At 65.3% G+C, this 57090-nt stretch carries 51 protein-coding genes (1 of these 51 only partly in view); 30 read left to right on the top strand and 21 right to left on the bottom strand.

Annotation, left to right across the window (positions count from 1 at the left end; genetic code table 11):
• The 4 genes from LNV28_RS09600 to LNV28_RS09585 all read left to right on the top strand — a co-directional run.
• Window positions 1-1288 carry the 3' portion of a helicase HerA-like domain-containing protein gene (locus tag LNV28_RS09600; protein WP_263520580.1) on the top strand. Its footprint begins 257 nt before the window's first position, so 1288 of the gene's 1545 nt are visible here — the last part of the coding sequence; its start codon lies off the left edge, out of view; its stop codon occupies window positions 1286-1288.
• 153 nt (window positions 1289-1441) lie between these two features.
• Window positions 1442-2581 carry a sensor histidine kinase gene (locus LNV28_RS09595; protein WP_263520579.1) on the top strand — a complete coding sequence of 380 codons (1140 nt, stop codon included), beginning with the start codon at window positions 1442-1444 and terminating at the stop codon, window positions 2579-2581.
• On the top strand, window positions 2578-3402 hold the full coding sequence (locus LNV28_RS09590; RefSeq protein ID WP_263520578.1) for a LytR/AlgR family response regulator transcription factor: 825 nt from the start codon (window positions 2578-2580) through the stop codon (window positions 3400-3402). The genes LNV28_RS09595 and LNV28_RS09590 overlap by 4 nt, the downstream gene beginning before the upstream one ends.
• Before the next feature lie 96 nt (window positions 3403-3498).
• Window positions 3499-5313 carry a glutamine--tRNA ligase/YqeY domain fusion protein gene (locus tag LNV28_RS09585; protein WP_263520577.1) on the top strand — a complete coding sequence of 605 codons (1815 nt, stop codon included), beginning with the start codon at window positions 3499-3501 and terminating at the stop codon, window positions 5311-5313.
• A 280-nt stretch (window positions 5314-5593) separates the two neighbouring features.
• On the opposite strand, the gene minE is transcribed toward LNV28_RS09585, so the two are convergent.
• The 3 genes from minE to minC form a co-directional block, all read right to left on the bottom strand.
• Window positions 5594-5851 (bottom strand): cell division topological specificity factor MinE, encoded by a 258-nt coding sequence (gene minE / locus LNV28_RS09580; protein WP_102769837.1) that lies wholly within the window; start codon window positions 5849-5851, stop codon window positions 5594-5596.
• Window positions 5852-5864: 13 nt separating this feature from the next.
• Window positions 5865-6680 (bottom strand): septum site-determining protein MinD, encoded by an 816-nt coding sequence (minD, locus tag LNV28_RS09575; RefSeq protein ID WP_263520576.1) that lies wholly within the window; start codon window positions 6678-6680, stop codon window positions 5865-5867.
• A 104-nt stretch (window positions 6681-6784) separates the two neighbouring features.
• Window positions 6785-7642 (bottom strand): septum site-determining protein MinC, encoded by an 858-nt coding sequence (gene minC, locus LNV28_RS09570; RefSeq protein ID WP_263520575.1) that lies wholly within the window; start codon window positions 7640-7642, stop codon window positions 6785-6787.
• A gap of 643 nt (window positions 7643-8285) precedes the next feature.
• Between minC and LNV28_RS09565 the strand changes: the two genes are divergently transcribed.
• From LNV28_RS09565 to LNV28_RS09540, 6 genes are all read left to right on the top strand, one after another.
• Complete coding sequence (locus tag LNV28_RS09565) at window positions 8286-8489, top strand: hypothetical protein (protein WP_263520574.1); 204 nt, start codon at window positions 8286-8288, stop codon at window positions 8487-8489.
• A gap of 95 nt (window positions 8490-8584) precedes the next feature.
• Window positions 8585-10639 (top strand): methionine--tRNA ligase, encoded by a 2055-nt coding sequence (metG, locus tag LNV28_RS09560; RefSeq protein ID WP_263520573.1) that lies wholly within the window; start codon window positions 8585-8587, stop codon window positions 10637-10639.
• A gap of 13 nt (window positions 10640-10652) precedes the next feature.
• On the top strand, window positions 10653-11486 hold the full coding sequence (locus LNV28_RS09555) for a substrate-binding periplasmic protein (RefSeq protein ID WP_263520572.1): 834 nt from the start codon (window positions 10653-10655) through the stop codon (window positions 11484-11486).
• Between the two features lie 46 nt (window positions 11487-11532).
• On the top strand, window positions 11533-13203 hold the full coding sequence (locus LNV28_RS09550) for a SulP family inorganic anion transporter (protein ID WP_263520571.1): 1671 nt from the start codon (window positions 11533-11535) through the stop codon (window positions 13201-13203).
• Window positions 13204-13248: 45 nt separating this feature from the next.
• Complete coding sequence (locus LNV28_RS09545; protein ID WP_263520570.1) at window positions 13249-13452, top strand: DUF3460 family protein; 204 nt, start codon at window positions 13249-13251, stop codon at window positions 13450-13452.
• A gap of 33 nt (window positions 13453-13485) precedes the next feature.
• Entirely contained in the window at window positions 13486-14346 is an 861-nt protein-coding gene (locus tag LNV28_RS09540; RefSeq protein ID WP_263520569.1) for a segregation and condensation protein A, read from the top strand.
• A gap of 28 nt (window positions 14347-14374) precedes the next feature.
• Here the strand turns inward: LNV28_RS09540 and LNV28_RS09535 are convergent, their stop codons facing one another.
• Both LNV28_RS09535 and LNV28_RS09530 read right to left on the bottom strand, forming a co-directional pair.
• Complete coding sequence (locus tag LNV28_RS09535) at window positions 14375-15130, bottom strand: response regulator (protein WP_263520568.1); 756 nt, start codon at window positions 15128-15130, stop codon at window positions 14375-14377.
• Between the two features lie 138 nt (window positions 15131-15268).
• Window positions 15269-15910, bottom strand: a complete 642-nt coding sequence (locus LNV28_RS09530; RefSeq protein ID WP_263520567.1) for an AAA family ATPase — start codon at window positions 15908-15910, stop codon at window positions 15269-15271.
• Window positions 15911-16003: 93 nt separating this feature from the next.
• Here LNV28_RS09530 and kefF point away from each other — a divergent pair, with 93 nt between their 5' ends.
• From kefF to LNV28_RS09515, 3 genes are read left to right on the top strand one after another with little or no spacing between them, the layout of a single operon-like run.
• Window positions 16004-16654, top strand: a complete 651-nt coding sequence (kefF, locus tag LNV28_RS09525) for a glutathione-regulated potassium-efflux system oxidoreductase KefF (protein WP_263520566.1) — start codon at window positions 16004-16006, stop codon at window positions 16652-16654.
• Window positions 16651-18537, top strand: a complete 1887-nt coding sequence (kefC, locus tag LNV28_RS09520; RefSeq protein WP_263520565.1) for a glutathione-regulated potassium-efflux system protein KefC — start codon at window positions 16651-16653, stop codon at window positions 18535-18537. Before kefF ends, kefC begins: the two co-directional genes overlap by 4 nt.
• Window positions 18538-18562: 25 nt before the next feature.
• Window positions 18563-18994 carry a DUF1841 family protein gene (locus LNV28_RS09515; protein WP_263520564.1) on the top strand — a complete coding sequence of 144 codons (432 nt, stop codon included), beginning with the start codon at window positions 18563-18565 and terminating at the stop codon, window positions 18992-18994.
• Between the two features lie 57 nt (window positions 18995-19051).
• On the opposite strand, the gene LNV28_RS09510 is transcribed toward LNV28_RS09515, so the two are convergent.
• From LNV28_RS09510 to flgA, 3 genes are all read right to left on the bottom strand, one after another.
• The gene (locus tag LNV28_RS09510) at window positions 19052-19456 is read right to left on the bottom strand and encodes a hypothetical protein (protein WP_263520563.1); all 405 of its coding nucleotides are present in this window, start codon (window positions 19454-19456) and stop codon (window positions 19052-19054) included.
• A gap of 99 nt (window positions 19457-19555) precedes the next feature.
• The gene (flgM, locus tag LNV28_RS09505) at window positions 19556-19885 is read right to left on the bottom strand and encodes a flagellar biosynthesis anti-sigma factor FlgM (protein WP_263520562.1); all 330 of its coding nucleotides are present in this window, start codon (window positions 19883-19885) and stop codon (window positions 19556-19558) included.
• 169 nt (window positions 19886-20054) lie between these two features.
• On the bottom strand, window positions 20055-20810 hold the full coding sequence (flgA, locus tag LNV28_RS09500) for a flagellar basal body P-ring formation chaperone FlgA (protein WP_263520561.1): 756 nt from the start codon (window positions 20808-20810) through the stop codon (window positions 20055-20057).
• Window positions 20811-21009: 199 nt separating this feature from the next.
• Between flgA and flgB the strand changes: the two genes are divergently transcribed.
• The 14 genes from flgB to LNV28_RS09430 all read left to right on the top strand — a co-directional run bounded on the left by flgB (window position 21010) and on the right by LNV28_RS09430 (window position 37031).
• On the top strand, window positions 21010-21426 hold the full coding sequence (flgB, locus tag LNV28_RS09495; RefSeq protein ID WP_263520560.1) for a flagellar basal body rod protein FlgB: 417 nt from the start codon (window positions 21010-21012) through the stop codon (window positions 21424-21426).
• Between the two features lie 41 nt (window positions 21427-21467).
• Entirely contained in the window at window positions 21468-21884 is a 417-nt protein-coding gene (gene flgC, locus LNV28_RS09490) for a flagellar basal body rod protein FlgC (protein ID WP_263520559.1), read from the top strand.
• 23 nt (window positions 21885-21907) lie between these two features.
• Entirely contained in the window at window positions 21908-22558 is a 651-nt protein-coding gene (locus LNV28_RS09485; RefSeq protein ID WP_263520557.1) for a flagellar hook assembly protein FlgD, read from the top strand.
• Window positions 22559-22620: 62 nt separating this feature from the next.
• On the top strand, window positions 22621-23931 hold the full coding sequence (gene flgE, locus LNV28_RS09480) for a flagellar hook protein FlgE (protein ID WP_263520556.1): 1311 nt from the start codon (window positions 22621-22623) through the stop codon (window positions 23929-23931).
• 50 nt (window positions 23932-23981) lie between these two features.
• Window positions 23982-24707: a flagellar basal-body rod protein FlgF gene (flgF, locus tag LNV28_RS09475; protein ID WP_263520555.1), complete on the top strand. Its 726-nt coding sequence runs from the start codon at window positions 23982-23984 to the stop codon at window positions 24705-24707.
• A gap of 29 nt (window positions 24708-24736) precedes the next feature.
• Window positions 24737-25519, top strand: a complete 783-nt coding sequence (gene flgG / locus LNV28_RS09470; protein WP_263520554.1) for a flagellar basal-body rod protein FlgG — start codon at window positions 24737-24739, stop codon at window positions 25517-25519.
• A gap of 11 nt (window positions 25520-25530) precedes the next feature.
• Window positions 25531-26217, top strand: a complete 687-nt coding sequence (locus LNV28_RS09465) for a flagellar basal body L-ring protein FlgH (RefSeq protein WP_263520553.1) — start codon at window positions 25531-25533, stop codon at window positions 26215-26217.
• 45 nt (window positions 26218-26262) lie between these two features.
• Window positions 26263-27396 (top strand): flagellar basal body P-ring protein FlgI, encoded by a 1134-nt coding sequence (locus LNV28_RS09460; protein WP_263520552.1) that lies wholly within the window; start codon window positions 26263-26265, stop codon window positions 27394-27396.
• 1 nt (window position 27397) lies between these two features.
• Window positions 27398-28273: a flagellar assembly peptidoglycan hydrolase FlgJ gene (gene flgJ, locus LNV28_RS09455; protein ID WP_263520551.1), complete on the top strand. Its 876-nt coding sequence runs from the start codon at window positions 27398-27400 to the stop codon at window positions 28271-28273.
• 25 nt (window positions 28274-28298) lie between these two features.
• Window positions 28299-30296: a flagellar hook-associated protein FlgK gene (flgK, locus tag LNV28_RS09450; protein ID WP_263520550.1), complete on the top strand. Its 1998-nt coding sequence runs from the start codon at window positions 28299-28301 to the stop codon at window positions 30294-30296.
• Between the two features lie 55 nt (window positions 30297-30351).
• A complete protein-coding gene (gene flgL / locus LNV28_RS09445) occupies window positions 30352-31572 on the top strand; it encodes a flagellar hook-associated protein FlgL (protein ID WP_263520549.1) in 1221 nt (406 codons plus the stop codon).
• A 16-nt stretch (window positions 31573-31588) separates the two neighbouring features.
• Window positions 31589-32773, top strand: a complete 1185-nt coding sequence (locus tag LNV28_RS09440; protein WP_263520548.1) for an EAL and HDOD domain-containing protein — start codon at window positions 31589-31591, stop codon at window positions 32771-32773.
• Window positions 32774-32811: 38 nt separating this feature from the next.
• Window positions 32812-36321, top strand: coding sequence for a PAS domain S-box protein (locus LNV28_RS09435; RefSeq protein ID WP_263520547.1), 3510 nt, complete (start codon window positions 32812-32814; stop codon window positions 36319-36321).
• 101 nt (window positions 36322-36422) lie between these two features.
• Window positions 36423-37031: a response regulator gene (locus tag LNV28_RS09430; protein ID WP_263568796.1), complete on the top strand. Its 609-nt coding sequence runs from the start codon at window positions 36423-36425 to the stop codon at window positions 37029-37031.
• Here LNV28_RS09430 and LNV28_RS09425 read toward each other — a convergent pair.
• Window positions 37010-38602: a sensor histidine kinase gene (locus tag LNV28_RS09425; protein ID WP_263520545.1), complete on the bottom strand. Its 1593-nt coding sequence runs from the start codon at window positions 38600-38602 to the stop codon at window positions 37010-37012. The genes LNV28_RS09430 and LNV28_RS09425 overlap by 22 nt on opposite strands.
• Before the next feature lie 303 nt (window positions 38603-38905).
• Here LNV28_RS09425 and LNV28_RS09420 point away from each other — a divergent pair, with 303 nt between their 5' ends.
• The 3 genes from LNV28_RS09420 to LNV28_RS09410 are packed head-to-tail and all read left to right on the top strand — an operon-like array spanning window position 38906 to window position 43562.
• Window positions 38906-39394 carry an Hpt domain-containing protein gene (locus LNV28_RS09420; RefSeq protein ID WP_263520544.1) on the top strand — a complete coding sequence of 163 codons (489 nt, stop codon included), beginning with the start codon at window positions 38906-38908 and terminating at the stop codon, window positions 39392-39394.
• Entirely contained in the window at window positions 39391-41664 is a 2274-nt protein-coding gene (locus LNV28_RS09415; RefSeq protein ID WP_263520543.1) for a putative bifunctional diguanylate cyclase/phosphodiesterase, read from the top strand. The genes LNV28_RS09420 and LNV28_RS09415 overlap by 4 nt, the downstream gene beginning before the upstream one ends.
• Window positions 41661-43562, top strand: coding sequence for a sensor domain-containing diguanylate cyclase (locus LNV28_RS09410; protein WP_263520542.1), 1902 nt, complete (start codon window positions 41661-41663; stop codon window positions 43560-43562). Before LNV28_RS09415 ends, LNV28_RS09410 begins: the two co-directional genes overlap by 4 nt.
• A gap of 136 nt (window positions 43563-43698) precedes the next feature.
• Here the strand turns inward: LNV28_RS09410 and LNV28_RS09405 are convergent, their stop codons facing one another.
• The 12 genes from LNV28_RS09405 to flhC form a co-directional block, all read right to left on the bottom strand.
• The gene (locus LNV28_RS09405) at window positions 43699-45057 is read right to left on the bottom strand and encodes a methyl-accepting chemotaxis protein (protein ID WP_263568795.1); all 1359 of its coding nucleotides are present in this window, start codon (window positions 45055-45057) and stop codon (window positions 43699-43701) included.
• Between the two features lie 94 nt (window positions 45058-45151).
• Window positions 45152-45865, bottom strand: a complete 714-nt coding sequence (locus LNV28_RS09400; protein WP_263520633.1) for an RNA polymerase sigma factor FliA — start codon at window positions 45863-45865, stop codon at window positions 45152-45154.
• An 18-nt stretch (window positions 45866-45883) separates the two neighbouring features.
• A complete protein-coding gene (locus LNV28_RS09395; protein WP_263520540.1) occupies window positions 45884-46708 on the bottom strand; it encodes a MinD/ParA family ATP-binding protein in 825 nt (274 codons plus the stop codon).
• A gap of 35 nt (window positions 46709-46743) precedes the next feature.
• Entirely contained in the window at window positions 46744-48441 is a 1698-nt protein-coding gene (gene flhF, locus LNV28_RS09390) for a flagellar biosynthesis GTPase FlhF (protein ID WP_263520539.1), read from the bottom strand.
• A gap of 103 nt (window positions 48442-48544) precedes the next feature.
• Window positions 48545-50644 carry a flagellar biosynthesis protein FlhA gene (gene flhA / locus LNV28_RS09385; RefSeq protein ID WP_411969940.1) on the bottom strand — a complete coding sequence of 700 codons (2100 nt, stop codon included), beginning with the start codon at window positions 50642-50644 and terminating at the stop codon, window positions 48545-48547.
• Window positions 50641-51825, bottom strand: coding sequence for a flagellar biosynthesis protein FlhB (gene flhB, locus LNV28_RS09380; RefSeq protein WP_263520538.1), 1185 nt, complete (start codon window positions 51823-51825; stop codon window positions 50641-50643). Before flhB ends, flhA begins: the two co-directional genes overlap by 4 nt.
• Before the next feature lie 416 nt (window positions 51826-52241).
• The gene (locus tag LNV28_RS09375; RefSeq protein WP_263520537.1) at window positions 52242-52877 is read right to left on the bottom strand and encodes a protein phosphatase CheZ; all 636 of its coding nucleotides are present in this window, start codon (window positions 52875-52877) and stop codon (window positions 52242-52244) included.
• Between the two features lie 16 nt (window positions 52878-52893).
• Window positions 52894-53286: a chemotaxis response regulator CheY gene (cheY, locus tag LNV28_RS09370; protein WP_102769803.1), complete on the bottom strand. Its 393-nt coding sequence runs from the start codon at window positions 53284-53286 to the stop codon at window positions 52894-52896.
• A 27-nt stretch (window positions 53287-53313) separates the two neighbouring features.
• Window positions 53314-54273, bottom strand: coding sequence for a flagellar motor protein MotB (motB, locus tag LNV28_RS09365; RefSeq protein ID WP_263520536.1), 960 nt, complete (start codon window positions 54271-54273; stop codon window positions 53314-53316).
• Window positions 54274-54555: 282 nt separating this feature from the next.
• Complete coding sequence (gene motA, locus LNV28_RS09360; protein WP_263520535.1) at window positions 54556-55413, bottom strand: flagellar motor stator protein MotA; 858 nt, start codon at window positions 55411-55413, stop codon at window positions 54556-54558.
• A gap of 122 nt (window positions 55414-55535) precedes the next feature.
• A complete protein-coding gene (locus LNV28_RS09355; protein ID WP_263520534.1) occupies window positions 55536-56273 on the bottom strand; it encodes a class I SAM-dependent methyltransferase in 738 nt (245 codons plus the stop codon).
• 47 nt (window positions 56274-56320) lie between these two features.
• Entirely contained in the window at window positions 56321-56857 is a 537-nt protein-coding gene (flhC, locus tag LNV28_RS09350) for a flagellar transcriptional regulator FlhC (RefSeq protein ID WP_263520531.1), read from the bottom strand.
• Window positions 56858-57090 lie beyond the last annotated feature (233 nt).

Below are 57090 nucleotides of genomic sequence, written 5' to 3'. Positions count from 1 at the left end.
GGCGCCGGCATCGCTGGCTTGCCCGACCACGCTATGGGATGTATTCGGCAAGCAAGGCCACCCAGTGCGTGCCACCGTGTCAGACATGGGCCCGCTCTTGCTCTCGCGCATGCTGGACCTGAACGAGACCCAGCAAGGCGTGCTGCAGATGGTGTTCAAGATCGCCGACGACGCCGGCCTGCTGCTGCTGGACCTCAAGGACTTGCGCGCCATGCTGCAGCATGTGGGCGAGAACGCGGCGCAGTTCACCACCGAGTACGGCAATGTCTCGGCCGCCAGCGTCGGCGCCATCCAGCGCGGCCTGCTGCAGATCGAGGCCCAGGGCGGCGACCAGTTCTTCGGCGAGCCCATGCTCAATATTGCAGACCTGATCCAGCAGGACCGCGGCCTGGGCGTCATCAACATCCTGGCCGCCGACCAGCTGATGACCGCACCGCGGCTCTACGCCAGCTTTCTGCTCTGGATGCTGTCCGAGCTGTTCGAAAGCCTGCCCGAGGTGGGCGACCTGGACAAACCCAAGCTGGTGTTCTTCTTCGACGAGGCCCACCTGCTGTTCAAGGACGCGCCGGCCGCCCTGGTCGAGCGCATCGAGCTGGTGGTGCGCCTGGTGCGTTCCAAGGGCGTGGGCGTCTATTTTGTGACCCAGAACCCGCTGGACATCCCCGATGCGGTGCTGGGCCAGCTCGGCAACCGGGTGCAGCACGCCCTGCGCGCCTTCACGCCGCGCGACCAGAAGGCCGTCAAGGCCGCGGCCGAGACCATGCGGGCCAATGCAGGCCTCGATGTCGCCGCGGCCATCACCGAGCTTGGCGTGGGCGAGGCTCTGGTCAGCCTGCTGGACGAGAAGGGCCGGCCCAGCGTGACCGAGCGCGTCTTCATCCTGCCCCCGGGCAGCCAGATCGGCCCGATCACGCCCGAGCAGCGCCAGGCTTTGCTGAAGAGCTCGCTGGTGGCCGGCGTCTACGAGCAGGCGGTGGACCGCGAATCGGCCTACGAGAAGCTGCGCGGCCGAGCGCCGGCGGCGGCCGGACCAAGCGCTGCAGCCCCGGCCCCGGCCGGCAGCGGCGCCGCAGAAAGCGAGGATGGCGGCGGCCTGCTCGGCGGTCTCAAGGATGTGCTCTTCGGCAGCACCGGCCCACGCGGCGGCCGACGCGAAGGCCTGGCCGAGACGGCGGCCAAGTCGGCTCTGCGCAGCATTGGCTCTTCGGTCGGCCGCGAGATCGTGCGCGGCGTGCTGGGCAGCCTGCTGGGCGGCAGCGCGGGCAAGAGCAGCAGCCGGCGCCGCTGAGCCCGCAACACGGCGCTTCGGCGCTTCGTTGCCCAGCCACTCCGCGCTCTCCTGTTTCATTTCGCGCCGCCACCGGGCCGGCGGTCGCAGCGCGCTGGCCGGAGGGCGCGCCAGCCCTGACACTCCAGCCGTCCCCTGCACACTTTGCCGCCCATGACCACTTCCGCCCCGACGATCTGGACTCGCCCGCTGTTGCGCCAGGCACTGATCATTGCCGGCATCACGGGATTCATGAGCCTTTTGCTGACCCTGCAGACGCCCGACGCCTTCGGGCGCAACTGGCAGCGCACCCAGAACCAGTGGCTGTACTGCCTGTGCGTCACCCTGGGCTGCTCGGCCATGATCCAGCTGCTGGCGCAGGCCTGCACCGTATTGATCAATCTGCGGCGCACCCGCCAAGGCCTGGAAACTCAGGGCTGGCCGGGCTGGCCGCTGATGCTGCTCTGCCTGCTCTTGGGCACCTTGCTCGGCTACTCCCTGGGCATCGAGCTCGGCAATGTGCTGACCGGACGCAATGAGCCGGGTCTGTTTCATGTCAATTTGCGCTCGGCGGCCGGCATGCTGGGGGTCTCGCTCTTGCCGGGTCTGGCCCTGACGATTTACTTCGTCGGCAAGGGTCAGGTCGAGGCGGCCCGCACCCAGGCCCAGACGGCCCAGCGCCTGGCCGCCGAGAACCAGCTGCGCTTGCTGGAATCGCAGCTGGAGCCGCACATGTTGTTCAACACCCTGGCCAATCTCCGTGTGCTGATCGGCATGGATGCGGCCCGGGCGCAAAGCATGCTGGACCACCTGATCGCCTTTCTGCGCGCCACCTTGAACGCTTCGCGCAGCGGCAGCCACCCGCTGCGCGAGGAGTTCGCTCGCCTGCGCGACTACCTGGCCCTGATGCAGGTGCGCATGGGCAGCCGCCTGCAACCCCAGCTGGATCTTCCGGCCGAGCTGGCCGAGCTGCCGGTGCCGCCGCTTCTGCTGCAGCCCCTGGTTGAGAACGCGATCAAGCATGGGTTGGAGCCGGCCATCGCCGGCGGCCGGCTGCAGGTCATCGCCCGGCGCGAGGGCGATCAATTGATTCTGGAAGTGCTGGACCATGGCGTCGGCTTGTCTGCGGCCAAGCCCAGCTCTGAGGCCGAGGGCACACATTTCGGCCTGCATCAGGTGCGCGCTCGCCTGGCCACGCAGTTCGGCGCCGGCGCGGGCCTGAGCCTACGGGCGCTTGAAGCCCCGGAGCTTGGCACCCGGGCCCGCATCCACATGCCTCTGAGTCTCCTGACACAAACTCACCCTGCCCCATGAACTTGCCCGCCTGCACCGCCCTGATTGCCGAAGACGAAATCCTGCTGGCCGAGAGCCTGCGGCAAGAGCTGAGTCGGCTTTGGCCGGCGCTCGAGGTCGTGGCCATGGCCGGCCACGGGCAAGAGGCCGTCGACCAGGCCTTGCGCCAGCAGCCCGACATCTGCTTCCTGGACATCCGCATGCCGGGCCTCAGCGGCTTGGAAGCTGCAGCGGCCCTGGCCGAGGACTGGCCCAGCGAAGGCACGCCCTTCCCTCTGCTCGTCTTCGTCACCGCCTACGACCAGTACGCCTTGCAGGCTTTTGAGCACGCCGCCGTGGACTATGTGCTCAAGCCGGTCCAACCCGAACGCCTGGCGCAGACCTGCGAACGCCTGCGCAAGGCCTTGCTGGCCCGGCAGGCCGAGCAGCCGGCGCCGGCCTTGTTGCAAAACACCGTAGATCAGTTGCGTCAACTCTTGAGCGCCGGTGTTCTGGCAAGCAGCCTCAACCGCCCCGAGCCACTGCGCCTGCTGCAAGTCAGCATCGGTCAGACCATACAGATGGTGCCGGTGGACGAGGTGCTGTACTTCGAGGCGGCCGACAAATACGTGCGGGTGCTGACGCGGAACAAGGAGCATCTGGTGCGCATTTCCCTGCGCGAGCTGCTGCCCCAGCTGGACAGCCAACGCTTCTGGCAGGTGCACCGCAGCGTGGTCGTGCGGGCCGATGCCATCGACCGCGCGGTGCGCGACGAGAGCGGCCGCCTCACCCTGCATCTGCACGGCAGCCCCGACACACTCAACGTCAGCCGCCTGTACGCACCACTTTTCAAGGGCATGTGAGCCCGGGCCGATAAAATCGCGGCCAAGTCCATTTTGAACAAGGCATTTCGCCTTCACCGCATTCCAATCCCGCCCTGCACGGCCGGCTGAAACCCCATGTCCCACACCCACGACGCTGCCAAAGACGAGGCCAAAAACGAGGCCGCCAAGCCCGGCAACAATTTCCTGCGCACCATCATCGAGCGCGACCTGGCCCAGCAAGAAGGCCAGCCCCAGCGTCACTTTGCCGGCAGCCCGGGCGACGCCGCCCACCATGCAGCAGGCCCCCTGGACCCGGCCAAGATCCGCACCCGCTTTCCGCCCGAGCCCAATGGCTATCTGCACATCGGCCACGCCAAGGCCATCTGCTTGAATTTCGGCCTGGCGCGCGATTACGGCGGCATCTGCCATCTGCGCTTTGACGACACCAACCCGGAGAAGGAAGAGCAAGAATACGTGGACGCCATCAAGGAGATGGTGTCCTGGCTGGGTTGGGACTGGAACCAGGGCGGCACCTCGCATCTGTTCTACGCCAGCAACTACTTCGACTTCATGTACCGCGCGGCCGAGCACCTGATCGGCGCCGGTTTCGCCTATGTGGACGAACAAACGCCGGATGACATGCGCGCCAACCGTGGTGACTTCAGCACCCCGGGCGTCAACAGCCCCTTCCGCGGTCTGGGCGTGGAGCACCACCTGAACCGTTTCCGCGAAATGCGCGAGGGCAAGCACCCGGATGGTGCCATGGTGCTGCGAGCCAAGATCGACATGGCCAGCCCCAATATCAATCTGCGTGACCCGGCGCTCTACCGCATCCGCCGCGCCACCCACCACAACACGGGCGACCAATGGTGCATCTACCCGATGTACACCTTCGCCCACCCGATCGAAGACGCACTCGAGCGCATCAGCCACTCGATCTGCACCCTGGAATTCGAAGACCAGCGCCCCTTCTACGACTGGCTGCTCGGCCATTTGGCCGACGGCGGCCTGCTCGAGCGCCCGCTGCCGCATCAGTACGAGTTCGGTCGCCTGAACCTCAGCTATGTGGTCACCTCCAAGCGCAAGCTGCGCCAGTTGGTCGACGAAGGCCATGTGGCCGGCTGGGACGACCCGCGCATGCCCACCCTGGTCGGCATGCGCCGCCGCGGCTACACGCCGGAGAGCGTGCGCGCCATGGTGGAAGCCACCGGCGTGACCAAGAGCAATGCTTGGCTGGACTACAGCGTGCTGGACGGCTGCCTGCGCAGCGATCTGGAAGGCAAGACCGCCCGCGCCATGGCCGTGCTCGACCCGGTGCAGCTCAAACTGACCAATTACGCGGACATCTTCGGCAGCCTGGAACACCGCGAACCCTGCAGCGCCCCCGCCCACCCGCATCTGCCCGAGCTGGGCCAGCGCAGCTTCAGCCTCGGCCCGGCCCTGTGGATCGAGCGCGAAGACTTCATGGAAGTTCCGAGCAAGGGCTACCACCGCTTGTACCCTGGCAACAAGGCACGCCTCAAGGCCGGCTACATCATCGAATGCACCGGTTGCGAGAAGAACGAAGTCGGTGAGATCACCGCGGTGCTGGCCACCCTGGTGCCCGACACCAAGAGCGGCACGCCCGGCGCTGACGCCGTCAAGGTCAAGGGCGTGATCACCTGGGTGGGTGCGCACGAAGCCATCAGCGCCGAGCTGCGCCTCTACGACCGCCTGTTCACCGAAGCCCAACCCGATGCCGGCGGCCGCGATTTCCTCGAAGCCATCAACCCGAGCAGCCTCAAAGTCGTGACCGGCTATTTGGAGCCATCCCTCGCGGGCGCTGCCGCCGATGTGAAGGTCCAGTTCGAACGCCACGGCTACTTCGTCGCCGACCGCGTCGACCACCGCAGCGACAAACCCGTCTTCAACAAGATCACGGGCTTGCGGGACAACTGGGGCGCGAAGTAAGAAGAGCTTGAAAAGGCTGCTTGCGGCACAGAACCGTCGTTCCCTGAGATTTGAATACGAACGCAGAGTGCGCGGAGGTTCGCAGAGGTCGCAGAGGTCGCAGAGAGAGAAGAAGAGCGAGGTTTGTGTTCTCAGCGTCCTCTGCGGTCCTCTGCGAACTCTGCGTGCTGAAACTTCTCCGCGAACGACGGCTCAGTGCCGATAGGCGCCATGCAAGGCCCTGCGATGCGCCCACAAAAAAAGGCCGCTTCAGCGGCCTTTTGATTCGTAACTCGCAATCTCAGCGCCCTTCCGGCAGCTCGATCTTCAGCTCCAGCACGTCCATATCACCATGATGCTGAACATCGACGTTGATGTCCTTCATGTCGATGTCGATGTACTTAGAAATCACCGCCAGCAGCTCGTTCTTGAGCTGAGGCAGGTAATCGGCGCTGGGCTTGCGGCCGTTGCGCTCGTGGGCCAGGATCAGCTGCAGGCGCTCCTTGGCGACGCTGGCGGTGCTTTTCTTTTCACCCAGAAAGTATTTGAGGAAACTCATCCGGTCCTCCTGCTTACTTGCCGCCGAACAGGCGTTTGAACAGACTGGGCTTGACGGCTTCGATGAAGCGCATCGGCTTGTCTTCGCCCAGGAAGCGGCTGATCACATCCTTGTAAGCCTCCGAAACATCGGTGCCTTGCATATGGATGGCAGGCGAGCCTTGGTTGGAGGCTTGCAGCACCACTTCCGATTCCGGGATCACGCCGATCAGCGGCGTGCGCAGAATTTCGTGGATGTCTTCCAGCGACAGCATATGGCCACCCTCGACCCGGTTGGGGTTGTAGCGGGTGATCAGCAGGTGCTCCTTGATGGGATCCTTGCCTTCGATGGCGCGCTTGGTCTTGCTGTTGAGCATGCCCAGGATACGGTCCGAGTCGCGCACCGAGGAGACCTCGGGGTTGGTCACCACCAGCGCCTCGTCGGCGAAGTGCATGGCCATCAGTGCACCGGTTTCGATGCCGGCCGGCGAGTCGCAGACGATGTACTCGAAATCCATGGACTTGAGCTCTTCGAGCACGCGCTCCACGCCTTCATAGGTCAGCGCATCTTTGTCGCGGGTCTGCGAAGCGGCCAGGATGAAGAGCTTGTCCAGCTGCTTGTCCTTGATGAGCGCTTGGCTGAGCTTGATCTCGTCATTGATGACGTTGATCAGGTCATAGACCACACGGCGCTCGCAGCCCATGATCAGGTCGAGATTGCGCAGACCGACGTCGAAGTCGATCACGCAGGTCTTGTGTCCACGCAAGGCCAGGCCGGTTGCGAAACTGGCGCTGGTGGTGGTCTTGCCCACGCCACCCTTGCCCGAGGTCACCACGACGATCTTGGTCATCGAATCAGATCCTTTCAAAACTACAACTGAGGCGGCCGGCGCCAGCGCCGACCTGCTTTTTTCGTTCCGACCGGTGATCCCGGCCCTTCTTTCAAATCAGACGCTCAGAGCTTCAGCGCTTCCATCACGAGCTTCTCGCCCTCTAACCGGATCTGGGCCGGCTTGCCCTGCACCGTATCGGGCAAGGGGTTCTCGGTGGTGCGGTAAATGCCGGCGATCGAAATCAGCTCGGCTTCCATGCTCGCCGCAAATATTCGCGCCTCGGTGTTGCCGCGCGCACCGGCAATGGCCTTGCCGCGCAGCGGCGCATAGACATGAATATGGCCGTCAGCGATCACCTCGGCACCGTGATTGACCAGGGCCAGCACGACCAAATCGCCGCCCTTGGCATAGATGCGCTGGCCCGAGCGCAGCGGCTTGTCCACCACCAGGGTGCGGACCGCTTCGCCCGGCACAGCGACTTCACGAATGACCTCGTGCACCACTTCCCGAATCACTTCCTGCACCACCGGCGCCGGCTCCACCGAGCGTGCGCGCGGCGCGGCCGGAACGTCGGGTTCGGGCGCCTCGGCCAAGCCCAAGGACAGGGCCTGCGCCAACTCAGCAGGCTGGGCGCCGTACACCGCTACCGGCGCCATGCGGTGGCGCCGCAGCAAAGCGAGCAAAGCTGCCACATCCACGTCGGCCCGCCCCGGCAGCACGGGCTCCAGGCTGAGCTGGGTCGGCTGCTCTTGGGCATCGCTCGCCTCGGCCGCCTCCAGCGGCAGCTGGCTCAGATCGATCAGCAAGGGTTCGTGACCAAACACATCGGGCGTGTCGCCCAAGCGAAGCTCCAGCTGGCGCCCGAGTTCGGCCAGGTCTGCGGTCTTGAGCTGCAGCGACAGCAGACTCAGCGTCGTGCTCTTCAACTCAAAACCCTCGGCGGCTTTGGCCGCCGTCCTTCCCTGTTGTGCCTGAGTCATCTGTTGCCCTGATGCCGCTACCGTGCAAAGTGCGCGATTTTAGCCATGCAGCGCACGCAAAGACCTAGGCATCGCCCCCGATACCGGCGCACGCCTGCACAAAAACCAGGCAGACCAGCAAAGCGCCAGCCCTATCAAGCACTTAGCCACGCTATCGAGATTCAGCCCACAAAGTTGTCCACAGCAGCTGTGCAAAAACGAGGCATGTCTGTCACCGCAATGTCACTGAATTTCGCGACGAAGCGTGTTCAGGGCTTGACTTATCCCCACTTCTTGATCCACAGGAATTGGACCAAGCAACTCTGGGGCCGCGCCGGGCAGCTCGCGCAGACGATCGCTAAGTCATTGATTCATATAGAGACAGCGCCAGTGCCGCGAAAAGAGGCAGATTAAGCCAGATGGCCTCGCCACAAGGGTTTGGCGCGCTCCAGAGGGCCTTGTCCACAAAGTTATCCACAGCGAAAGTGGATAGTCTTTTTAGACCATAAGAATCAGGCACTTAGGGCCGATGCTTCATGTTCAACCGAGCTTTTCACGCTAACTGGAGGCGCGCCAGAACCACGCCAGCGCGCCGGCCACAGCGTCCAGCGGTTACAGTGACACCCCTATCTGCGCCCCGCAGATGCCTTGCAGGAGCATGTCCTTGGCCACACCGAACTACTCATACGAAAAACGCCAACGCGAATTGGCCAAGAAGAAGAAAACCGAAGAGAAACGCCAGCGCAAGCTGCAAAAGCCTGACGGCAGCCCCGATCAGGACGCGCCCGCCGAAGACGGCAGCGGCGAAGCGGTGCCCAACGAAGGCGGCGTCAGCTCCGACCCTGCGGCGCCTGCCACGAGCAACTGAGCCCGGCCCGCTGCGGCGGCAGCGGCCAGGCCTGTGCACGCATGGCCCTAAAATGCGCGCCTCCCCGGCACCTCCGCCAGGCCCGCAAAGACACCATGACACGCAAGCTCTTCGTCACCACCGCCCTGCCCTATGCCAATGGCAACTGCCACATTGGCCACATCATGGAGTGGACCCAGGCCGATATCTGGGTGCGCTTCCAGCGCATGCTGGGCCAGCAGGTGCATTTCGTCTGCGCCGACGATGCCCACGGAGCGCCCATCATGATTGCCGCCGAGAAGGCCGGCATCACGCCGCAACAGTTCGTGGCCCAGATCGCGGCCGGCCGCAAAGCCTATCTGGACGGCTTCCACATCGCCTTTGACAACTGGCACTCGACCGACGGGGTCGAGAACCACGAGCTGTCCAAAGATGTCTACAAGGCCTTGCGTCGCAACGAGCTGATCGAGGTGAAAACCATCGAGCAGTTCTTCGACCCGGAAAAGGCCATGTTCCTGCCGGACCGTTTCATCAAGGGCGAATGCCCGAAATGTGGCGCCAAGGACCAGTACGGCGATTCCTGCGAATCCTGCGGTGCCGTCTACACGCCGACCGAACTGAAGAATCCCTTCTCGGTGCTCAGCGGTGCCACGCCGGTGATGAAGAGCTCGGAGCATTATTTCTTCAAGCTCAGCGATCCACGCTGCGTCGAGTTCCTCGAGCAGTGGACGCAAACCCCGGGCCGCCTGCAGTCCGAGGTGCTGAACAAAATCAAAGAATGGTTCACCAAGGATGAAGACGGCAAAGGTGGGCTCGGTGACTGGGACATCAGCCGCGACGCGCCCTATTTCGGCATCGAGATTCCCGATGCGCCGGGCAAGTACTTCTACGTCTGGCTGGATGCGCCGATCGGCTACCTCGCCTCGCTGAAGAACTACTTCAGCAAGACCGGCCAGGATTACGAGGCCTTCATGGCCGACGAGTCGGTCGAGCAGGTGCACTTCATCGGCAAGGACATCACTTATTTCCACACCTTGTTCTGGCCGGCCATGCTGCATTTCAGCGGCCGCAAGACGCCCAACCATGTCTTCGTGCACGGCTTCCTGACCGTCAACAACGGCGAGAAGATGAGCAAGAGCCGCGGCACCGGCCTGGACCCGCTCAAGTACCTGAACCTGGGCATGAATGCCGAGTGGCTGCGCTACTACATCGCCGCCAAGCTCAACGCCCGGGTCGAGGACATCGACTTCAACCCCGATGACTTCGTCGCCCGCGTCAACAGCGATCTGGTCGGCAAATACATCAACATCGCTTCGCGCGCTGCCGGCTTCCTAGCCAAGCGCTTCGACGGCCACCTGTCGGCCGATCTGGGCGTAGAAGGCCGTGCTCTGCTGGACGGTCTGCGCGCCCACAGCGGCACCATCGCCGAGCTGTACGAAGAACGCGAGTTCGGCAAGGCCTTGCGCGAGACCATGCTGCTGGCCGACCGGGTCAACGAGTATGTGGACCAGAACAAGCCTTGGGAGCTGGCCAAGCAAGAAGGCAAGGATGCCGTGCTGCACGATGTCTGCAGCGTCTGCATCGAAGCCTTCCGCCTGCTGACTCTCTACCTGAAACCGGTGCTACCAGTGCTGGCCGCCAAGGTCGAGACCTTCCTTCGCATCGCGCCGCTGCAATTCGCCGACAGCGCACGCGCCCTGGGCGCCCACCAGATCGGCGCCTACGAGCACTTGATGCAACGGGTCGATCCCAAGCTGCTGGAAGCGCTGTTCGAAGCACCGGCCGCAGCCGCCGCTCCCGTGCCCGTGCCCGGCGGCGAGGAGCTGGCGCCCGAGATCAAGATCGAAGACTTCAGCAAGGTCGATCTGCGCATCGCCAAGATCGTCAAAGCCGAGCATGTCGAGGGTTCGGACAAGCTGCTGCGCCTGACCCTGGACGTGGGCGAAGGCCGCCTGCGCAATGTCTTCAGCGGCATCAAGAGCGCCTACCAACCCGAGCAGCTCGAAGGCAAGCTGACGGTGATGGTGGCCAATCTGGCGCCGCGCAAGATGAAGTTCGGCATCAGCGAGGGCATGGTGCTGGCTGCCAGCCACGCCGATGAAAAGACCACGCCCGGCATCTTTGTGCTTGAGCCATTCCCCGGCGCGCAGCCAGGCATGCGGGTACGCTGAAGCGAACAGGCCCATGCCGCAGTGCGCCCGGGTTCAAGCCTGCACGCCGCGTCGCCAGGCCCTGGGCCTGATGGGCGCCGGCATGCTCGGCGCTGGCCTGCTGATAGGCCCGCTAACGTTGCAGGCCGCCGGCATCCGCCAGCGCTTGCTGATGAGCTACAACGACGACTACGCGCCCTACTCCTTCATTGACCCGCTGACCCAGCCCGGGCGCGTCCAGGGCATCCTGCCCGATGTGCTGCAGGCGCTGCTGAAGGACCTGGACAGCATCGAGATCGAAAACCTGGGCCTGCCCTGGCGGCGCGCCCAGGCCGTGGTCAAACTCGGCCAGGCCGATGGCCTGTGCACCTTCGCCTCGGATGAGCGCAAGGTCTACGCGCACTTCAACGACGTGCCCCTTGTCGAACTGCGGCCGCATCTGTTCTTCAGCGCGCGCCATCCACAGCGTGCACAGCTCGAAAAGCTGCGCTCGCGTGAGGAACTCAAGGCCTTTCAACTGGTGGACCAAAAAGGCAATCAATGGGCCGAGCAGACCCTGGCTGATTTCCCCCATGTCGAGTGGACCACCGGCCATGACGCCATCTTCCGCATGGTGATGGCGGCGCGTGGTGATGTCCATGTCTCCCTGAGCCCCCTGGTCACGCAGTGGCGACTCAAGAAACTAGCCATCCACGCTCAGGTGATGTCGATCCCGGCCCCGTATATGGCTGCGTCCGTGCCCTTCCATGTGGGCCTGCGTCAGGACTTTCCCGGGGCGCGCCAGATCCTCGCCCATCTCGACCGCCGCCTGAGTCAGTCCGGCAGCGCGCAGCTGATCGACAACATCGTGCGCAACTACGCCGGCTGATCAGCGTCTCAGTTGCGGCCAGCAGGCGCAGAATCAGAGCAACGCCATGTTGCCGCTCCACCCATTCCGACCCCGCTCGCTGAGCCTGCTGCAGGGCTACAGCCGTCAGCGCTTCATCGCCGACTTGGGCGCCGGCTTCACGGTCGGCATCGTCGCCCTGCCGCTGGCGATTGCCTTCGCCATCGCCTCGGGCGTGAAACCGGAACAGGGCATCTTCACCGCCATCATTGCCGGCTTCTTGATCTCGGCCCTGGGTGGCTCCAGCGTGCAGATCGGCGGTCCGGCGGGCGCATTCATCGTCGTCATCTACGGCATCGTGCAGCGTTACGGTCTGGCCAATCTCCTGATTGCAAGCATGCTGGCCGGCTGCTTGCTGACCGTCATGGGCGCCTTGCGTCTGGGCGCTTGGGTGCGCTACATCCCGGTCAGCATCGTCATCGGCTTCACCAATGGCATCGCGGTGCTGATCGGCCTTTCCCAGCTGAAGGACTTCCTGGGCCTGCCGATTGCCCACATGCCGGCCGACTTCTTCAGCCAGATTCACTTGATCGCGCAGCATCTGGGGCAGATCAATCCGATGGCGCTCCTGGTCGGCAGCGCCTGCGTGGCCATCGTCAGCCTCTGGCCCAAAACCTATGCCATGGAGCGAGGAGCCCTGGCCTGGCGCGCTCGCCTGCGGCACTCGATGGCCCTGCTGCCGGGGACGGTGATTGCCCTGGTCGCCGCCACCCTGGCCTGCTACGGGCTGGACCTGCCGCTCGAAACCATTGGCAGCCGCTTTGGCGGCATTCCCCAGGCCCTGCCCAGCTTTGCCTGGCCGAGCTTCAGCTGGACTGGCGTCAAGCAGCTGCTGATGCCCACGCTGACCCTGACCCTGCTCGGCGCCATCGAGTCGCTGCTCTGCGCACGCGTGGCCGACAAGCTCAGCGAACAACCGCGGCATGACCCCAATCAGGAGCTGATGGCGCAAGGCATTGCCAATTTGCTAACACCGCTGTTCGGCGGCATCCCGGCCACCGGCACCATCGCCCGCACGGTCACCAATGTGCGCGCCGGTGCCAGCAGTCCGGTGGCGGGCATGGTGCATGCGCTGGTGCTGCTGATCATCGTGCTGGTTGCCGCGCCCTTGGCCGCCCATATTCCGCTGGCGGCCTTGGCAGGAATACTGCTGGTGGTGGCCTGGAATATGGGCGAATGGCACGAATTTGCGCGACTGCGCCACTTCAGCCTGCCCTACCGCACCATCTTGCTGGGCACCTTCGGCTTGACCGTGATCTTCGACTTGATGATCGCCGTAGAGGCTGGCCTGGTGCTGGCCTGTCTGTTCTTCATCTACCGTATGAGCACCCTCTTCACGGTGCAAGTGCTGCCGTCGCAAGGGCTACCACCCGGCACACGAGCACTCAAACTGTTCGGGTCTTTGTTTTTCGCCGCGGTCGGCAAGGTCGAAGGACTGAGCCAGGCCCTGCAAGCGGGCGAGCACACCTTGGTCCTGGACATGCACATGCTGATCTCGATGGACAGCTCGGGTCTCGATGCGCTCTTGCAATTGCAGCGCAGCCTGCAGAAACAAGGCCAGACCTTGCTGCTGTGCGGGCTGAACGAGCAGCCGGCCAGCTTGATCCAGCGCGGCGGCTTGGCCGAGGCCCTGGGCCCGCAAGGCATTCATGGCGATTTCACGCAGTGGCTGGCCTCGGCCAAGGCAGCCAGCCTGTAAAATTCGCGGATTGCGGTCCGCCGCCCCTCAGCACCTGCCCACACCATGCCTCTGTTCTGGAAAGCCTACAAGTCCGAAGCCAGCACCTTCATCGATGAGCTCAAGGCCAAAAAGCCGACGCTGGAGGCGGAACAACGTGCCGGCCGTGCCCTGCTCTGGGACAAGCCCGTGGACCGGGCCGCCCAGGCAGATTACCGGGCCGCACGTGTCGAGCAGCAGCCCTACGTCTACCAGACCCAGGCCAAGTAAGCAGAGATTCCGGTTCTCGCACCGACCGAGACCATGAGCAGCGAGCACCCGCCCGCGGCCGACCTGCCGCCGCCACCGGCCGACCCTCTGCCCGGCTTGCCGGAGACCATCGACAGTGTGGCCGTGGCGCGGCTCTACGGCGAGCCGCTGTTCCAGATGCCGCTGGACCTGTACATCCCGCCCGATGCGCTGGAGGTGTTCCTGGAGGCCTTCCAGGGTCCGCTGGACTTGCTGCTCTACCTGATCCGGCGCCAGAACTTCAACATCCTGGACATCCCGCTGGCCGATGTGACGCGCCAGTACCTCAGCTATGTCGACCAGCTGCGCAAGCACAACCTTGAGCTGGCCAGCGAGTACCTGCTGATGGCGGCCATGCTGATCGAGATCAAGTCGCGCATGTTGCTGCCGCCCAAGAAAAGCGAAGACGGCAAAGAGCCTGAAGATCCACGCGCCGAGCTGGTGCGGCGCCTGCTGGAATATGAGCAGATCAAGCTGGCTGCAGCCCGGCTGGACGCCCTGCCGGTCTTGGGCCGGGATTTCTTACGGGCCCAGATTCACATCGAGCAGTCGCTGCAGCCACGCTTCCCGGACGTCGACGCCAATGACTTGCGTGATGCTTGGCTGGACATCCTGCGTCGCGCCAAGCTGAATCAGCACCACAAGATCACGCGCGAGCAGCTGTCGGTGCGAGAGCACATGAGCATCGTGCTGCGCCGGCTGCAGGGGCAGCGTTTCGTGGAGTTCGAGCAGCTGTTCGATGTGTCACGCGGCCAGTCGGTGCTGGTGGTGACCTTCATCGCCATGTTGGAACTGGCGCGCGAGCGCTTGTTGGAAATCACCCAGGCCGAGGCCTTTGCGCCTATTTACGTACGCCTGGCCTATACGCCGGTCTGAACCAACCCCGACCAACCGGGCCCGAGGGTCAGAGCGGGGCCACCCGCCAGGTCGAGAAATGCGCGTCGGGCTGACGCTGCACCATTTGCCCGACGGCCAACACCGCCTGCGTACGCGAGCCCACACCCAGGGCCTTGAGCACGGCAGCCACATGGTCCTTGATGGTCTCCACCGAAACCCCGAGCTCGCGCGCGATGATCTTGTTCGGCTTGCCTTGCAAAAGCAGGGCCAGCACATCGGTCTGGCGCGGTGTCAGGGCCAAGCCCTCCAGACCGGTCGTCACTTGGTAGTTTGAAGCAAGCGCTTGTTGCTGAATCTGCTGCAGCTTGCTCTGCTGCGGGCTCAAGGCGTCGCCGCGTGCAACGCTGTCCTGCTCCGAGCTGCCGTCCGAGCCCAGACCCATGGGCGGCACATAGATGCCCCCTGACATGACCAGCTTGAGCGCCTGGGACAGCAGCTCGGTCTCGGCACGCTTGGGCACAAAGCCCATGGCACCTTGGTCAATCGCACGGATCACGTCACTGGCACGATCAGAGGCTGAGATGATCACCACCGGCAGGGCCGGATAAGCGGTGCGGAACTCGTCCAGCACATCGAAGCCGCTGGCGTCGCCCAGCTGAAGATCCAGCAGCACGAGATTGAAGTCGCTGTGGGCCAACAAAGCCTGGCGCGCGGCCGCCGCGCTTTCGGCGCCGACCACCTGCACATGATCGCCCATGCCCTCGATGACGGTCTTCAAAGCCGCCAATATCAGCGGGTGATCGTCGATCAGCAAAACCTTCATGCCCATCCTTCAGCGCAGCCTATGGTGTGTCTCATGCGGGCTGAATGATAGAGCGCCGCAGGCGACTGGGGTACACACCCCGATGGGTGATACGCCCGCACAGCTGTTCTGATGGCGCACGGAATGGGGTGCTGCGCATCAGGACGACTTGGCGTCCAGCCAGGCCGTTAGCGGCGCCCATTGCGCCAGGTCTCGCTCGACCCGGCCTTCGGCGACATCCCACAGGCTCAGACCTTGCGCGGCCAGCTGCACGTAGTTCTGGGTGTCACGCAAGATGGCCAGCACGGGCGTGTCCAGCCCGGCGAGAAAACCGCGCAGCTGCTGCAGCGACAGCGTGCCCTCCTTGGCGCGCATGCCGACCAGGGCCAGCTGGGGCAGACGCTTGGGCGGGTCATCACGGCTGCGCAGCTCCGACAGTTTCTGGACAAAGTCAAAGCTGGCCTGGATGTCAAACATGCTGGGCTGCAGCGGGATGATGAGTTTGTCAGCCAGCTTGAGTAGGGTCTTGAGGCGCTTGCCATCCAGGCCGGCGGGCGAGTCCAACACGACGTGGCTGACCCCCTTGGGCGGTTTAACGACCTGCTCACCATCGAAATCCCAGCCCTGGATCAAGGGCAGCTGCGCCGGGCGCTGGGCCAGCCAGCGGCGGGCCGATTGCTGCTTGTCGACATCGCCCAACATGACTTTGTGGCCGCGCGACGCGAGGTAGCCGGCCACATTGGTCGACAAGGTGCTCTTGCCTACCCCTCCCTTGGGATTGGCGATCAGGATCACGGGCATGGGCACACTCCTCAGGGGCGTCAACAAAAGCCGCTGCAAGCGACAACACAGGCCGACATCCTAACGGTGCCCTGCTCGGGTTAACCTCGGCGCATGCCCGAGATTTCTGACATCCTCATCCTCGCTGCCCACCCCGATAGGGCCCAATCGCGCGTCAGCGCCCGATTGCTGGACGCACTGAGTACCCAGCCTGTGCGCTGGACCCTGCATGATTTGTATCGCCGCTACCCCGACTACGCCATTGATGTGGCCGAGGAGCAGCGCGCCTTGAGCGCCGCCAAGCTGGTGGTGCTTTTGCACCCGCTCCATTGGTATGGCATGCCGGCCCTGCAAAAGCTCTGGGTGGACGAGGTGCTGAGCTTTGGTTGGGCCTACGGGCCCGGCGGTCACGCCTTGCACGGCAAGGATGTCTGGTTGGTCAGTTCCACCGGCGGCAGCGCCGAGGCCTACAGCGCCAGCGGCCACCATGAACATCCGATCGGCGATTTCTTGCTGCCCTACGCCCAGACCGCGCGCATCTGCGGCATGAATTTCCTACCGCCCCTGCTGCTGCACAGCGCCCACCAAGCCGGAGAGCTGGAACTGCAGCAACATGCCCAGATCTTCATCGACAAGCTGATGCACTACCCACAATGGTGCGAGGCCGGCGGCCGCAGCGCGCAGGTCATTCCGGAAGTTCCCCTGGACGCCCGCCCGGCCCCGTTCTCAAGCCTGCAACGCCAGCCGCAGGAGGCGCAGCCATGAGCGCCGCCGGTAGCAGCTGGCTGCATTTGCCCCTGGTCTGCCTGGGCGCGGCGGTGGTCGCCGTGCCACTGGCACGTTTTCTGCGCCTGGGTTCCATCCTGGGCTATCTGATCGCCGGCGTGCTGATCGGGCCCAGCGTGATGGGTTGGATCAGCGAGCCGGGGCAGATTCTGGAAGTGGCCGAGTTCGGCGTGGTGCTGATGATGTTCCTGGTGGGCCTGGAGCTGGAACCCAAACGCCTCTGGGCCTTGCGCCGGCCGATCTTCGGCTGGGGTTCCTTGCAGCTCTTCGGCTCCGCCGCTTTGCTCCTGGGCCTGGCCTCGCTGTTCGGCGTGCCTGCCGGACTTGGCCTGGTACTGAGCTTGGGGCTGGCCATGTCGTCCACGGCCGTGGCCCTGGCGGTGCTGGCCGAGCGCAATCTGGGCCGCACCACGGCCGGGCAGAGCATCCTCAGCGTCGCCCTGCTTCAGGACATCGCGGCGATTCCCGTGCTGGCCCTGGTGCCCATCGTCGCGGCCGCTGGCGTGGCTGCCACCGCAGCGGACCCCAGCAGCGGCGGCAGCGGCTGGGCAGCAGCCAAGGCCCTGGGCATGGTGCTGCTGATCGTGCTGGGCGGTCGCCTGGCCCTGCGACCGGCGCTGCGCTGGATTGCGCGCAGCCGCACACCCGAGATCTTCACCGCGGCGGCCCTGCTGCTCGTGATCGGCACGGCGGCCCTGATGCACAGCGTCGGTCTGTCCATGGCCTTGGGCGCATTTCTGGCCGGCGTGCTGCTGGCCGAGAGCGAATACCGGCGCGAGCTGGAGACCGATCTGGAGCCTTTCAAAGGCTTGCTGCTGGGCCTGTTCTTCATCGCCGTGGGCATGGGCCTGGAACTGCGCGTACTGCGCGAGCAAACCGCCCTGGTCCTGGGGCTGCTGGCCGCACTCCTGCTCTGCAAGGGTCTGCTCTTGAGCTTCATGGCGCGCTGGATGCAGATCCCGGTGCTGGAGCGCCCGGTGTTCGTCATCCTGCTGGCCCAGGGCGGTGAATTCGGATTCGTGGTCTTTCAACTGTCGCAGCAGGCCGGCTTGATCGATGCCACCCAAAGCTCGGCCCTGGTGGCGGCCGTGGCCCTGTCCCTGGCCTGCACGCCGGCCCTGCTGCTGCTCAGTGATCGCCTGTTGCTGCCGCGCTTGCAGCGCCGCAAGCAGGCGCTGCCGGGTGAACAGGAAGCGCCGGAACCGGCACCTATCCTGATCGCGGGCTTTGGGCGCTATGGCCAGATTGTCGGCCGCCTGCTGTTCGCCCACGGCTATGAAGCCACCGTGCTCGACCATGACGCCGAAGCGATCGAGGCCATGCGCAAGTTCGGCTGGCGGGTGTTTTTCGGCGATGCAACGCGCCTGGACCTGCTGCGCAGCGCCGGGGCAGCACAGGCGAAAGTGCTGGTGATCGCCGTCGACGATATGGAGCAAAGCCTGAAGATTGCCGAGCTGGCACGCGAACATTTTCCGCAAGCCCGGGTGGTGGCAAGGGCACGCCATGTGCGCCATTACTTCGGCCTGCGCAACCTCGGCGTGGAGCTGATCGAACGGGAAACCTTTGATGCAGCCCTCAACAGTGGGCGCAGTGTCATGGAGGTTTTGGGGCTGGAGCCCCATGCCGCACGCAAGCTGGCCTGGCGCTTCCGCCAGCACAATATCGAGCAGCTTGAGCAAATGCTGCCGCTGCAACACGACACCGGCGCCCTGATTGCCGCCGCCCGCCAAGCAAGGCTGCAGCTCGAAGCGCTGATGGCCCAAGAGCGCGAACAGGCACGCCAGCAACAGCAGGCCCGCGCCGGCGGAAGCTGGAGCCGCGCTGAGAAGCAAGAGCCCGAGCTCAAGCCAAGCAAGGATTGAGTGACTGCGGCGACAATCGTCGCCTATGTTTGCTCCCTCCCAACTCGAGGTGCGCCGTTTTTTCTGCGCCACCTACCGCAAGCTGCGCGACGGCCTGCCCTTGATTCCCATGGAGGCGATCGCCGCCGACTGGATCGCCCAGCATCCGGAGTACCACGCCGAACTCGGCGACGAGGAAGCGGCGCTGGCCGCGGTGTACAGCGTGGAGGAGGGTCGAACCAACCCATTTCTGCACCTGTCCATGCACCTGACCATCAGCGAGCAGCAGTCCATCGACCAGCCGCACGGCGTCCGCCAGGCGGTCGATCTGCTGGCGGCCAAGCGCAATTCGCTCCATGAGGCCCACCATGTGGCCATGGACTGCCTGGGCGAGATGATCTGGGAATCGCAGCGCAGCGGCCTGCCGCCGGACGGCCACGCCTACCTGGACAAGGTACGAAAAAAAGCCACGCAGTGAGCGTGGCTGGCAGCGAGGTCGGCTCTGGGGCCCATAGCGGCCCGAGCCGGCTTGGACTCAGGCCTGAATCGAGGGGCCGCCCAAGCTCTTGCGCTCACTCTTGCCGAGCGCCGAGTACAAGCCCGTGGGCTCGCCGGGCATCAGCACATCGATGGCGCGGTCAAGTGCGGCCGTGGCACGGGCCAAAGACTCACGCTGCGCTGCCACCCGCCCACCGGCCTGGACCAAGCGGTGGCGCAGATGGGGTGGCACGGCGCCGGCGCGTGCGGCTTCGCTGAAGCTGGAAATGGCCTGCGCCAAGGCTTGGTGCAGGCGACCGGCGTACTGTTCGATCGCCTGGGTGTCCCGGCGCAACAAGGCGTCGCCGAGCAGATTCAGACAGCTTTCCACCTCCAACAAAGGTTGTTCGAGTTGCTGGCCGACCGCGGCCGGGCTGGATTCAGTTGGAGGCAAAGCGTGCATGGCTGTCCCCGCCATAAGGCGTTGAGAACGCGTTGGGTATCAATCGAAACTCCTGGCAGCAGGCCGACTCGCGCTTGCTGACACGGCCGTCAAAGCGCCTCAGTGCGGCGACATGCGACTGAGCATTTCCTGGGCATTGGCAATCAGCTTGTCGGCAATGACATTGGCATTGACCGTGAATTTGCCGTCTGAAATCGCCTGGGAGATGCGGCCGACCTTTTCCGTGTCAAAGCTGCCATCTTCAGGAACGCCGGCCAGCAGTTTGGTGGCATTGGTCGACAGCTCCAACGTGGCGCTGGCTTCGGGCGCCTTTTTGCCGGCCACCGCTGCGGCCGCGCCCTGAGCCTGCGAACGCCCGGCCTGGGTTGCGCCCGCCTTGTCGGCACCAACGGCCGACGCTGCGATTTCTGGGCTATTACCGATTTTCATGGTGCTCTCCATAGGCCTGGGTCATGCCCAAACCTGTCCAGGTTTTCCGGTGTATCGACGCTCAACATGAAGACTTTAGTACTTTCGACAAGATCGACCCCACCCCGCGGCAGTTTGTCACTGCCACAGAGCTGCGCCGCAACACCGGCCGGCTGAAGCGGAAGCCTGTTCACAACAGCACCTCCACTCGCCGCTCACCGACGACCCGACCCGTCACGACCCGTCCGTTGTCGAAACGGACCTTGACGCTCTGTCCTTCCAGACCTGCGGCCATGGCCTGCCCTTCGCCGGCGACGGCATAACCCGGGCCGGACACCCGGACCTGCACCGTCTCACCGGCAGCGAACCATTGCCGCATCTTCAAGCTGCTGCTGCTCAAGGCCTCGCCAGCCGCCACCGGGTGGCTGAGCGTACGCCCCAGCAGGCCGGCGGCATCTGTGAATACCGCGCCAGGCACTGCAGCTATGTCTATTTCGGCCGTTGCCAACTGCGCTTGAGTCAGATTGCCCCCCGAAGCCAGGGGTTCAGCGGCCACCACGGCGCGGGCAAACACCCGCACCTGCACCGGTACCGTGACATTCCAGCGCGCACGGCCGTCGACGCAGCGCAGACCGATGCGGGTGCGACCCCACATCTGTAGGCCGGCCGGCAAATAGGGCTGCACCTGGCTGCAAGGCGCCAACTTCAGACGAGGGTCGAGCTGCCCGACCTGCACATCCACCCGGGCCTGTGCCGGCATGCCGGCACGCGCTCCGCTCTGAGCCATGTCCTGCACTTGCAAGCGCAGCTCGGCACTCAGACCGGACAGAGCTGCAGCCGGTGCCTGCGAGCGAGCCACCAGGGGCAGGCCAGCGAGCACCAGCAGAACCGCCAGCGCCGGACGGCGGAGCGACTCAGTTGCAGGAATGCAGGCTCGGGAAATCATGCGTGGACTTTAGGCCTGCCACCCCGTCGCCCTTGGTCCGAAATGCGCAGCAAAGCCCACGCTATTCCCGCTAATGTTTTCGAAAGCACCCAACACAATCCTTTCACATCGCCCAATCCCGTCCATCCGGCCGGAACCTGGCAGCTCTGCAGCTGACCAGGCGTGGCGCTCCAGCCCGACCATCACCGGGGCACGCATCATGCTGAATCGACTGACCGACAACCTGAACTTCCAGACCCAGGCCCTGGCCTTGCGCTCGGAACGCCAGCGCATGCTTGCCAGCAATATCGCCAATGCGGACACCCCGGGCTTCCAGGCCCGCGACCTGGACTTTGCCCGCGCCCTGCGTGAGGCCACGGCTTCCAGCGCCGGCGGCAGCAGCAACTTGCTGACCACCCAAGGCGGCCATATGGGCCTGGCCGGCGGCGGCCGCAGCGAAGCCAGCAAACTCTACGCGGTGCCGGCCCAGACCAATCTGGACAGCAACACCGTCGACATGGACCGTGAGCGTGCCAGCTTCGCCGACAACACGGTCAAGTACGAGGCCACCTTGCGCTTCATCAGCGGCTCGGTGCGCACCACGCTCGACGCGATGAAGTCGCACAACGCGTCCTGATGCACTGAGCGCCCAAGCAGTCATCCGACCAGGAGCACCTCATGTCCATGTTTCAGATCTTCAATGTTGCCGGCAGCGCCGTCAGCGCGCAGAGCCAGCGCCTCAATGTGGTGGCCAGCAATCTGGCCAATGCCGACACCGTGGCCGGCCCCGATGGCAAGGCCTACAAGGCCAGGCAGGTGGTATTTCAAACCGCTCTCATGGGCGCCAGTGGCGACCAGGCGGCGGCCGGCGTGCGTGTCAGCACGATCAGCGAGGACCAGACCCCTGGCCGGCGCGTGCACGACCCCAAGCACCCCAAGGCCGATGCCGAAGGCTATGTGACCTACAGCAATGTCAACACGGTCGAGGAGATGGTCAACATGATCTCAGCCTCGCGCTCCTACCAAAACAACATCGAGGTGATGAGCACGGCCAAGAACCTGTTGCTCAAAACCCTGCAGCTCGGCCAGTCCTGAGCACCACCTGAAAGAGGCCCGCCATGGATGTCATCAGCGCCGTCAAGTCCACCGACACCACCACCAACTCCGCGCAAGAATCGGCCAGCAAAAAGGCGGTGGACACGCAGGACCGATTTCTCAAGCTGCTGGTGGCCCAGATGCAGAACCAGGACCCCATGAACCCCATGGACAACGCCCAGGTGACCAGCCAGATGGCGCAGATCCAGACGGTCAGCGGCGTCAGCACCCTGGACACCAGCATCAAGTCCCTGGCCAACCAGTTCACCCAGATGCAGGCGCTGCAGAGCGTCTCCTTGGTCGGCCGCGAAGTCAGCGTGGAAGGCAATCGCCTACAAATGAGCAACGGAGTCGCCGAGGGCAGCTATGCCATCAGCAGCCCGGCCGATGCCGTCAAGCTTGAAGTGCTGAGCCCGGCCGGCGGCGTCATTGACACGGTGCAACTGGGCGCCCAGGGCACCGGGCGCCATGACTTCAAGTGGCCCTCCGACAAATACGCGGACGACGCCGGGCTGAAGTTCCGCATCACTGCCACCAAGGGCACCGCGACCGTCAGCAGCACCCTGTATGCCCAGGACAAGGTGCTGGCCGTCAACACGACCGGCACCTCGCTCAAGCTGCAGCTGCAGAACGCCGGGCTGGTGGACTACGCCAGCGTCAAGACTTTCGACTGACAACGCTCGCGCAGCGCTCACTCCAGCAGTCCATCACAACAGATCCATCCGAAGGAAACACCATGAGCTTCCAACAAGGCCTTTCCGGTTTGAACGGCGCGAGCAAGAACCTCGACGTCATCGGCAACAACATCGCCAATGCCGGCACCTATGGCTCCAAGGCGTCGCGCGCCGAGTTCAAAGATGTCTATGCCGGCGCCCTGAACGGCGCGGGCAGCAGCCCGGTCGGTATCGGCACCAGCCTGGCCGCCGTGGCGCAGCAGTTCACTCAGGGCAATATCACGACCACCGAAAGCCCCATGGACCTGGCCATCAACGGCGGCGGATTCTTCCAGGTCAGTGACGGCGTCAATCCGATCATGTACAGCCGCAATGGCCAGTTCAAGCTCGACCGCAACGGTTTCATTGTTAACAACGACCAGCTCAAGCTGATGGGCTACCCGGCCGATGGAAGTGGTGTGATCCAGCCCGGCCTGGCCCAGCCGCTGAAGCTGCCCACCTCGGGCATCGCCCCCAAGACCACATCGGAGATCTCCACCGAGTTCAACCTCGACTCGCGCTCCAAGGTCACGGCCAATGCCGCGGCGCCCGGCATCGACATGAAAAACCCGGCCACTTACAACAACGCCACCTCGCTGACGGCCTATGACGCCAAGGGACAGGATGTGGCCATCACCATGTACTTCCAGAAAACTGAGCCGGCAGCCGACGGCAGCACCACCTGGAACATCTTCGCCACCGCCAACGGCGCGCCCTTCGCCACCGATGCACTCGGCGGCGCCATCGGCACCGATGCCAACGGCAACCCGCTGACGCCCTATGCCACCGTCACCTTCCCCAAGACCGGCGGCAAACCGATCGACCCGACCACCAAGATCAATATGGATGTACCGGCCGGCAAGAACGCGGCCGGCGCGACCACCCTGGACATTCCCGGCATCAAGTTCGACATGCTCGGCGCCACCGAGAACGGCTCCAGCTTCGCCGTCACCAACCTGACTCAAGATGGCTATGCCCCGGGCCAGCTCTCGGGCATCCTGATCGAGAACAGCGGCATCGTGATGGCGCGCTACTCCAACGGTCAGTCCAAACCGGCCGGCCAGGTTGAGCTGGCCACCTTCCGCAGCCCGCAAGGCTTGCAACCCATGGGCGGCAACGTCTGGGCTCGCACCTTCTCCTCGGGCGAGGCGGTGGTGGGGGTGCCAGGCGACGGCAATCTGGGCAAGCTGCAATCGGGCGCACTGGAGGAATCCAATGTCGACCTGACCGCCGAGCTGGTCAATATGGTCACCGCCCAGCGCGCCTACCAGGCCAGCGCCCAGACCATCAAGACCCAGGATCAGGTGCTGCAGACCATCGTCAACCTGCGTTGATCTGTCTGAACCTGAATCCACTCTCGCCTGATTGAAGCCAAGGACCCGCCATGGACCGCATGATCTACCTCTCGATGGCAGGCGCCAAGGCGGCCATGCAGCGACAGGATGTGCTGGCCAACAACCTGGCCAATGTCTCGACCAATGGCTTTCGCGCCGAGCTGCAGGCCTTTCGCTCGGTGCCGATTCGCGGCGACGGCGCCAGCACCCGCGCTTATGCACTCGAGACCACCACCGGCTACAACTCTGACCCCGGCGTGATGCAGGCCACCAGCCGCAATCTCGACGTGGCCATGAAGGGCAACGCCTGGTTGGCCGTGCAAGGACTGGACGGCACCGAGGCCTACACCAGAGCCGGCGCGCTCGACGTCAACGCCGAAGGCCTGCTCGTCATGCGCAATGGCTTGCAGGTTCAGGGCGATGGCGGCCCCATCAATGCACCGCCAAACACCGAGCTGTCGATCGGCAACGACGGCACGGTCAGCGCCAAGGCCGCCAATGGCACCAGCACCACCATCGGCAAGCTCAAGCTGGTCACGCCCGAGGCGCGTATGACACGGGGCGCCGACGGCTTGTTCCGCGCCCCCGATGGCGACCTGCCCGCCGACCCCACGGCCCGCTTGCAAGACGGCGCGCTGGAAGGCTCCAACGTCAGCGCGGTCGAGACCATGGTCAGCATGATCGCGGCCGGCCGCCAGTTCGAGCAGCAGATGAAGCTGATGCAGATTGCCCAGACCCAGGGCCAGCAGTCGGCCAAATTGCTCGGCACCTCTTGACCTCCCGATTCGCCTGAAGGACACCCACCATGATCCGCTCACTCTGGATTGCCAAGACCGGCATGGAGGCCCAGCAAACCCAGCTGGACACCATCTCCAACAACCTCGCCAATGTCGCCACCAACGGCTTCAAACGCTCGCACGCGGTGTTCGAGGATCTGATTTACCAGAACCTGCGGCAAAGCGGTGCCAACACCACCGAACAGACGCAGTTGCCCACCGGCTTGCAGGTCGGCCTGGGCGTGCGCCCGGTCGCTACCTCGCGCATCTACAGCCAGGGCAATCTGCAGCAGACCACCAACAATCTGGACCTGGCCATCAAGGGCAATGGTTTCTTCCAGGTGCAGATGCCCGACGGCACCACCGCTTACACCCGCGACGGCTCCTTCCAGCTCGACTCGGCTGGCCAGATCGTCACCAACAACGGTTACACCGTGCTGCCCGGCATCACCGTGCCGGCCAATGCCCAAAGCCTGACCATCGGCAACGACGGCACCGTCAGCATCACCGTGCCGGGTTCGCCCGCGCCGCAGACCTTGGGTCAGGTGCAGCTGGCCAATTTTGTCAATCCGGCCGGCCTGGACCCCAAGGGCCAGAACCTGTTCTCGGAGACTGCCTCATCCGGTACACCGAATGCCGGCGCCCCCAATGCCAATGGTCTGGGCGCCTTGCAGCAAGGCTTTGTCGAAACCTCGAACGTCAATGTGGTCGAGGAGCTGGTGTCCATGATCCAGACCCAGCGCGCCTACGAGCTCAATTCCAAGGCCGTGCAGACCTCGGACCAGATGCTGCAAAAGCTCGCCCAGATCTGATGGAGCGCCTCATGAAGACCCTGCCTGACGCCCGATTCCTGTTGACCCTGGGCAGCGCCTTGCTGCTCGGCGGTTGCAGCACCTTGTACCGCGAACCGCAGGTCGAGCTGCAGCACACGCCGGTGGTCAATTTGCCGGCCCTGCCGCTGCAGCCGCCCAGCAATGGCGCCATCTACCAGGCCGCAGCCTACCGCCCCCTGTTCGAGGACCACCGCGCCCGCCTGGTCGGTGACACGCTGACCATCCAGATCGTCGAGAAGGTCACCGCCAGCCAGAGCAGCACCAGCGAGCTGAACAAGAGCGGCTCGCTGACGGCTGGCGTCACCGCCCTGCCCTTCGTCAGCGCCAACTCCTTCGGCCGGGCCTCGGCCGGCGGCAGTTCGGCCACCAAGTCGACCGGCAAGGGCACGAACGAAAACACCAACGATTTTTCCGGCAGCATCACCGCCGTGGTGACCGCCGTGCTGCCCAATGGCCATCTGATGATCAGCGGCGAGAAGCAGATCGGCGTCAACCATAACGTCGATGTTCTGCGCTTCTCGGGCCAGGTCGACCCGCGCTCGATCACCCAGGGCAATGTGGTGCCATCGGCTTCCGTGGCCAATGTTCGCATCGAACAGAAGGGCCGCGGCGCCACCGCCGACGCCCATGGAATAGGCTGGTTGTCGCGGTTCTTTTTGAACCTTTGGCCGACTTAAGTTTGCCCAGAATCGGTCGTAGAGGATTCCCCCTCCACGACCATCATGCAAACAGCCACCGACAAACTCCTACGCGCCCTGACCGGCCTCGCCGCCCTGCTGGCCAGCGCCGCCCTCTGGTGGCCCGTTGAGGCCGAAGCGGCCCGCATCAAGGAAGTGGCCGCGATCCAAGGGGTTCGCACCAATGCCCTGACCGGCTACGGCCTGGTGGTCGGCCTCGATGGCACAGGTGACCAGACCACCCAGGCCCCCTACACCGGCCAGAGCCTGGCCGCCATGCTGCAGCAGTTCGGCGTCATCCTGCCGCAAGGCGTGACCATGCAGCCGCGCAATATCGCCGCGGTCATGGTGACCGCCCAGCTGCCCGCCTTCGCCCAGCCCGGCCAGCAGCTCGACATCGCCGTGTCCTCGGTCGGCAATGCCAAGAGCCTGCGCGGCGGCACCCTGATCACCACCCCGCTGCGTGGCGCCGACGGCCAGGTCTATGCCCTGGCACAAGGCAATCTGATCGTTGGCGGTGCCGGCGCTTCGGCGGGCGGCTCCAAGGTCCAAATCAACCACCTCTCGGCCGGCCGCATCCCAGCCGGCGCTCTGGTTGAGCGCTCGGTGCCGACACCGCTGCAGAACGGCGACTTCATCCAGCTCGACCTCAACGCCGCCGACTTCAACACCGCACGAGCCGTGGCCCGCGCCATCAACAAGGCCAAGGGCGCCGGTGTGGCCCAGGCCATGGATGGCCGCGTGGTGCGCGTGCGCGCCCCCAACGACCCCGACGAACGCGTCAACTTCCTGGCCGATATGGAAAACCTGGCCCTGGACTTGGCCGAACCTGCAGCGCGCATCGTCATCAATGCCCGGACCGGATCGGTGGTCATGAACCAGGCCGTGACCCTGGCCGCCTGCGCTGTTGCGCACGGCAACTTGTCGGTCACCATCAGCTCCACACCCCAGGTCAGCCAGCCCAATGCCATGTCGGGCGGACAGACCCAGGTCACCGAGAAAGTCGACATCTCCATCAAGCAAGACCCGGGCTCGCTGATCCAGCTGCCCGCCGGGGCCAAGCTGGCCGATGTCGTCAAGGCGCTGAATTCGCTGGGCGCCACGCCGCAAGACCTGCTGGCCATTCTGCAAGCGATGAAAACCGCCGGCGCGCTGAACGCCGAGCTGGAGGTGATCTGATATGGCCCTCTCTCCCAACAATGGCATGGCCCTGGGCGGTGGCACCAGCCTGGGCAATGACCACCGCTCGATCGAAGCCCTGCGCTCGGCCGCCGCGCGCGACCCCAAGAGCAGCATCCGCGAAACCGCCAAGCAGTTCGAGTCCCTGTTCATGCAGGAGGTGATGAAGAGCATGCGCTCCAACACCATGGCCACCGGCATGCTGGAGAACTCCGCCACTCAGATGGGCAGCGAGATGCTGGACACCCAATTCGCCGGCAAGATGACCGGCTTGCCCGGCGGCCTGTCCGATGCGATTGCGCGTCAGCTGCAGCGCCAAATGGGCGTGAGCGACGGCAAGGCCGAGCCGCTCAAGACCTTGCAGCCCCTGCCCACACTGGCCAAGAAGAATGTGGCGCCCCATGTGGCCAGCTTCATACAGAAGCACGACGACGCGGCCAAGGCCGCCGAGGCCAGCACCGGCATCCCGGCCAGCTTCATGATTGCCCAGGCCGCACACGAGTCCGGCTGGGGCAAGCGCGAAATCAACAACAAGGACGGCCAGCCCTCCTTCAACGTCTTCGGCATCAAGGCCACATCGGCATGGAAGGGCGCCGTGGCCGAGGTGCAGACCACCGAGTTCATCGATGGCAAGGCCCAGCGCGTCACCGCCAAGTTCCGCGCCTATGGCAGCTATGAAGAGGCCTTCAAGGACTACGCCAAGCTGATCAGCAACAACGAGCGCTACAGCAAGGTGGTGGCGCAGGCCCAAAACGGCGGCGCCAAGGGCTTTGCCCAGGGCTTGCAGAACGCCGGCTATGCCACCGACCCCGAGTACGCCAGCAAGCTGGCCCGGGTCATCAACACCACGGTGCGCGTCCAGCGCGCCCTGGCCTGAAGTTCAGGCCTGAGGAGCGCAAGCCATGAGCGGATTGCTGTCCATCGGCGTACGGGCGATGTTTGCCAACCAGGCCGCCCTGCAGGCGGTCGGGCAGAACATCGCCAACGCCAACACACCGGGCTACTCCCGCCAGTCGGTGGTGCTGACCACGCCCGAGGGCCAGTACACCGGCGCCGGCTATTTCGGCAAGGGCGTGACGATCCAGACGGTCGAGCGCTCGCACAATGAATTCCTGACCCGCCAGGCGGCCGGCAGCAAGTCGCTGGCCCATATGGACTCGACCCGCATGAGCCAGCTGTCCCAGCTGGAGAAAATCTTCCCGCCCGGTGAAACCGGCCTGGGTGCCGCCGCCGGCCAGTTCCTGAACGCCATGGTGGACGTCAGCAGCCGGCCCTCCGACCCGTCCGCGCGCCAGGTGGTGATGGGCCGGGCGACCGAAGTCGCGGCCCGCTTCGCCAGCGCCGGCCAGCAACTGGTGGAACTGCAGTCGGGCGTGGTCAGCGACCTCAAGGCCAATGTCGATGTGGTCAACCAGCTGAGCAAGCAAATTGCGTTCGCCAACGACCAGATCTCGCGCGCCAACGGCAATGGCCACACGCCCAATGACCTGCTGGACCAGCGCGACAAGCTGATCTCCGAGCTCAGCCAGTACATCCAGGTGTCCACCCTGCCGGCCACCGACGGCACCCTGGGCGTCTTCATCGGCGGCGGCCAGCGCCTGGTACTGGGCGCGCAGGCGCAGGAACTCACGGTCACGCAAGACCCTTACGACAGCCAACGTGCGGCCCTCAGCATCACCGACTCCGGCGGCCCGCGCTCGCTGGACGAAAGCGTGCTGACCGGCGGCTCAATTTCCGCCCTGCTGCAATACCAGAACAAGGACCTGCAGGACGCCCGCAATATGCTGGGCCAGATGGCTGCTGCCCTGGCCTCGCGGGTCAATGACCAGCAGGCCCTGGGTCTGGACCTGTCTGACCCACCGGGCAAGGGCGTGCCCATCTTTGCCTTCGGCGCGCCCCGCGCCCTGCCGGCAAGCACCAATGCGCGCGCGCCCGACGGCAGCTTTGCGTCCGATGTGACCATGACCATCACCAATGCCAGCCAGCTGCAGGCCAGCGCCTACCGCCTGGAGACCGACCCGACCGGCGGCGGCGCCAGCTACAAGCTGACCCGGATCAGCGATGGCTACAGCCAGACCGTGGTCAATGGCGACACGGTGGATGGCTTCCGCATCGACTTCTCGGCCACCCCGCCCGGCCCCGGCGACTCCTACATCCTGGAGCCCGTCGCTCAGGCCGCGGTGGAAATGCGCCGGGTGCTGGAGCAGCCCACCGGCATCGCCGCCGCATCGCCACTGACCGCGACCACCAATGTCGACAACAAGGGTTCGACCACGGTCAATTCCATCTACGCGGTGAACGACAAGTTCGACGCCAGCAAGCTGCCCATCAGCCTCGCGTTCGGTGATCCCGACCCGACCAACCCAGCCAAGCTGCAGTACACCCTGACCCTGGGCGACGGCTCGGTGCTGACTGGCACCTGGTCAGCCGGCCAGAACATCGGCAACCAGCCCACCGCCGTGCCGCCGATCGACCTGGGCTTCGAGCTCAGCCTGAACGGCGTGCCGCGCAAGGACGACACCATCACACTGGAGCGCACCCAGTTTCCGGCCACCAACAACGGCAATGCCAAGGCTTTCCTGAACATCCAGGGCGAAAAATTCGTCGGCCAGCGTGTGCGCGCCGATGGCAGCATCGCTGTTGGCGCCACCATCAACGAAGCCTACTCCGCCACCATGAGCGAAATTGGCTCGCGGGTGCAGGGCGCCACCTATTTGTCCAGCGTTTCCGTGGCAGTGGCGGCCGAGGCGGAATCCACCCGCGCTGGCCAGGCCGGCGTCAACCTCGACGAAGAAGCCGCCCGGCTGATGCAGTACCAGCAGGGCTACCAAGCCGCGGCCAAGGTGCTGCAAGCCGCCCAGAGCCTGTTCGATGAATTGCTGCGCCTGGCTGCGCGCTGAGCTCTCAGCGGCTGGCAGGCACTGAGCCGACCCCATACGAATAAGGAGCACCGCCATGCGCCTCGCCACATCCAATATCTTTGACACCAGCATCGCCACCTTGCAGCGCCGCCAGCAGGCCATGCAGGCCTCGCAGCAGCAGCTGACCTCGGGCAAGAAGATCAATCTGGCCAGCGATGACCCGACCGGCGCCGCGCGCGCCGAGCGCTCGCTCGCCACCATTGGCCGGGTCGATGCCAACCAGCGCGCCTTGGAAGCCAGCCGCAACGGCATGACGCTCAGCGAAGCCGCCCTGGGCGACGCCAACGAGCTCTTGCAGCAGATGCGCGAGACCATGATCGCCGCGGGCAACGCCAGCTACAGCGACGCCGAGCGCGCCGGTCTGGCCAACAAGATCGCCGGCCTGCGCAACCAGCTGCTGGCGATTGCCAACCGCGGCGATGGCGCCGGCGGCTATCTGTTCTCAGGCCAGGGCGCCAGCGACCCGCCCTTCCTGGACCAAGCCGGCGGCGTGCGCTTCAACGGCGTGTCGGGTTCCATCCAGACCGGCAATATCGACAATTTCCCGCTCACCGTGGACGGCCGTCTGGTGTTTGAGCAAGCGAGCAGCGGCAACGGCACCTTCGAAACCGGCCCCCTGCCCAATCTGATCTCGGTGCCACCTGGCGCGGCGCCCAAGGGTTGGATTGACGCCGGCCGCACGGCCGACCCCTCGCAGCTGACCGGTCACAACTACCTGATCGAAATCAGCGGCACCGGGCCTGGCGCCACCGTCACCGTGACCGACACCGACCTGGGCGCCGCCGTGATGTCTGGCCCCTTCACCCCGGGCAAGGCGGTGACCTTCGACGGCATGGCCATCAATATATCGGGCCAGCCGGTCGACGGCGACCGCTTCGAGATCAAACCGTCCACCAACTCGCTCAAGCTGTTCGACGTGCTGGACCGCACCGTGGCCGAGTTGCGCACGCCGCTGCGCACCGGCGTCGAGATTTCCCAGTCCAACTCCGGCCGCGTGCGCGACCTGGATGCGGTGATGACGAACTTACAAAATGTTCGCAGTCAGCTGGGCGAGAGGCTGAATAATCTGGACGGCACCGAGTCCCGCATGGCGGCCCTCAAGCAGTACAACCAGGCCGAACGTTCCGCGGCCGAAGACCTCGACATGGTGCAAGGCATTTCCGATTTCCAGAACCAGCAGACCGGCTATGACACGGCGCTGAAAACCTATGCGATGGTGCAGCGCATGTCGCTGTTCCAGTACCTCAACGTTTGATTCCCCCAGCGGCTTCATGAACCATCCCATACTCGGCGCCATTGCCCTCGGCTACACCCCTTTGATCGACCGCCAACGCATGGTCGGCGCAACCCGGCTGACCGTGGTTCCCCTGCGCCCGGACGCACCGCTGGAGGCGGCCGAGCTGCTGGCCGCCGTGGCCGAAGTCTGGCCGGCCGGCGGCGGCCAAGTGATTCTCAACGTCATCAACGAAGGCCTGCTGACGGCTTTGCTGGGCAGCGAGCTCAGCGCCAATGTGCTGATCGAGGTGCCGGCCTTCATGGCCTGTGACGCGGCGCATGCCGAGCTGCTGCTGACACTGAAGAAACGCGGCACCGGCTTGCTGCTAAAAGGCCGGCCCGCCGCTGCTGTACCGGCCGAGCTGCTGCCCTGCTTCAAGCAGGCCGTACTCGACCTTGACGACGAAAACCGCCCCTCCGATGTGGCTATGCCGGCCTTGCCGCGCTATGTGGCGGGCCTGCGCAGTGCGGCCGACATCGACGCAGCCTTCGGTCGCGGCGCGACCGGCGTGATCGGCTGGCCCATGCAAGGCCCCTACGAGCCGCCCGCCAATGCACCGCGCACCGATATTCAGGCCGACCTGCAGGTGATCGTTGAGCTGATGTCCCGGGTGGACCAGGACGAAGACATCGAGCGCCTGGAACAGACCCTCAAGCGCGACCCCAGCCTGGCCTTCAAGCTGCTGCGCTACCTGAACTCGGCCGCCTTCGGCCTGCCGGTCGAGGTGTCCTCCTTCCGCCACGCCATCATGCTGCTGGGCTACCCGCGCCTGAAGCGCTGGCTGGCGCTCTTGCTGACCACGGCCAGCAAGGACCACAGCATGCGCCCCATCATGTTTGCCGCCCTGCGCCGCGGCCTGCTGATGGAGGAGCTGGCCAAGAGCATGAGCGACAGCGAGCTGCGCGACGAAATGTTCATCTGCGGACTGTTCTCCCTGCTCGACCACATGCTCAAGCAGCCCTTCACCAAGCTGCTGCAGTCGATTCCCATGCCCGAGCGCGTGCGCCAGGCCCTGGTCGACGGCAGCGGCCCCTACCAGCCCTATCTGGAGTTGGTGCACGCGATCGAGAATGAATCGGTCTATGACTTCCGCAGCGCCGCCGAGCAGCTGATGCTGAGCGCCGAGGAGATCAACCAATGCGTGCTGCGGGCACTGAGCAAGGCAGCTCAGCTCGAGTGAACCCGGCCTCCTCTGGGCGGCCCGTAAACTCGGCGCCAATGTCAGCCCAACTCTCTCTCCTGCCTCAAGACCTCGCCGCCCTGCGCGGCGTGTTCGGGCTCATCAGCGACCCGGTCCTGCTGCTCGGCGAGGCGCTGGAAGTGGTGGAAGCCAATCCCAGTGCGCAGAGCCTGTTGGAACAAGCCGCAGGGCTGAGTGGCGGCAAGGGCCTGCACGGCTTACAGACCAGCCATGGCGGCCGTGTTGGCGATTGGTTGCGCCTGGCCAGTCGCGCCCTGCTGGATGGCCGCCAGGGCCCGCCGCCGACCGGCATCAAGCTGGTCAGCGGCCAAAAAGCGCTGCTGACCCTGGTGGCGTTGGAGCCACGCGACGATGATGCGGCGCGCTGGATGCTGCATGCCCGCCCGGAAGAAAAACACCGCGGCAAGCCGGCGGCCGGCAAGGCCAGCTCGCCCGAGCCCGCCGCGGAGGCTCAGGCCTTGCCCGGCGCCGCGACACCAAGCCCTGTTGCCGCCCCGGCCCAGCCGGGCGACGCCAGCGCGCGCGAGCAGCTGCTGCGCCAACAGACCGAACGCGCCCAGACCGAGCTGGCCCAGTGGCTCGACATGAGCCCCCTACCCATGTGCAGCTTCGACGCGCAGGGCCTGCTGCTCAAAGCCAACAGCGCCTTCAGTGCCCTGTGCCTGCGCCCGCTGAGCACCTTGCACGAGGCCGATGCCGCCATCCAGCAATTGCTGGCTTGGGACCAGGGCCGCCTCAGCGAAGCCCTGACTGCGCAGGACGAAGGGCTGCTGACCCAGGCCACCCTGATCGACCCGGCCGGACGCACGCGCTGGCTGCTCGGCCGGCTGAAGCCCCTGGCCGGCAGCGGCGGCTCGGCACGCCGCTTCCTGGCCGTGCTGGAGGACCGCAGCTCGGAGCAAGAGCGGGATCTCGCCCACCAACAGCTGGACGCCCTGATGGATACCGCCGGCGTTGGCCTGGCGACTTTCCAGCAGGATGCCGGTTGGCTGCGCCCGCGCGCCCCACGCACACCGGCACCGGCGACAGGCAGCCTGGGCCAGACGACGTCCAGCCAGCGCAACTCGCTGGCCAGCCTGCAAGGCGTTGGCCGCGACATCGTTGAGCCAGGCTCGCTTCATGAATTCGAACGGCTGCAAAAAGCACTCAAAAAAGGCGATCGGATCGAAGTCCGCTACGCCGTGCGCCACCCCGAACTGGGCCGGCGCTGGCTGCTGACCCGGGTCGAGCCCGGCCAACTGGCTTCGGGCAAACGGACCACTTCGGTCGTCACCCTGGATGTGACGGCCCAGGCCCAGGCCGAAACCCGCAGCGAGCAGCTGCTGCATGAGCTGACCACCATCATGGACAGCGCCAGCCTGGGCCTGGCCTATCTGCGCGGTGATCAGCTGGTGCGCTGCAACGGCGGCTTTGAACAGATGCTGGGCCTGCCCGGTCTGCAACATGCCGGCACGCCGGTGGCGCAGCTGTTTGCGGCCCTTCCCGAATTGGCGCAGCAGGTGCAGGACGCCCTGCCCAAGCTGCAAGCCCAGCAAACCTTCGAGGCCGAATTCCTGCAAGTGGGCAGCGAAGCCGCCCAGCCGCGTTGGCTGTCCCTGAGCCTGCGTCAGGTGCGCGCGGCCACCCCGGCCGGCGAGGCCGACAGCGGCCCGCCGCGCGACAGCGAAACCATTGTGGTCATCAGCGACATCTCGCGCCTCAAGGCGCAGCAGAGCGAGCTGGAGGCCCTGGTGCAGGACCGCGAGCTGATGTTCAGCCTGTCCGATGTCGGCATCGCCATCTTGCGCAAGGGTCGCATCGCCCGTGCCAATGACGCGCTGGCCGCCCTGACCGGCTACCGCATCCACGAGCTCGGCGGCCTGGCCCATGAAGCCCTGTTCGAGAGCCCGCAGGATTTCGAGCACCTGAGTGCCGAAGTGCGTGAGGCCTTGCAGCGGCAGGGCCTGTGGCGCGGCGAGCGCCGCGTGCGCCGCCAGGACGGCAGCGTGCTCTGGATGCAGGTCAGCAAGCGCGTGATGCGACCCGGCGCGCCGGACGAGGGCATCATCGCCACCTACGTCAATGTGGACGACCGCTGGCGCGCCCAGCAGTCACTGATGCTGCAGACCGAGCGCGAACGCGCGGTGCTGGACTCGGTGCTGGTCGGCATCGTCACGGTCGGCCGCGGCGGCATCGAATGGATGAACCGGTCTGCGCGGCGCATGTTCGGCGGCGACCTGAGCGAGTTTGCAGGCCACTCCATGAGCATTGTGGCCACGCCGGCGTCTGACCACCCCTTCCGCCAGACCCATTACCTGGACGAAATGACCGAGGGCCAGACCGAGGCCTTCGAGTGCCGCCTGAAAGCGCGCGACGGGCGCGAATTCTGGGTGGTCGGCAATGTGGTGGTCACTGGCGCGCGCGGTACCGGCCGCCAGCTGACCTTCGCCCTGCTCGACATCGACCGCCGCCGCCAGGCCGAGGCCCAGACCCTGCAGGCGCAGGCCTCGCTGAGCCGCATCATCGAAGCCGCGCCGCTGGCCATCAGCCTGCATGACGCCAAGACCTTGCGGGTCGAACAGATCAACCAGGCCGCCGCCGCGCTGGCCGGACGCAGCGAAGAGGAACTGATGGGCGCCAGCCCCGAGGACCTGTTCGGCCCCATGCAGGGCGAGCTGATCCGGCGCGATATGTTGAGCGCCCTGTCCGCCAGCGCCAGCACCGTGCTGCAACGCGAGTACCGGCTCGGCGAGGGCGAACATGAACGCGTCTGGGACGCGCGCATCCTGCACCTGGCCGGCACCGGCGACAGCCCGGACGCGATCGACGAAGGCACACCCGAGCAGCTGCTGCTGGTGGCCAGCGATGTGACCGAGCACCGCGCCGCCGAAGAAGCGCGCTTGCAAGCCGCCATCTCGCAGCGCGAGTTGCTGGTGCGCGAGGTGCACCACCGCATCAAGAACAATCTGCAAGGCGTGGCCGGTCTGCTGCAGCAGATCGCGGCGCGTCGACCCGAGGTGGCTGGCGTGATCAACGAGGCGGTCGGCCAGGTGCAAGCGATTGCCCAGGTCTACGGTCTGCAAGTCGGCAGCTCCGGGCCGCTGCGCCTGCGTCGCGTGGTGGACGCCATCATCGGCTCGGTGCAGCGCATGAGCGGGCGCCAGATCGCCAGCCATATCGAGGGCGCCACGGCCGAACGCGTCAATGACTGGACCCTGCCCGAAGCGGAATCGATCCCGATCGCCCTGACCCTCAACGAGCTGCTCAGCAATGCGCTCAAGCACAGCCCGGCCGGCGCCGTCAGCTGCACCCTGCACTGCGGGGCTGACAGCGTCAGCGTGGCCATCACCAACCCAGGCCGTCTGCCGCTGGACTTCAGCTTGGCGCAAGTGCCCGGCGGTGTCTCGGGTCTAGGCCTGGTGCGCGCCCTGCTGCCGCGCCGCACCGCACGCCTGAACCTGGAGCAGGAGGGTGAGCTGGTGGTCTGCCGGGTCGAGCTGCTGCAACCGAGCGTCAGCCTGCTGCCGACCCCGCCCGCAGCCCCGTAGTCACCCCAGGAAGCCCCGTTCGCCGGTTTGGGCGACAATGCCGCCAAACACAAGGTCGGCAGCAGCCGGCCGTATTCCAGCACAGCGGGGGGCCTCCAACGGTGAGCAGCAAGGGCAAGATTCTCGTAGTCGACGATGACCGTCTGGTTCTGGCGACCCTGACCTATGGGCTGGCGCAGGCCGGCTTCGAAGTCATTGACGCAGACAACGGCGACGACGCCATCCTGCTGGCGCGCGAGCACCGCCCCGAGTTGGCCTTGCTCGACATCCGCATGGAAGGTTTGAGCGGCTTCGATGTCGCCGCCTACTTGCGCGAGTACCTGCAGATCCCCTTCATGTTCCTGTCGGCCTTTGCCGACGAGGAAACCGTGGCCAAGGTCAAGGAACTCGGCGCCGTCGCCTACCTGGTCAAGCCCTTGGACATCCACCAGATCGTGCCCGCCGTTGAAGCTGCGTTTGCCCAGCGGCGCCAGAACACGAGCCTGGAAGTCGCACCCAGCGCCCATGCCCGGAGAGATCCTCACCCGGTGCTCGACGATCTGCAGGCCCTGGCCGTGGGCGTGCTGATGCACCGCTACTCGCTGGCGCGCGGCGACGCCCTGGCGCGGCTGCAAAAGCTGAGTGCCAGTGAAGGCAGGTCGGATGTCGAGCAGGCGCGCCTGCTGGTCGAAGCCGTAGAGATGCTGGCTCAGCCGGCCAATGTGAAGTAAAAGCGGGCGCCCTCGCCCACGGCCGACTCGGCCCAGATGTCGCCGCCGTGGCGACGCACGATGCGGCGCACCGAGGCCAGGCCAACGCCCGTTCCTTGGAAGTCGCTGGCGCTGTGCAGGCGCTGGAAAACGCCGAACAGGCGGTCGGCGAAGCGCATGTCAAAACCGGCGCCGTTGTCGCTGATCCGGTAAGTCCATTGCCCCTCTTCCAGCTGAGCCTCGAAGCGGATCTGGGCCTGCGCGCATTTGCCGCTGTATTTCCAGGCGTTGCCAAGCAAGTTCTCCAGCACCATGCGCAAGAGGGTCGGGTCGCCTTGCGCCACCATGCGGGGCTGGATGTGCACGGTCACCGAGCGCTCGGGCGCACTGCGGCGCAGCTCTTCCACCACGAAGCCGGCCAGCTGCGACAGATCGACCGGCTGGCGCGCCAGCGGCTGGGCCGAGAGCTGGGACAGCGACAGCAAGGAATCGATCATGCTGTTCATGCGCGCGGCCGCGCCCATGACCCGGTCCAAGTGGTCATTGCCGATGCGATCCAGCAAACGACCGTAGTCCTCTTTCAAGATGCGGGCAAAGCCCTCGACCACGCGCAGTGGCGCGCGCAAATCATGGGAGACGGTGTAGCTGAAGGACTCGTGCTCGCTGGCATCGCTGGGCGGCGGCAGGGCCGGCGCTGTGACCGGCGGCAAGAGCGCCAGGGCGTAACTGCCGGATGCATCGGTGTAAGCGCGCGGCAAATGTCCGCTCAAGCGTTCACACAGGCCGGCGCTGAACTGCCCCTGGCAGTCTTGCCAGCGCTCGCCCACACGCGCACCGGCCGCTGCGGCCTGCGCATTCTGAGCCAGCAGCAAGACCGGTGGAACGACACTGAGCAGCCAGGCCGGGCCGGGCAAGGCCTCCAGCCAGGCCGTGCTCGGCACCGGCGGCGGCAGATCGAGCGGCGCGGCCAATTCCTGCAAAGGCCGGGCGCTGCCGCAATAGCCTTCAAAACAACCCTGAGCATCCCAGCGCGCAAGTCCGTGCAAGAGCCACAAACCGGCCTGCGGCGCGCCGTCCACCGTCTGCACCTGCAGCTCGAACTCCTGAGCCTGTTGGCCGAGCAACTCACGCAAGCTGCCGGGCGCGACGCCCTCGGCGCCATTCACCGCACGAAACCGCTCCCAAAGCGCCTGGCAGGTGCTGTGGCCAACCCATTGCGAGCTCAGCGCCTCACGCGGACCCTGCCAACGCACGAGGTGATGATCAGCGTCGGTGGCCCATTGCCAGTCGTTTTGCAGCTGCGACATCAAGCGGCTGTGCTGCCGCGCCTCGCGCAGGCTGTCGTGCAGGCGCTGGCGGGTCAGTCGCACGCCGACATGCCAACCGAGAGCAGCGACCAACAAAAACAGCAGGCCGGTGCAAAACACCGTCAGCAGGCTGATCGTCCAGCTCAGGGAAACAAGCTCCTGCAGCGCCACAAACCAGGCCAGGCTCAGCAAAGAGACGCCAGCCAGCACCAGCGCCAGAGTGGCAGCGGCGGCCCGGCGGGGCAGGCGGCGTGTGCTGACACGGGCATCGCTGGAGCTGTTCATGCGAGGCATTGTACGGAGCACGATCGGGCGCTCAGCGCACTCAGTGGAAACGCACCGTCAGCCGGCCTCAGACGCTTGGATCAAGTCCTTGACAGTGCGGCTACATTCCGTCAGTGACTGCCACCGCCACCCTCATTTCAGCCCGACAAGCCGCGACGCCGGCCTTGCCGATGGAGGGCTTTGCTACAGGCAAAATGAAGCCCGTCAGTACACCACCGAGCCAAGCGAGGGAAAACCGCGCCAAGTGCCCCAAGAATTCTCAAGCTTTGCTCCCGCTGCCCCGATATCCTGATCAGGCCCCGCATGCCCGCCCGCCCGCACCGGCGCTTGGCGGACCACATCACGAGCTTGCGCATCAAGTCCTGCCGCCATCTGCTTTCTGACATGTCCACGCCGCCCCTTGCCCCCACCGACGCGCAGCCCACCGCTGCGAGCATCTGCCTGGACCCGATCGCCCTGGAGCGGCTGCGCGAGCTGGACCCGAGCGGCCAGAACAAGCTGATCGAACGCGTGCTGGCGGCCTATATGAAGTCGCTCGACCGCATGCTGCCCGAGCTCAGCCAGGCGCGCGGCGACAACCTGGACCTGCAGGTGATTCGCCACATCAGCCACACACTCAAGTCTTCCTCGGCCAGCCTGGGCGCGATGGCGCTGGCCGAGCGCTGTGCCGAAATCGAGACCCAGGCCAGAAATCAACAGACTGAAGGCATGGAGACCTTGTTGGACGCTATGCTTGACGACATCCAACAAGTGCGCCTGGCACTCACCGCCCTCGCCCCGACGACGCCATGAATTCAGCCGGATCGACCATCCACGACGAACTGCCGGAACGCGCCAAGGTGTTGCTCGTCGATGACGACGAGGTCAACCTGCTGCTGACGGCGGCGGCGCTGCGTGAGCGAGGTTTCGAGGTCACCGAATCATCCAGCGGCGAAGCGGCCCTGGGACAGATTGCGCTCATGTCGCCGGACCTGATCGTGCTCGACGCGATGATGCCCGAGCTGGACGGTTTCGAGACCTGCACCCGCCTGCGTGAGTTTCCCGGCTTCGAGTCGACCCCGGTGCTGATGCTGACCGGCCTCGACGACGACGCCTCCATCAACCGCGCCTACCAGGTCGGCGCGACCGATTTCTTTGTCAAGTCCACCCAGTGGAGCCTGCTGGCCGGCCGCCTGCGCTATCTGCTGCGCAGCTCGCGCACCCGTATCGAGCTGGAGCGCAGCAAGGCCCGCTTGGCGCGTGCGCAGGATTTGGCCCGCATGGGCAGTTTCGAATGGCATGTGGGCGGCGGTTTCACCCTGGCTGCGGAAGCCCTGCGGGTGTTCGGCCGCGGGCCACAGGAAGGCCTCGATTTCATCGGTGTCATGCGCATGATCCCGCATGAGGAGCGGGCCCTGTTCTTGCGCCTGCTGCGCGACGTGATCGCCCACAACTCGGTGCTGGTGACTGACCTGCCGGTGACCCTGCTCGACGGCCGCCAACGTGTGGTCCATATCGAGGCCGAACCCGAATTCAACGAGCAAGGCAATGCCAACGGCTACACCGGCGTGATGCAGGACGTGACCGACCGCCGCCAGGCCGAGGACCGCATCCGCCAGCTCGCCCACTTCGACGCCCTGACCGGCCTGCCCAACCGGCGCCAGCTGATCTGGCGCGTCGAGCGCGCCATCGAGCAAGCGCGTCGCGGCGGCCATGAAGTCGGCCTGCTGCTGATCGACCTCGACCGCTTCAAGATCATCAACGACACCTTGGGCCATGCTGCCGGCGACGAGCTGCTGATCGAGGTGGGCCGGCGCCTGCGCGCCTGCGTGCGCCATTCCGACCAAGTCATGGAAGGGATGCTGGAGACCATAGGCGGGCGCTCGCACCGCACGCTGGAAGCGGTCGGCCGGCTCGGTGGCGACGAGTTCGTCGCCCTGCTGCCCGAGATCACGGACGAGCGCGATGCCGAGCGTGTCGCCGAACGCGTGCTCGACGCCATGCGCGAGCCCATCTTCATCTCGGGCCAGGAGTGTTTTGTCACCGCCAGCGTCGGCATTGCCATCTACCCGCGCGACGGCCTGACCATGGCTGATCTGCTACGCAATTCCGACGTGGCCATGTACGCCGTCAAATCGCAGGGCCGCAATGCCGCCGCCCTCTACACGCCGCAGCTGGCCGGCCAGGGCCGCGAGAAGCTGGAACTGGAAAGCGCCCTGCACAAGGCCCTGGAGCGCGGCGAGATCGTGCTGCACTACCAGCCCAAGATCGATGTGCGCGCCGCCCGCATGGTCGGCGCCGAGGCGCTGATGCGCTGGAAGCGCGGCGACAAGCTGGTGCCGCCCAGCGAGTTCATTCCCCTGGCCGAAGAAACCGGCCTGATCGTGCCGCTGTCCGAATGGGCGCTCAAGGAAGCGGCGCGCCAGGCCAAGGTTTGGCAGCTCAATTTTGGTTTTTCGGATTCGATCGCCGTCAACCTGCCCAGCCGCATGTTCGAGCGATCCGATTTGGTTGAGCACATCCATCAGTGCGTGAGCGCCTATGGCGTGCCGCACCGGGCGATCCAGCTGGAGATCACCGAAAACAATCTGATGAAGGATCTACAGAACGTCATCCCGGCCCTGCACCGGTTGAACGAAGTGGGCGTGGAGATCTCCATCGACGACTTCGGCACCGGCTATTCATCGCTGGCTTACCTGACGACGCTGCCGATTTCCGAGGTCAAGATCGACCGCACCTTTGTGCGAGACCTGGGCATCACGCCGCAGAGCTCGGCCGTGGTCACCGCCATCATCGCCCTGGCCCGCGCCATGGGCCTGCGCGTAATCGCTGAGGGCGTGGAGACCTTGCGCCAGATGGATGTGCTGCACCGCCTGGGTTGCAGCCTGATGCAAGGCTTTCTGTTCAGCAAGCCGCTGCCGCCGGAAGAAATCGAACTGTGGCTGGCACAGACCGTGCTGCCGCGCAAAGCCCCCTGGATCGCCCAGGCCCATAACGAACTCGACGGCGACTCGGGCGCGGCCGGCAGCGGCCTGCCCAGCGGCACGCTGCGACCCCATGGCGGCAAACTGCCCTTGAAATGATGGACGACTCACGCCGCCCCGCGCCTCTGCCCGCCAACTCAGCCCGCAAGCCCGGCGCCACGCCGCCGGCCCAAATCGCCAAGGCGGCCTTGCTGCGCCTGGCCCAGGCCCAGCTGGAACCGACGCCCGAGAACTATGCGCGCGCCTTTGCCATGGAGTCCGGTGTCGAGGCGGCCGCCGCGGCCCTGCCCGAACGGGCCCAGGCCGTGCTCGCCAAACTGCTGACGATGGGCGTCAGCAATGCACAAGTACGGCTGGAGCTGCAGGTCTGCGTGCGCGAAGGACGCTGGGACGAGGCTTTGCGCGAGCTGGAGCGCCTGCAGCGCAGCGAAGGCCCGGGAGCCCAAGCCGAGGCCATGGCCCAGACCCTGGAACGCCTGGTGCGCGGCCTGGAGCGCGGCGGCCGCCAATGGACCGTGGCACGCAAGAAGGACGGCTTGCAGCGCGTGCTGGAAGGCAACCGCAGCGACGGTCAACGCCTGCTCAAACGCCTGGATCAGCTGGTCAGCAGCTGGGACAGCGATGTCGCCGACGCCAGCATCGCCACCTCGGAAGAACCCGGCGGCACGCCCAGCCAGTTCTTCGCCGAGGAAGATTTCCCGCCCAGCACCCTGGAGCCGACCGAGCCTGAAATCAGCGGCAACAAAAGGGACAGCGAAGTCCTGAGTTTCCGCGCCGCAGGTGTTGGCTTGCCCAGCCCATGGCCCGGCATCGAAACCAGCTTACACAGCACTGTCCAACATGCCCTCAAGAGCCCGGAACGCTATGCCGACGAGCTGATGGCCGAGCTCGACGCTGCCCACCTCGATTTGCAGGCCGGAGGCCCCACGCCCGAGAAGGCGGCACTGATCGAAACCCTGTGCCAGCGCGCGCGCCATCTGCTCGACCACCGCCAGCATCTGTTCGGCGAGCTGGGCGAACTCTGCCGTGAACTGAGCGCCAGTCTGGTCGACTTGGCCGAGGATGATTCCTGGGCCAAGGGCCAATGCGAGGCCATGAACGACACCCTGGAGCAGGGCCTGAGCGGCCGCGGCGTGCGCTCGGTCACCGAGATGCTGAGCGGCACGCGCGAGCGCCAGCGCACCCTGCGCGAGGAACGCAGCCGCGCCCGCGATTCGCTCAAGTCCCTGATCCATCAAATGCTGGCCGAACTGGGCGAGCTGGGCCAGCACACCGACCGCTTCCAGAACAGCGTCGGCCGTTATGCCGAGGTGATCGAAAAGGCCGACTCGCTGGAGAGCCTGACCGGCGTGGTGCGCGAGATGGTGGAGGAAAGCCGCAGCGTGCAGTCTCTGGTCAAGCAGACCCAGGATCGCCTGACCCTGGAGCATGACAAGGCCAGCAGCCTGAGCCGCAAGGTGGCCGAGCTGGAAGGCGAGTTGCAGCGCCTGTCCAATGAAGTGCAGACCGACCAGCTGACCCAGATCGCCAACCGGCGCGGCCTGTTGGCGGCCTTCGCCACCGAGCAGGCCAAGGCCGAGCGCGAAACCGGCGACAACGCCTTGATCGCCCTGGCCTTGCTGGACATCGACAATTTCAAGAAGCTCAACGACACCTTGGGCCATGGTGCCGGTGATGTGGCACTCAAGTCTCTGGCCGAACGGGTGTCGCAACACCTAAGGCCCGGTGACCTGGTGGCCCGCTACGGTGGCGAGGAATTCGTGCTCATGCTGCCCAGCACACCGGTGGCGGAAGCCCAGGCCGTGCTGCAACGCCTGCAGCGCGCCTTGTCGGCCAGCCTGTTCATGCATGAGGGCAAGGACGTGTTTGTCACCTTCTCGGCCGGCGTGACCCTGTACCGCCCAGGCGAGACCCTGGAAGTGGCCCTGGACCGCGCCGATGTGGCGCTGTACGAGGCCAAGCACACGGGCAAGAACCGCGCCTGCGTCGCACCCTGAGAGTCGCCATAAAAATCCTTCTGGCGTCGTTGGCCCGGCTTGCCGTACTGAGCGTACTGTCGGCACCGGTCCGCCTAGCCAGAACCGCTTCGCTGGCCTTTGCTGGCGGCTCTAATGCTCGGAGCGCGCCAAGGGCTCAGAAGCCGAAGGCCAGGCGCAAGCCACCCCAATGGCGGCCCTGCACGGTGATAGGTGCTGAGGCTTCCTTCAGCAACACGAAGCGGCCGCCGCCCATATCGCGGCGGTAAGTCTGCAGCAGGAAGGGGCGCTGATTGCGGGCCGAGGCCAGGCCGGTGCGGTCGTTGAAGATGCGCCGATAGCGGCTGTTGGCCGTGTTCCAAACCACATCGCCGGGGCGCTGCGGCTGGCAGTACTTCTTGTTGTGAGTGGCCACATAACCATTTCGATCCACGGCAATGCAGTACACCACCTTGTCGCTGAGCTGCAGCATCGCTTCCTGAACAGCCGGAAAGAGGCGGTCGGCGAGTTCGACAAAGTCGCTCAAATGTTGGGCCGGCTCGCTGCCGGCGATCGGGCGATAGCGCTCATCAAAAAGTTGCTGCATGGAGATCTTGCGGCTCTGCAAAGCCTGCTCCAGCAGCTCGGCAATCTGTGCAGCGCCGCGCTGCGCGGCTTCGATATACAGCGCGTCCTCGACCTTGATGCCCGAGGCCGCGATCTGCTCGATCAGCTCCTCTGACAGCTTCAGGAAACGATTGCTGCACTGCGCGGCGCTGTCCAGGCTGATCATGGCCTGCTGTATCTCCTGCTCCAGTTCAAGCGCACGATCGCCGAGTGAGGCTGTGATGCGCTCGCTTTGCTGGGCTGAACTGGCGATGCGGTCGACATCATGCTCGACATCGGCGAAGGCTTGGTGAATGGCGCTTTTGTGTGCCTGCCCCCCATCGCTGCGCAGCTCGCGGCTGAACACCTCGATGCGAGCATCAAGAGCCGACAAGGTGCCCATGATGGCCTTGGAGGACGCGTCAACCTTGCCGGCCAGGTCCTTGACCGCATCGGCGACGACGCCAAAGCCGCGCCCGGCCTCGCCAGCGCGTTTGGCTTCCACCGAGGCATTGAAGGCAACCAAGCGGGTTTGCAGAGCGATTTTGCTGATGTCTGAAGCCGCGTCGGACACCTCGCGCAAGGTCTGCACAATGCCGCCAACCTCATTGCCAATACCGGCCAGGGACTGACGGGCCCGCAGTACTGCGTGACGGCTTTGCTCGGTGGCCTGGTTGATGCCTTGCTGGGCTTGCTGAACCTGGACCAGTTCGCCGGACAGGGCGCCCATGGCCTCGCACTGAGTGTTCACCACCTTTTGGGCGTCTTCCAGCACGCCGCGCACCTCGGCGGCATCGCGCCCGACATTGGACACCGAGCGTGACAGACTCTGGACCAGCTGGGTCAGAGCCTGGCTGCCGTCGGCTGCGGCCTGGGGCGATCGCGGCTTGGGGTCCGCCCCTGCAGGCGCGCCCGGCGTGCCCCGCTTCATTCCGAAAAACATAGGCCCCTCCCCTTGGGCATGAGTCGCCCGGCTGCCTTGCAGGCTAGCAGCAAAGTCCGACGGGCGCCGATGAAGCGGAGAATTACCAATCGCGCAGCTTGACGCGCAGGCGGGCGATGGCCTGGCTGTGCAGCTGGCAGACACGCGATTCGGTCACCTTGAGCACGACCGCGATCTCTTTCAGGTTCATGTCGTGCTCGTAGTACATGCTCATCATGTGCTGCTCGCGCTCGGGCAGGTTCTTGATGGCCGCCACCAGGGCCTCGCGCATGCGGTGGTCCTGCAGGCGCAACATGGGGTTGTTGCTGTGGTCGGCGACATGACGGTCGAGGAAGTCCTCGTCGCCCTCGTCGCCCGACATGTCTTCGAGATAGACCAGCTGGGTGCCGCGCACCTTGCCAAGCAAGTCCTGGTATTCGTCCAGCGGGATCTTCATCTCGGCGGCGATCTCGCTCTCGACCGGCGCTCGGCCCAGCTGCTGCTCGAGCTTGCGCACCGCGCCTTCGATCTCGCGCTGCTGGCGGCGGGTGCCGCGGCTCATCCAGTCGCCGCCGCGCAGCTCGTCGAGCATGGCACCGCGGATGCGCTGGGTGGCAAAAGTTTCGAATTGCACGCCCTGGCCGATGTCGAAGCGCGAGAGCGCATCGGTCAGGCCGATCAGACCGACCTGGATCAGGTCGTCGATTTCGATATTGGCGGGCAGCTTGGCAATCATCTGATGCGCCAGTCGTCGCACCAGGGGGCTGTACTGCTTGATCAGCGAGGAGTTATCGAGGCGGCCTTTGGCGGTATACATCATCAGCTCCTGCGGCAATCAGTAGGTGGCAGCCATGGCCGGGCGGGCAGCGGCCGTCATGCGCACGGGCGGGCGCAGCGGGCTGGCGTTGACCGAGGCTTCCAGCGCGGCTCCTGGCGGGGCGGCCAGCAGCAGCTCACGGGCCAGATGGCGGATCTCGGGCGAGACCGGTGCCGTCGGCGGTGTCTTGGGGTCCAGGCAGGCCCAGTCGCGCAGCACGGCACCGAGGAAACCATCGGCGCAAGAGCTGATCTGCTGGGCAATGCGGTCGGACAGGCGCAGCTGCGGCGAGCTGGCCAACAGCAGGCTGTAAACCATCAGGCCGGCGCGGCTGGCCAACCACTTCATGCCAGCGTAGGCATGGGTGACGCTCATGCTGTCGGTGTCAGCCAGCAGCACCGGGCGCACCTCGCGCAGGGCCACCACGCGGGCCAGCTCGGCCGCGCTGGCGTGCAGCAGCACGACATCGGCAAAGGGAGCGGCATCGGTCACCGCTTCCAGGAACTGGGCGGCCGAGCCGTTGGCATTGATATAGCGCATCGGCAGGCCACGGGCCGCCAAGTAGGACACATCCTTGGACAAGTTTTCAATGCAGGAGCCCAGGTCCACACTGGCCAGCTCAGAGGGCTTGGGCGAGCTCTCGCCGGCATCGACCACCAGGGTGTGCAGGCCCAGCTCGGCAAAAGCCGCGCACAAGCCTTCCAGCAGCACGCCGCCGCCCACCACATGGGGGTTGCTGACGACCGGGATGAAGCGCACCCGCGAGCTGGCGAACAGGCGGCGCAGGCCATGGGCCTGGTCCTGCGGGGCGAGGGATGAAGAGGTGCTGTGAGCGTCGCGCATGATGGGTGAGTCTCGGTTGGCTGCTGCGTCAGGGCTCAGAACATGCCCATGGCGGCCGTGTGCGAAGAGCCAAGCGCGGGCCCTCCGGCGAAAATCAGGTTCACATCGGCGCTGTCCATGCGCCAGGCACCGGCGGCCGTGCTGCGCAGCGCGCGCTGCACCAGGGCCTGGGCCGAGAGACGGTGCCAGTCTTCCGGCACGCGCTGGCCATTGGTGACGCCCAGCACGGTCAGCTTGTGGCGGATCAGAGTGTCCAGGGCCGGGGCCAGCTTGACGGCCTCATCGATCTTGGACAGCACCAAGCCGTGACAATCCTTGGCACGCCAGGCCGTGGTCACGTCCTCGATGGTCTCGCCTTGCTGTGCGGCATTGACGACCAGAATCTTGCGCACGCTGGGATGGGCCAGCATGTCCAGCAGCTCCTGCGTGCGGCTGTCGCGCTGGGCCATGCCTGCCGTGTCGATCAGGACCATCTTTTTGGCCGAGAGCAGCTCCAGCAGGTCTTCCAGCGAAGCCCGGTCATGGGCGGTGTGGACCGGCACACCGAGGATGCGGCCATAGGCACGCAGCTGCTCGTGGGCGCCGACCCGATACGCATCCAGCGTGATCAGGCCGAGATGGGCAGCGCCAAAGCGGGTGGCAAAGGCGGCGGCAATCTTGGCCGTGGTGGTGGTCTTGCCGACGCCGGTCGAGCCGATCAAGGCAAACACGCCACCCTGCTCTTCCAGGGCCGGACCGGTTTCGTCGGTGTGCAGATTGCGGGACAGCACATTGGCCGCCCACTGGGTTTCATCGGCCGGCTCGCCCTTGGCGGCTTGTGCACCCTTGAACTCATTGGGGCAGCCTTCGACCAGCTTGCGCACCAGGGCGGGCGAGAAACCCAGCTCCAGCAGCTTTTGCGTCAGGCGGGCCTGGATGGGCTGGCGCTGCAGCTTTTCCATGAAGGCCAGAGCGCCGAAACGCTCTTCGATCAGGCCCTTGACCTGGCGCAGCTCGTTCATCATGTCCTGCTGGTCGCGGCGGCCGCGGCCGGGCAGATCGGGCAGTTCAGCGGCCAGACCGGCGGCAGACAGGTCACGGCCGGCGTGGGGCATGCGGATCTCGTCGCGCAGCACCGGCGGCGAAGGCGGCACGGGCAGCGGGCGACGCGCCGCGGCCTGAGCCGGCTCCGGGCGACGCGGTTGCATGGCTTGCAAGGCGGCCTGAGCACGCTGCTGACGCACGGCATTGAGGGAGCTGACGCCGGGCTGGTCCTGAGGCGCGGGCGCCTCGGCCTGCTGCTGGGCATAGACCGGATCGGGAGCACCGTCGAGCTCGGCTTGGCGGCGCTTGAGCACACGTTCACGCACATAGTCCTGGAAGGACAAGGTGCTCATGGCCAGGGTCTGCACATCGTCGGCGACCTCGTTGCCGAAGCCGCTGACTGGATCGTTGTGGCCGAAGCTCGGTTCGCTGCGCTGACCTGTGCGGGCTGCAAAGCTCTTGGCGGAAGGATTGATGACCGGCGAGGACGGTGCAGCGGGGCGTGCCGCCAGACGGCCGGGCGAAGCCACACGCGGTGCCGTGGCGGCCACGCGCTCGATCTGGGACATGCCCTCCGGCGCCATGGCCAGCACTTCCACGCCTTCGGCGCAGGGCTTGTTGGACAGCACGACCGCATCGTCGCCAAAGGCCTTGCGGACCAGGGCCATGGCTTCGCGTGATGTGCGGGCGGTGAAGCGTTTCACGTTCATGGGGCCTCCTGCCGATTTGCCTCAAAGGAGGCCAAGCCCCCCAGAGACCTGAAAGGGCTCTTCACGCGCCCTAGGGGCAGCGAACAAATGTGAGCGTGGGGGTTCATGCCGCCCCTCCGATGATGGAACCGATGCGGATGGAATGAGTCTCAGGAATTTCGCTGTGGCCCAGCACCTTGAGGCGCGGCGCAGCGCGGCGCAGCAGGCGGGCCATGGGGGCGCGGATCAGGTCAGGCACCAGCAGGCAGGCGGGCACGCCGCGGTCTTCCTGGGCTTGTGAGGTTTCGGCGGCACTGCGGGCCAGGGTGTCGGCGACACCGGGGTCCAGGGCGGCACCGTTGGGGGAATTCAGGGCTTGCGTGACCAGACGCTCCAGCTCGGGCTCGAGGGCGATCACGTCCAGCTCCTTCACCGGGCCGTAGATCTGCTGAACGATGGCCGGGGCGATATGGGTGCGGATGCGACGGGCCAGCTCGGCCGGATCGCTGATCTGGGCGGCGTTCTCGGCGATGGACTCGACGATGGAGCGCATATCGCGGATGTGCACGCCCTCTTCCAGCAGCAGCTGGAGGACACGTTGCAAATTGGCGATGCCTAGCATTTTGGGAATCACATCTTCGATCAGTTGCGGCGCCTGCTTGGTGAGGTGTTCAACCAGGGCCTGGGTCTCGACTCGGCCCAGCAGCTTGGCCGCGTGAACCTGCATCAAGTGTGAAAGATGGGTGGCCACCACGGTCGAGCAATCAACCACGGTAAATCCGGCCATTTGCGCCATATCTTTCTGGCGCTCTTCGATCCAGACGGCGGGCAGGCCGAAGGCAGGGTCGGTGGTCTGGGTGCCGAGCAGCTTCTGGGTGGCCTGGCCCGGGTTGATGGCCAGCCACATGCCCGGGAAGGCCTCGGCCTCGCCCACCACGGCGCCACGTAGGCTCAGGCGGTACTGGCTGGGGCGCAGCTCCAGGTTGTCGCGGATGTGCACAGCCGGTGGCAGGAAGCCGACCTCTTGCGCGAACTTGCGCCGCACGCCCTTGATGCGGCTGAGCAGATCGCCCTCGCGGCTCTTGTCGACCAGACTGATCAGGCGGTAGCCGACCTCCAGGCCCAGGGTGTCGACCGGGATCAGGTCGTCCCAGCTGGCCTCGGCATTGGGTTCGGCGGCAGCGGCGACCGGCGTCTTGGGTGTCGCCTGAGCTGCCTTCTGAGCCGCCTGGTCGCGGGTGCGCAGCCACCAGGCCAAATAGCCCAGGGCGCTGGCGATCAGCAGGAAGACCACATGGGGCATGCCCGGGATCAAGCCCAGCAAGCCGATCACGCCGGCGGTGATGGCCAGGGACTTGGCCGAACCGAAGACCTGGCGGCCGATCTGGCTGCCGATGTCTTTCTCGGTGCCGACGCGCGACACCACCATGGCCGCTGCCACCGAGATCAGCAAGGCCGGAACCTGGGCCACCAGCGCGTCGCCGACCGCCAGCAGGATGTAGGAATCGGCCGCCTGGCCGGCCGACAGGCCATGCTGGACCACGCCGATGATGAAGCCGCCAACGATGTTGATGGCCAGGATCAGCATGCCGGCCACGGCATCGCCGCGCACGAACTTGCTGGCACCGTCCATGGAACCGAAGAAGTCAGCCTCGTCGCCCAGCTCAGCGCGGCGGCGCTTGGCCTCGGCCTCGTTGATCAGACCGGCATTCAGGTCGGCGTCCACCGCCATCTGCTTGCCCGGCATCGCGTCCAGGGAGAAGCGCGCACCGACTTCGGCGATCCGCTCGGCACCCTTGGTGACGACGATGAAGTTGATCACCACCAGGATGGCGAAGACGATCAGGCCGACCGCGAAGTTGCCGCCGATCAGGAAGTGGCCGAAGGCCTCGATGACCTTGCCGGCCGCGCCGGTGCCGGTGTGGCCTTCCATCAGCACCACGCGGGTCGAGGCCACGTTCAGCGACAGGCGCAGCAAGGTGGTGAGCAGCAGCACGGTCGGAAAGGCCGCGAAGTCCAGCGGCTTGACCATGTTCGCCGCCACCATCATCACCATCACCGCCAGGGCGATGTTGAAAGTGAACATCAGGTCCAGGGCGAAGGGCGGCAGCGGCAGCACCATCATGGCCAGCACCAGGATCACCGCCACCGGCGCGCCCAGCGCGCTCAGCAGCGCGGCGCGTGGACCGAACAGGGCCTGCATCTGAGCAATCAGCGCATTCATTCTTGGTCATCCTCCAGCAGGTCCAGATCGGCGGCCGAGCGGGCATGGGGTTTGTTGTGCGGATCCAGTTCAGGCGGCACTTGCGGCGTCGGCTGCTCGGGCTTCTGGCCGCGCCCGGCCATGGCGGCGCGCAGCTGGTAGATGTAGGCCAGCACCTGGGCAACGGCACCGAACAGGGCGGCGGGGATCTCGCGATCCACCTCGGCGTGGGCATAGAGTGCACGGGCCAGCACCGGCGACTGCAGCACGGGGACCTTGGAATCCTTGGCCAGATCGCGGATCTTCATGGCGAGCAGGTCGGCGCCCTTGGCGACCACCTTGGGTGCGGCCATGCTGGCGTCGTCGTACTTGAGCGCGACCGCATAGTGGGTCGGGTTCATCACCACCAGATCGGCCGTGGGCACGGCCGCGAGCATGCGGCGCTTGGCCATCTCGCGCATCTTGGCCCGCATGCGGGCCTTGATCTCCATATTGCCCTCGACCTCTTTCATTTCCTGCTTGGCCTCTTCGCGGGTCATGCGAATGCGGCGCAGGTAGAGCTGGCGCTGCAGCGGCACATCGATGGCGGCAAACAAGGCCAGGGCCACACCGAGCAGGACCAGGCCGCTCATCAGCTGTTGGCCGGCATAGGCCAGGGCCGCTGGCAGGGGCACGCTCATGATGCTGATGTAGGCGGCCATGCGGTCCTTGAGCACCAAGGCGCCAACCACGCCCAGCACCACGGCCAGCAAAACCGCCTTCATGGCCTGACCGAGGCCCTGCCCGCTGAACAGACGGCCGAAACCGCTGATCGGGTTGAGATGGGAGAACTTGGGCTGCAGCGGCTTCATGGTCCAGTTCCAGCCACCCAGAGCCAGATTGCTGGCGATCGCCACCACCAACAAACCGACACTAATCGGCAGCATCAGGCTCATGAAGTGCAGGGTCAGCTCGGTCAAGCGAATGGCCATGAAATCGGAGCGAGCGAGCTGGCGGGCATCGAAGTGCAAGGCGCCTTCGAGCATGCGTTGCAAGGAGCTGGCAATGCTGGGGCCTCCGACTGCAAGGATCACTCCGCCGGCAGCCATCATGGCGAAATGGGCCAGATCCCGTGAGCGCGGCAGCTGGCCCTCTTCCCGTGATCGTTGGATCTTGCGGGCTGAGGCCGGTAAATTTCTGTCCTGTGCGTCTTGGTCGGCCATGGCGAATGCGGTTAGACGAGCAGACTCACTGCCCGTGTCGCCATTGTTCGCGGCAGGCCGGAAAACTTAAGCCAGAAAAGGCCCGGGAAAGCGCGCTTTCACTGCGCCCGTCATCCGGAAGAGCATCGTCAGTGATCCGCAGGGCTTGGGTCGGCTTGCGGTACGGAGCCGTCGTTCGCGGGGAAGTTTCAGCACGCAGAGTTCGCAGAGGACCGCAGAGGACGCTGAGAACACAATCCTCGCTCTTCTTATCTCTCTGCGACCTCTGCGAGCCTCCGCGCACTCTGCGTTCGTATTCAAATCTCAGCGAACGACGGTTCTGTGCCCTTAGCCGCCGACCGATCCTCGACGAGGAGCAGACAAGAAAAAACCCGCCGTAGCGGGTTTCTTGCATGGACCTATTTGGATGGCCGGCTTCAGAAGCCCAAGCTGGCAAGCAGGTCGTCGACTTCGCCCTGGTCGGCGACGATGTCGGTACGACCTTCGGGGTTGACCACCGGGCCTTGCAAGATGTTGGGGTCGACCTTTTCGCGCTGCTCGGGCGGCACGATGGACACCAGCAATTTGACCAAGCTGTCTTCGAGATCATTGGCCAGGGTCACCACCTTGGCCACCACCTGGCCGGTCAGGTCATGGAAGTCCTGCGCCATCATGATGTCGGTCAGATGGCCGTCAATCCGGGCCGTGCGGTCCTCGACTTCCTTGACGAAATTCATCACCGCGCCACTGGCCACCGCCTTGACCGGGTCCGCCACGATGGCCGCAGCCATGGCATTGGTCGCGGAGGTGATGAAGGCGTGGTCTTCCTTGGCCTGATCGACCGAATTCAGCACCTTGTTGGCGGCCGCAGCCGTCTTGGTGGCGATATAGCTCAGCCGGCTTCGTGCGTCAGGCAGACCGTCGGTCGCCACCTGCAGCTTGGGCATCACGCCCAGCTGCTGCATGGTGTCGTGCAACACCCGCGTGATGGTGCCGATCTGCTGAAACACTTCAGGAGAGACAGACAGCGGATCGGTGCCGCTGGAGAGTTTGCTCAGATCGTCCAAATGCATGGTCGTCTCCTGGTGCTCAGGCCGAAGCGGCCAGTTTCTGCATGATCTTGACGACCTTTTCCTCCAGCGTGGCCTTGGTGAAAGGCTTGACGATGTAGCCGGCTGCGCCGCTCTGGGCAGCCAGCACGATGTCTTCCTTGCGGGCCTCGGCGGTCACCATCAGCACGGGCAGGTGCTTGAGGTTGGGGTCTTCCTTGATCGCCTTGAGCAACTCGAAGCCGGTCATATTCGGCATATTGATGTCGCTAACAACAAAGTCGTACTTGGCCAGCTTGAGCTTGCTCAGGGCGTCCACCCCGTCTTCTGCTTCTTCGCAGTTGTTGTACCCAATCTCCTTCAGCAGGCCGCGGACGATGCGGCGCATGGTGGAGAAATCGTCAACAACCAAAAATTTCATGTCAGTGCTCATGGCTTTCCTCGCAGGGGCTAGAGAGACTTATCGGGGTTTGGGGTTGGAACTTGAGGGGATTTTCGCTGCCGCCGGAGCATCAGCAACGCCCGCCTCATCGTTTTCTTCTTCCGGGGGCACATTCTTCAGTACCGCGTCCTCAGCATCGCGGTTCATGACAATGATGCTGATGCGGCGGTTGATCGGACTTTCAGGTTGTTTGGGCTCCAGCAGCTTGCTGGACGCCAAGCCCTGAACCCGGAGCGTACGCGACTCGGGCAGCCCGCCCGCAATCAACTCGCGCCGGGAGGAATTGGCACGGTCGGCCGACAGCTCCCAGTTGCTGTAGCCGCGCTCACCACCGGCGAATCCCAAGGCATCCGTGTGTCCTTCCAAGGTCAGGCGGTTGGGCACTTCACTGAGCACCGAGCCCAGCTCCCGCAACAAAGCCCGCATATAGGGTTTCACAACTGCGCTGCCGCTGTCAAACATCGCACGGTTGTTTTCATCCACGATCTGGATGCGCAGGCCTTCCTTGGTCATGTCCAGGCGGATCTGTCCGCCGAGCGTTGCCAGCTGAGGGTTGTTCGCCAACACCTCCTCGACCTTGTCTTTGAGTTCCTCCAGCCGGGCCTTCTCCGCCTTGCGCTGCTCTTCCTTGAGCGCGCGCAGGCTGAAAGTGCGCTGACGGGCCTCGACATCACCGGCCTTGACCTGCCCGGACTCGCGCGTCAGGTCCTTGCCGCCGCCCTTGACCACATGCGAGGAATCACCCGAACCCGAGCCGCCCTGCATGGCGACTTTAAGCGGTGAGCCGAAATAGTCGGCAATGCCCTTTTTGTCACCCTCGGTGGTCGAGCCGAGCAGCCACATCAGCAGAAAGAAGGCCATCATGGCCGTCACGAAGTCAGCGTAGGCAATCTTCCAGGCGCCGCCATGGGCGGCATGGCCGCCCTTCTTGACGCGCTTGATGATGATGGGCTGGAGTTTCTTGGCGTCACCAGCCATAACATGCCCCCACGTCGCCGATTACGGCTCCTGCCCCCCGAGGGGGCGCGGCCCGCCTTGGGAGCGGCCCGGCGGCGGACCCTGCCCCCACCTCGCCGATTTCGGCTCCTGCCCCCCGAGGGGGCGCGGCCCGCCTTGGGAGCGGCCCGGCAGCGGGCCCTGCCCCCACCTCGCCGATTACGGCTCCTGCCCCCCGAGGGGGCGCGGCCCGCCTTGGGAGCGGCCCGGCGGCGGGCCAGGCCACTTCGAACCAACGATTGGGCTTGCTGCTGCTCATTGCGCTCACTTCTTCTTCACATGAGCTTCGAGCTCAGAGAAGGTGGGGCGGTCGCCGGAGTACAGCACCTTGCGACCGAATTCGATGGCCACCTGCGGCGCATAACCCTGCATGCTGGCCAGCAAGGTGGTCTTGATGCACTGCAATTCCTTGCCCGCATCTTCCACCTTCTGCTCCAGCAGTCCGGCCAGCGGCTCGGCAAAACCATAGGCCATCAGAATACCCAGAAAGGTACCGACCAGGGCCGAACCGATCATGCCTCCCAGCACGGCCGGTGGTTGACCCACCGAGCCCATGGTGTTCACCACACCCAGCACGGCCGCCACAATGCCGAAAGCCGGCAAGCCGCCCGCAATCCGTTGCAAAGCGGCCACCGCCGCATGCTCTTCCGCATGGTGAGTGTCGATCTCGGCGTCCATCAGCGACTCGATCTCATGCGCATTGAGGTTGCCCGAGACCATCATGCGCAGGTAATCGGTAATGAACTCGGTGACATGGTGATCATTGCCCACCACCGGGTACTTCTGAAACAAGGGCGAGCTGTGCGGATCCTCGACGTCTTTTTCAATCGACATCAGCCCTTCCTTGCGAGCCTTTTGCAAGATGTCGTACATCAGGGCCAGCAGCTCCATATAGCGGGCCTTGCTGAACTTGCTGCCCTTGAAGCAACGGCCCAGGCCGGCCACGGCGCTCTTCACCACCTTCATCTGGTTGTTGGCCAGGAAGGCGCCAATGGCGGCCCCCAGAATGGTGGTCACCTCAAAGGGTAAGGCGTGCAAGATGACGCTGATATTGCCGCCGTGGGCAATATAGACGCCGAAGATGCAAGCCATGGAAACGGCCCAACCAATGATGACGAACATGGTGTTTTCTTAGGAAGCTCTCCAGCCCTTATCGGCCGGAGCGGGTTGCGCTTGAGTGTGCCCGGCCGGGCCGCGGCCGTTCGCTTCAACTGGCCGGCTTTGACCGGCCAAAACCAGCCCCATCAGCGCGCCGGCCCTGGCAGGCGGTAGACCCAGACCCGGTGCCGGCCGCCGAGTTCCAGGCAAGCTTGCGCGACTTGACCCTCAATTTCGAAGTCCAGGCTGACCAAGGAGGCTCCCGGACGCATCTCGGCCCGGGCTTTGCTCCAGACCCGTGCCATGGACTCGGGCCGCTGGAATACATAAACGAGGCCGAAGGGCTGCCAGCTCTGCGCCCACATATCTCCCCGCTCGATCTGCGCCCAGGGACAGAGCCAGCCGGCGAGGCGCGCCAACAAAGGGCTCCACTCGATGCCATGCAGATGCGCCTGCGGGTAGCTGCGGCGCAGCTCGCGCAAACCATGGCCCAGGCCGCAGCCGGCATCGAGCACGCGTTCGCCGGCCGCCAGGGGCAGCAGCTCGCTCAGCGCCTGCAAAGCATGGCGAGGGGTTGGAAACAGGGGAGCATCGCCCCAGCTGCGCCGCGGGTAGGCCAGCAACAGCAGAGCCAGCGGCAGCAGCCAGGCCCAAGCCGGCCACGCGGCTGCGCCGCCGGTCAGCAGCATGGAAAGCGGGAAACCCAGCGCCACCATGAGCCGGCGCCAGCGTGCGCTGTGAAAAAACGCCAGTGCGGCGCCCAGGAACGCTGCGGCCAGCAAGGCGGAAATGGGCGAGACCCCGAGGCGCTGCAGCTGCATGAACAGCAGCCAGGCGGCACCCCAGCTCAGCAAGGCAGGCAGGGGCCAACGCGTCAGAGGCATGGGGGTGCAGCCGCGAGCAAGATGAATCGAATACGGCGCAAAGGCCTTCAGTGCATCTGGATGGCGCCCTGGGCGCGGCCCTTGCCGGCGCGGGCGGGCGGGTTGCACATGCCGCAGACATAGTGGCGGGCGATCTCATGCGGGTGGGTCACGAAATGACCGCCGCAGCTCGAGCACTTGGTCATGGTCAGCATGCCGTTGTCGATGAACTTCACCAGGCGCCAAGCACGCGTCACCGACAGCATGGCCTCCAGGCCTTGCGCCTGGGTCTGCTCCTGATAGAGCTGGTAGGCCTTGATCACCGCATCGATCTCGTCCAGCTCCGACACCTTGTTCAGGTACTCGTGCACATTCAGGAACAGTGAGGCGTGGATGTTCGGCTGCCAGGTCATGAACCAATCGGTCGAGAACGGCAGCTGGCCCTTGCTGGGGCTCTTGCCCGAGACTTCCTTGTACAGGCGCAGCAGGCGCTCGTAAGACAGATCGGTCTCCGACTCCAGCACTTGCAGGCGCGCACCCAGATTGATCAGGGTCACCGCACGTTCGATTTGGCGGGCTTCGGTCAGGATGCTCTTGTTGCGCATGATGGAGTCTCTCGAATTCTTGGTTGGTGTTTTGCGGGGCAGCGCCGGGCCGCTCCCAAGCGCCCCGCGGAGCGAATCAGGTGCGGGCCCTGCCCGCGCTTGATTCGTACCCCCTCGGGGGGTGGCTGCGCGTACCCGCGCAGCCGGGGGTCTACATTCAGGCAGCTTCTTGGTGACGGCCGGCCATCAGAATCGATGCGTGGAGGCGACCGACGCCGTCGTTGGCGGCCGAC

The organism is Paucibacter sp. DJ2R-2, from assembly GCF_025717675.1.
Classification (GTDB): Bacteria; Pseudomonadota; Gammaproteobacteria; order Burkholderiales; family Burkholderiaceae_C; genus Paucibacter_A.
This window is presented reverse-complemented; position numbering and strand designations above follow the sequence as displayed.

Coding starts and splice junctions, on each gene's coding strand:
- LNV28_RS09515 (WP_263520564.1), top strand. CDS start 18,563: ATGTTTGCTCCCTCCCAACTCGAGGTGCGCCGTTTTTTCTGCGCCACC.
- motA (WP_263520535.1), bottom strand. CDS start 55,413: ATGTTCGTCATCATTGGTTGGGCCGTTTCCATGGCTTGCATCTTCGGC.
- LNV28_RS09590 (WP_263520578.1), top strand. CDS start 2,578: ATGAACTTGCCCGCCTGCACCGCCCTGATTGCCGAAGACGAAATCCTG.
- LNV28_RS09410 (WP_263520542.1), top strand. CDS start 41,661: ATGATGGACGACTCACGCCGCCCCGCGCCTCTGCCCGCCAACTCAGCC.
- LNV28_RS09530 (WP_263520567.1), bottom strand. CDS start 15,910: ATGCCCGTGATCCTGATCGCCAATCCCAAGGGAGGGGTAGGCAAGAGC.
- kefF (WP_263520566.1), top strand. CDS start 16,004: ATGCCCGAGATTTCTGACATCCTCATCCTCGCTGCCCACCCCGATAGG.
- LNV28_RS09545 (WP_263520570.1), top strand. CDS start 13,249: ATGCCTCTGTTCTGGAAAGCCTACAAGTCCGAAGCCAGCACCTTCATC.
- kefC (WP_263520565.1), top strand. CDS start 16,651: ATGAGCGCCGCCGGTAGCAGCTGGCTGCATTTGCCCCTGGTCTGCCTG.
- LNV28_RS09510 (WP_263520563.1), bottom strand. CDS start 19,456: ATGCACGCTTTGCCTCCAACTGAATCCAGCCCGGCCGCGGTCGGCCAG.
- flgB (WP_263520560.1), top strand. CDS start 21,010: ATGCTGAATCGACTGACCGACAACCTGAACTTCCAGACCCAGGCCCTG.
- flhB (WP_263520538.1), bottom strand. CDS start 51,825: ATGGCCGACCAAGACGCACAGGACAGAAATTTACCGGCCTCAGCCCGC.
- LNV28_RS09485 (WP_263520557.1), top strand. CDS start 21,908: ATGGATGTCATCAGCGCCGTCAAGTCCACCGACACCACCACCAACTCC.
- LNV28_RS09460 (WP_263520552.1), top strand. CDS start 26,263: ATGCAAACAGCCACCGACAAACTCCTACGCGCCCTGACCGGCCTCGCC.
- flhA (WP_411969940.1), bottom strand. CDS start 50,644: ATGAATGCGCTGATTGCTCAGATGCAGGCCCTGTTCGGTCCACGCGCC.
- flgF (WP_263520555.1), top strand. CDS start 23,982: ATGGACCGCATGATCTACCTCTCGATGGCAGGCGCCAAGGCGGCCATG.
- LNV28_RS09435 (WP_263520547.1), top strand. CDS start 32,812: ATGTCAGCCCAACTCTCTCTCCTGCCTCAAGACCTCGCCGCCCTGCGC.
- LNV28_RS09400 (WP_263520633.1), bottom strand. CDS start 45,865: ATGTATACCGCCAAAGGCCGCCTCGATAACTCCTCGCTGATCAAGCAG.
- flhF (WP_263520539.1), bottom strand. CDS start 48,441: ATGAACGTGAAACGCTTCACCGCCCGCACATCACGCGAAGCCATGGCC.
- flgK (WP_263520550.1), top strand. CDS start 28,299: ATGAGCGGATTGCTGTCCATCGGCGTACGGGCGATGTTTGCCAACCAG.
- minE (WP_102769837.1), bottom strand. CDS start 5,851: ATGAGTTTCCTCAAATACTTTCTGGGTGAAAAGAAAAGCACCGCCAGC.
- LNV28_RS09375 (WP_263520537.1), bottom strand. CDS start 52,877: ATGCATTTGGACGATCTGAGCAAACTCTCCAGCGGCACCGATCCGCTG.
- flgJ (WP_263520551.1), top strand. CDS start 27,398: ATGGCCCTCTCTCCCAACAATGGCATGGCCCTGGGCGGTGGCACCAGC.
- LNV28_RS09535 (WP_263520568.1), bottom strand. CDS start 15,130: ATGAAGGTTTTGCTGATCGACGATCACCCGCTGATATTGGCGGCTTTG.
- LNV28_RS09425 (WP_263520545.1), bottom strand. CDS start 38,602: ATGAACAGCTCCAGCGATGCCCGTGTCAGCACACGCCGCCTGCCCCGC.
- motB (WP_263520536.1), bottom strand. CDS start 54,273: ATGGCTGGTGACGCCAAGAAACTCCAGCCCATCATCATCAAGCGCGTC.
- LNV28_RS09440 (WP_263520548.1), top strand. CDS start 31,589: ATGAACCATCCCATACTCGGCGCCATTGCCCTCGGCTACACCCCTTTG.
- flgG (WP_263520554.1), top strand. CDS start 24,737: ATGATCCGCTCACTCTGGATTGCCAAGACCGGCATGGAGGCCCAGCAA.
- LNV28_RS09555 (WP_263520572.1), top strand. CDS start 10,653: ATGCCGCAGTGCGCCCGGGTTCAAGCCTGCACGCCGCGTCGCCAGGCC.
- flhC (WP_263520531.1), bottom strand. CDS start 56,857: ATGCGCAACAAGAGCATCCTGACCGAAGCCCGCCAAATCGAACGTGCG.
- flgM (WP_263520562.1), bottom strand. CDS start 19,885: ATGAAAATCGGTAATAGCCCAGAAATCGCAGCGTCGGCCGTTGGTGCC.
- LNV28_RS09550 (WP_263520571.1), top strand. CDS start 11,533: ATGTTGCCGCTCCACCCATTCCGACCCCGCTCGCTGAGCCTGCTGCAG.
- LNV28_RS09465 (WP_263520553.1), top strand. CDS start 25,531: ATGAAGACCCTGCCTGACGCCCGATTCCTGTTGACCCTGGGCAGCGCC.
- LNV28_RS09585 (WP_263520577.1), top strand. CDS start 3,499: ATGTCCCACACCCACGACGCTGCCAAAGACGAGGCCAAAAACGAGGCC.
- minC (WP_263520575.1), bottom strand. CDS start 7,642: ATGACTCAGGCACAACAGGGAAGGACGGCGGCCAAAGCCGCCGAGGGT.
- flgA (WP_263520561.1), bottom strand. CDS start 20,810: ATGATTTCCCGAGCCTGCATTCCTGCAACTGAGTCGCTCCGCCGTCCG.
- LNV28_RS09355 (WP_263520534.1), bottom strand. CDS start 56,273: ATGCCTCTGACGCGTTGGCCCCTGCCTGCCTTGCTGAGCTGGGGTGCC.
- LNV28_RS09405 (WP_263568795.1), bottom strand. CDS start 45,057: ATGAAGCGGGGCACGCCGGGCGCGCCTGCAGGGGCGGACCCCAAGCCG.
- LNV28_RS09540 (WP_263520569.1), top strand. CDS start 13,486: ATGAGCAGCGAGCACCCGCCCGCGGCCGACCTGCCGCCGCCACCGGCC.
- cheY (WP_102769803.1), bottom strand. CDS start 53,286: ATGAGCACTGACATGAAATTTTTGGTTGTTGACGATTTCTCCACCATG.
- flgC (WP_263520559.1), top strand. CDS start 21,468: ATGTCCATGTTTCAGATCTTCAATGTTGCCGGCAGCGCCGTCAGCGCG.
- LNV28_RS09415 (WP_263520543.1), top strand. CDS start 39,391: ATGAATTCAGCCGGATCGACCATCCACGACGAACTGCCGGAACGCGCC.
- LNV28_RS09595 (WP_263520579.1), top strand. CDS start 1,442: ATGACCACTTCCGCCCCGACGATCTGGACTCGCCCGCTGTTGCGCCAG.
- LNV28_RS09395 (WP_263520540.1), bottom strand. CDS start 46,708: ATGCGCGACGCTCACAGCACCTCTTCATCCCTCGCCCCGCAGGACCAG.
- metG (WP_263520573.1), top strand. CDS start 8,585: ATGACACGCAAGCTCTTCGTCACCACCGCCCTGCCCTATGCCAATGGC.
- LNV28_RS09420 (WP_263520544.1), top strand. CDS start 38,906: ATGCCCGCCCGCCCGCACCGGCGCTTGGCGGACCACATCACGAGCTTG.
- minD (WP_263520576.1), bottom strand. CDS start 6,680: ATGACCAAGATCGTCGTGGTGACCTCGGGCAAGGGTGGCGTGGGCAAG.
- flgL (WP_263520549.1), top strand. CDS start 30,352: ATGCGCCTCGCCACATCCAATATCTTTGACACCAGCATCGCCACCTTG.
- flgE (WP_263520556.1), top strand. CDS start 22,621: ATGAGCTTCCAACAAGGCCTTTCCGGTTTGAACGGCGCGAGCAAGAAC.